Below are 57,671 nucleotides of genomic sequence, written 5' to 3'. Positions count from 1 at the left end.
ATAAAGAAGTTATTGAGTTGGGTAGAAATTATGAGTGTCGGATCAAATCTTTCGCGCGTCCGGTAATTGGTGAGGTCGTGGAAAAAGGCGATCAAGGTTGTGTGATCCATATTGAACGTTTTTATGGGTTAGATGTTGATAAGATCGATCAAAACGATGGCAAGATGGCGGTAGGGTACGATGAGATCGCTGGACCAGTCATCAACAACTGTTTTTATAATTAAAGCGAAAAGTCTTGTCCTAAAATTTAGCGACAAGACTTTTTTACAGTTCTGAACTAAAAAAACAAAAAAGGGAATCGCACGCCACAAAAATATGTGTCGTGCGCTTCTCTTTTTATTTGGTCAGTTGTTTGTATAAGTGACTGGCATACATTTCTCGGATCGATTCATCGCCGTGAGGTTTTGGCGTGGGTTCATCCGGCATAGTTTTGTAACGGTAATCGATGACTTGACCGTGTTTGTCGTAGTAGACCCAGATCAATTCATCACCAATATCATCAAGATCAGCGTGCAGATCCAATAATAAGTCACTGATTGAATCATAAAAATGCATCTTTCATCCCACCTTTTTCTGTTCTATGCTCATTCTAAAGAAAAGGAGGGAGCTTGACAAGTTTAGCTATGCTCGATTTGTTGAATCAAAGCAGTTGCAAAATCGGCGGTCGATACTTCTTGTGCCTGAGGAATCGTTTGAGCAAAATCATGGGTCACGATTTTTTGTTCCAACGTGTCCTCAATAGCAGTTTCGATTGTTTTAGCAGGTTGATGCCAGCCGATGTACTCAAGTAACATAACCATCGATAACAGCAGCGAGCAGGGATTGGCTAATCCTTGGCCTGCGATATCAGGTGCGGTCCCGTGGGTTGCTTCAAATAATGCAGCACCAGTTTGATAATTGATATTTGCTCCAGGAGAAATCCCGATCCCGCCCACTTGAGCAGCAAGAGCATCTGATAAATAATCACCATTTAAGTTCGTCGTAGCTAAGACTTGATATTTTTCTGGGGCTAAGAGCATTTGTTGGAAGCAATTATCGGTGATCAAATCATCAACGATCACTTTATGTGCTGCTTGTGCACCCGTTAAAGTTGTTTGTGCTGCAGATAGACCGTGCGCTTTTTTTAAGCGATTAAATTGTTCTAGCGTAAAGACTTGATCTGGATAATGAGTCTCAAGTAACGCATAGCCCCATTTTTTGAAGCCACCTTCTGTAAACTTCATGATGTTGCCTTTATGAACTAAAGTCAATCGTTTTTTGTTGTGGGTCAAACAATAATCCATTGCCGCAGCTACGAGTCGTTGACTACCGGTTTTTGAGATCGGTTTGATCCCAAGCGCGCTAGTTGCGGGGAAACGAAGCTTAGCTTGCTGTTTTTGAGGTAAAGTTTCAATCAATGATTTCACTTCAGGTGTTTCAGCAGCAAATTCGATGCCCGCATACAGGTCTTCCGTATTTTCGCGAAAGATCGTGATGGCGGTTTTTTCTGGTTTTTTGACTGGTGTGGGGACACCGGGAAAGTAGCGGACTGGTCGAACACAAGCATAGAGATCCAGTTCTTGCCGTAATGTGACATTTAATGAGCGGTGGCCTTCTCCAATCGGTGTCGTCAATGGCCCTTTGATCGCCAGTTTTGCTTGTTTGATCGTTGCAAGGGTTTCAGACGGTAACCAGCTGCCAGTTTGTCGAAACGCTTTCTCACCAGCTAAAACTTCTTGCCAAATGATTTTGTTTTCAGGTAGTGTTTTGGTCAGTGCTGCTGCAGTGACTCTCTGCAATGCAGCGGTGATCTCAGGCCCGATTCCATCGCCTTCGATAAAAGGGATCGTTAATTCAGTCGGAACGGTTAATTTATCAGCAGTGAAGGTTACATAGCTCATTTTTCCACCTCGCTCATTTTTTTGCGGATCACCAGTGGTAAGATGCCTTGATTTTTCCAATATGAAATATCAGAAGCTGAATCAAAGCGTAATTTAACTTGGAATGTGCGTGGTGTACCATCGATTTTGACTGTGATCAATTGGTTGATGGCAGGATCAGTTGGTAATTCGATCGTGAAAGATTCAGCGCCTGTCAAATGCAAGCTGTCCGCATTTTCACCAGGTAAATATTCTAATGGTAAAATTCCCATCATGACGAGATTACTGCGGTGGATCCGTTCAAAACTTTCCGCAATCACAGCTTTAACACCTAATAGAGCTGGCCCTTTTGCTGCCCAATCGCGAGAAGACCCCATGCCGTAATCTTTACCTGCTAATACGATCGTGTTGATCCCAGCGGCTTGGTATTTTTGAGCGGCATCATAGATCGATAACACTTCACCTGTCGGAATAAATCGAGTGTAGCCACCAGTTTTAGCTGGGACTAATTGATTTTGGATACGGATATTGGCAAATGTTCCGCGTAGCATGACTTCATGATTTCCGCGACGAGAACCAAATGAGTTGAAGTCTTTATAAGCTAGTCCGTGCTGTTTTAAATAACTGCCGGCACTGGAGTGTAAGCCGATGTTACCAGCTGGAGAGATGTGATCAGTCGTGATCGAATCGCCAAATTTTGCCAAGACATTCAAATTCGTTAAACTTGGCCGTGGAGGTAAACTTTGTTTCAAGTCGGTAAAATAAGGGGGGTTCGCGATATAAGTCGAGTTTTTGTCCCAGTCATAGCGAGCGCTGCTGGATGTTGCGATCGCATTCCATTTTTCATTTGCTGTATAAACATCTTGATAAACTTCGTGAAAATCTTCTGGTTCGATATATTTTTTGATATAGGCTTCAATTTCAGCTGGTTCAGGCCATAGATCGTGCAAATAAACGGGACCGGATTCTGTTTCGCCAAGCGGCTCTTGCGTCAAATCTTTGGTCAGACTGCCGGCTAGTGCGTAAGCGACAACCAGTGGCGGGGAAGCTAAATAATTGGCTTTGACTAGCGGATGGATGCGACCTTCAAAATTGCGATTCCCAGATAAAACTGAAGTTACCACTAGATCGTTTTCTTGGATTGCTTGACTGATCTCAGGCGCTAGCGGACCAGAATTTCCGATACAAGTCGTACAGCCATACCCGACGACTTCAAAGCCTAATGCGTCCAAGTCTTTCAGCAGACCACCTTTTTCTAAATAGCTCGTAACGATCTTGGAACCAGGAGCTAATGAAGTTTTGACAAAATCAGGAACTTTTAAACCAGCGGCGACGGCTTTTTTAGCCAACAAGCCGGCTGCAACCATCACAGAAGGATTGCTAGTATTCGTACAGCTGGTAATAGCGGCGATCGCAACGGAACCATTTTCGAGTACCTCGTGATCTAAAGCAGCTGTGCGTTTTTTTTGCTGATCATCTAAACCAAATCCGTCAAAACCAGTTGGGGCACTCAAGGCTTGTTTGAAATCTTCAGCTGCTTTGGTCAATGGGATTTTATCTTGTGGACGTTTTGGTCCAGCAATCGCCGGTTCGATCGTTGCTAAATCTAACTCGATCACTCGAGTGTAAGTGGGTTCTTGATCGGTATAAAATAATTCGTTGGCTTTGGCGTACGCTTCGACTAATGCGACTTGTTCAGGCGCACGACCAGTCAAACGTAAATAATGCAATGTCTCATCATCGATCGGACAAAAGCCACACGTTGCGCCATACTCCGGTGCCATATTTGCTAAAGTAGCACGGTCAGATAAACTCAATTGATGATAGCCGGGGCCAAAATATTCGACAAATTTACCTACGACTTTTTCTTGTCGTAAGAGTTTTGTGACTTGAAGCGCTAAATCGGTGGCTGTCGTACCAGTGGGCAATTTGTTTTTCAATTTGACCCCGATGACTTCTGGTGTCGGAAAGTAGGAAGCTTCACCTAAGATCGCGGCTTCTGCTTCGATCCCGCCAACGCCCCAGCCTAAAACACCTAGGGCATTGATCATCGTTGTATGAGAATCAGTGCCTTCCAATGTGTCAGGAAAGACGATGCCATCTTTTTCGTTGATTACACTGGATAAAAACTCCAAGTTGACTTGGTGAATGATCCCAGTATTAGGAGGCACGACTTCAAAATTATCAAAAGCAGTTTGTGCCCATTTTAAAAAACTATAGCGCTCACCGTTACGTTCAAATTCTTTTTCACTGTTGTAAGCCAAACTTTCTTCACTACCAGCACAATCGACTTGGATCGAATGGTCGATAACTAATGAAACGGGGATCTCGGGATTGATGACCTCGGGATCGCCACCTAATTTTCCGACTGCATCCCGCATCGCGGCAAGGTCAACGACTGCTGGGACGCCAGTGAAATCTTGTAAGATCACTCGCGTTGGTCGAAAAGGAATGACCCCGTGAGGAGCAGCAGCGTCATAGGCCAGTAGCTCTTTTAGCTCCTTCAACTCTTTGTGCCGAGCTAAACTTTCGGCTAAGACTCGCAAGCTAAAGGGTAAGCGTTGCAAATTGCTATGATGGCTGGCTGCAATGGCCTTAAGATCGTAGTAGATCACTTGTTTGTTCGTTACGTTGAGTTCTTTTTTCCAAGACATCAAAAAGGCCTCCTATTGTTATTGAAATTCTTAAATTGGATTTATTATACGAGCCTTAAAATTGAAAGTAAATACTTTTATTAAAACTATTTCATTTTTTAAATATTATGCTATAATCCCTTACAAATCACCAGTTTATCAAATTCAAATAATGGAGGGACGTCGTCATGTCAGATACAACAAACGCTACATTCAACTATCAAAAAATGACAGAGACTATTCGAGCAAACGATCATTTGGAAAGTGGTCTCTATCAGAAGTACCATGTTAAAAAAGGGCTACGGGACAACGATGGGAAAGGTGTGCTCGCTGGTCTGACTAATATTTCGACGATTCATCCTCAAAAAATGAAAAACGGAAAAGTTATCTCAGACGAAGGTGAATTACGCTATCGCGGAATTGACATTAATGAGTTAGTCGACGGTTTTGTTTCCGAAGCGCGTTTTGGGTATGAAGAAATTACGTATTTGTTATTATTTGGCACGTTGCCGACTGCCAAACAACTGGCAGACTTTCGAGTGACATTAGCTGAAAAAAGAACGCTTCCAACTCATTTTGTTCGCGATGTTATTATGAAAGCCACCACTCACGATATTATAAATATGATGGCTCGAGGTATTCTAACATTAGGTTGTTACGATGAAGCGGCGGATAATACGAGTTTAGAAAATGTCTTACGTCAAAGTATCTCGCTGATCAGTGAATTTCCGATGCTGGCGGTTTATTCATATCATGCATATAATCATTATGAAAAAGATGGCAGTATGTATATCCATCGGCCTGATCCAGCACTCAGTACAGCAGAAGCGATTTTGACTATGTTGCGTCCCGATAAAAAATATACTTTTCAAGAAGCTCAAACATTAGACATGGCATTAGTTTTACACATGGAGCATGGTGGCGGGAATAATTCCACGTTTACTACTCATGTGGTGACCTCCAGCGGGACTGATACTTACTCGACGATTGCAGCGGCATTGGGTTCATTAAAAGGGCCTAAACATGGCGGTGCCAATATCAAAGTCGCACAAATGATGGCAGATATCAAAGCCCACGTTACCGATCCCACCGATGATGCTGCGATCGCTGCTTATTTACAAAAAATCTTGAATAAAGAAGTTTTTGATCGACAAGGATTGATCTATGGGATGGGGCATGCGGTTTATGCTAATTCAGATCCGCGCGCGGAGTTGTTCAAAAAATTCGTGGAAAAATTAGCGTTAGAAAAAGGGGCGGCTGCTCAAGCGGATTTTGATTTGTATCGCAAAATAGAATATTTAGCTCCTCAAGTCATTCAAAAAAACCGCAAGATGTTCAAGGGCGTTAGTGCCAACATTGATTTTTTCAGCGGGTTTGTTTATCAGCTCTTGGATCTGCCAGCAGAGTTATTCACGCCGATTTTTGCGATTGCCCGGATCGTTGGATGGTCCGCGCATCGGATGGAAGAATTAGTCAATGTGCAAAAGATCATTCGGCCAGCGTATATGGAAGTGGCACCAGATATTTCCTATACACCACTAGCCAAACGTTAAATTTATGCTAAGCTAAAAATAAAAACGTAGGTGAGCCGATGGAATTTTATCATTTAGTAACGCGTAAACCGTTGACGATAGGACAAAAAATTTTCTTTGATGGTAGACAACATAATCGCTTGTATGATTTTTTTCTAGCGCAGCAGCCAGAAAATGCGGCCGGTCAGACTGTTTCGCAAGTACTGCAACAAGGTTGGACTGATGAGGCCCAAATGTTCTTGCAGGCAGCTCGGGCTCATGAGGCTCGCGCTTTGCGAGAGATCATCACGGAGTTAGTTCGTCTGCAACAGTTTTCTCATTTGCCATCACGCTTTGAATGTTTGTATGGGACCCAAACTTTAGCAGATTGTGAACGCTGGCAAAAAAATTTTGAATCATTTGATCGAAAAGTCGTGCAGCTGGTCAAAGTAACTTCCGCCGGACCCTTTTTTTCAGGGGACGCGCAGTTGCTGCCAACGTTAGCGGATGTCAGCCTGACTGAAAAGATCGCACAAGCACAAGCCTATTGGCAAACTGCATCAACTGATTTAGCGGAAGTTTTAATCGGAGGCGAGATCGAAGTCACCGCGATCTTGAAAGAGTTTCGTTAGTTGCCGATTTGCTTTTTGCATTTTAAAGGAGGGAATGCTATACTATTAAATGCTACAAAACGGGGGCGTTACGGATTCGACAGGCATAGTCGAGCTTGAATTGCGCTTCGTAGGTTACGGCTACGTAAAAACGTTACAGTTAAATATAACTGCTAAAGAAAACAATTACTCTTACGCTTTAGCTGCCTAAAAACAGTTAGCGTAGATCCTCCCGGCATCGCCCATGTGCTCGGGTAAGGGTCTCAAACTTAAGTGGGATACGGTTAAACTTTCCGTCTGTAAGTTTAACAAGAGCTCATCAGACTAGCGACATCTTTAGCCTGTCATTCGGCGAAAGGTGAAGCGAAACTTTTAAGTAGAACTGACTATGAGCGTAGAGTTTTGGGTAGCGATGTGTTTGGACGCGGGTTCGACTCCCGCCGCCTCCATTTGATTAAGCTGTTGAGTTTAGCTCGACAGCTTTTTTTGTTGGGCAAAAATTTTAGTTAGCTGGTGTAGAGACAATGTCAGCTGCAACAAATAAACTTTTTCCTTCAATCATTTGAATAATAATGGTTTTTTATTAGTACGGAATGAAAAGGATCAGAAGAATAAACGAGTTATTTGTCAGAAAACAAAAAATAAATTGTCAAAAAAAATTCACCTTGCTATGATGGAACTATAAATGATAGCGCTTTCTTAAAGAGGCGAATTCATTTGAAAAAATGGCTGAAGATCGCGGGAGAGGGTCCCTGACCACCGAAGGAATAAGCAGTAATCAAGCAGGAATTGCTGTGAATATCTCAGGTAAAAGAACCGCGATCAGACAACTCTCTGGAGAGCACCCCACACCGAAGGAGCAAGCTTGCAGTTGCAGGTGAATCTCTCAGGTCAGTAACAGAGTACACTGCGAATTGGATCGTAGTGTGCTCTGTTTTTCATTTGCTTGTGCCTTTTGTCACAATTAGAGTTAGAAAATATTTTTTAGATAAGTAGCTTCAGTTCTCATTTTTTCGATTTAGTTTAACTAGCGAGATGAAATGGAAAAATTAAATTAAAAATTTTTGCTTGCAAGTAAATCTATCCATAACGAGGAGGCAAACTATGATCGTCACCAATAATCCGCAAGTCGCCGCAAAGTTTGACACGCGATTTGTGGATGGGTCCTACGGTAAAGTGTTAGAAAAAGTTCGGCAATTGATCGTACAAGAACAACGTGTCTTACTCAGCCATCCATTGAGCAGTAGTCTAAAGCCCAATGAGACGTATTATAAAACCATTATTTTAGCCGCAACCCCCGCTCAAGCAATCGATCTTGAGAGTTTAGCATATATCGAATCAGCACTTGAGGTGTATGAGCAGTTCAGTCAGGACCGAACTTGTCCTAAATGGACGGAAAAAGGATTAGCTGATTTTGCTTTGGTAGATTTTTCGATTACCCGAAGCACGTTAGAGCGAATCGGGGGATTTTTTTAGAAAGGAGACCCAGCATTTTTTTGACAATTTAAAGTGAGGTGAACGAATGAAGCTAGAAGTTGGAACAATTCAGATTCAAGATGTGGTATTGGGATCAGAAGAAAAAATCGTTGGCACGACTTTATATCTTGAGCCAGAAAAAATCAGTGAGTTGATTTTAGCAGATGAACGATTAGCTAGCTGCCAACTAAAAGTAGCTCGACCGGGCGAGTCAATTCGAATCACGCCGATAAAAGACGTGATCGAACCGCGGTGTAAAGTAGATGCAGTGGGAGGGATCTTTCCAGGAGTCATTAATAAAGTGAATATCCAAGGCAGTGGTCGAACGCATGTATTAAAAGGCTGTGCGGTGATGACAGTTGGGAAAATCATTGGCTTTCAAGAAGGGATCGTTGATATGACCGGTCCAGGTGCGGAACTGACTCCTTTTTCAAAATTGATCGAGATCTGTCTAGTTTTGGAACCAATAGCGGAACTAGATCCACATCAATATGAAGAAGCTGCTCGGTTAGCTGGTTTGAAGGCAGCGGAATATATTGGACAACTTGGAAAAACAGTTGAACCAGCTGAACTGACGACTTATGAGACAAAGCCATTATTAGAACAGATCAAAGAATATCCCGAACTACCTAAAGTGGGCTATGTCTATATGTTACAAACACAAGGGTTACTCCATGATACGTATGTTTACGGAACAGATGCGAAACATATCGTACCGACGATTTTATATCCGACTGAAGTAATGGATGGTGCGATCATCAGTGGAAATTGTGTGTCTGCTTGTGATAAAAATACGACTTATCATCATTTGAACAATCCAGTGATTGAAGACTTGTATCAAAAACATGGGAAAGAAATCAATTTTATCGGTGTGATCATCACGAATGAAACGGTTTATTTACAAGATAAAGTCCGCTCCAGTGATTTTGTCGCCAAATTAACTGAGTTTTTAGGTTTAGACGGTGTGATCATTTCGCAAGAAGGTTTTGGAAATCCAGATACTGACTTGATCATGAACTGCAAAAAAGTCGAAGAAAAAGGGATTAAAACTGTAATCGTTACCGATGAATATGCTGGTCGAGATGGCGCGAGTCAATCATTAGCTGATGCTGACAAATTAGCAACTGCGGTCGTCACAGGGGGCAATGCCAATGAAGTGATCACCTTACCAAAAATGGACCAGCTCATTGGATCGTTGGATTACACGGACGTGATCGCGGGCGGATTTGATGGCAGTCTTCAACCTGATGGCACTATTACCGTTGAGATCCAAGCGATCACAGGAGCAACGAACGAACTAGGATTTAATCAGATGGCGGCAAAGGGTGTCTGAGCAATAACTAAAAAATTTCAAGGAGGAATCAAAAATGACCTTAGATGTAAACGCAAAAAAAGTCTTAGTCATTGGCGATCGTGACGGGATTCCAGGTCAAGCAATCGAAGCTTGTCTAGCGGAGACTGGTGCCGACGTAATATTTTCTTCAACCGAATGTTTCGTCTGAACGGCTGCTGGTGCAATGGATTTAGAAAATCAACGTAGAGTAAAAGAAGCGGCTGAAACATACGGCCCTGAAAATGTAGTGATTATTATCGGTGCAGCAGAAGGCGAAGCAGCAGGTCTTGCAGCTGAAACTGTAACGAATGGCGATCCTACCTACGCTGGTCCATTGACGAACCAACAGCTAGGTCTAGCTGTCTATCACGCGGTAGAACCAGAATTTAAAGCACTTGCTGATGAAAGTGTTTATGATGAACAGATCGGTATGATGGAAATGATTTTAGATGTGGATGACATCATTGAAGAAGTGGCGACAATCCGCGCTGAATTCGGAAAATACTGATCATGATCAACTCAGTTTAAGTAAGGAGGCGTACTATGAGCAAAAAATTTCGACTGGTCCATTACATCAACCAGTTTTATGCCGGAATCGGCGGCGAAGATAAAGCAGATATCGAACCATTTACGAAACCTGAAATCATCGGTCCGGGTTTGGCATTTAAAACGGCTCTAGGAGAAGAGGCTGAGATCGTTGGGACTGTCGTGTGTGGCGATACTTTTTTTAACGAACATTTGGAAACAGCCGAACGATCCGTCTTGGAAATGATCAAAAGCTATCAACCAGATCTAGTCGTATGTGGTCCGGCTTTTAATGCGGGACGATACGGGCTGGCATGTGGCGCCGTCGCAAAAGCGGTCATGGAACAATTACAAATTCCAGCGGTCACTGGTATGTATGAAGAAAATCCTGGGCTAGATCTGTATAAAAAAGATGCGTATATCGTACCAACTAGAAATAGTGCGGCGGGAATGCGAAAAGCTGTCCCACCTATGGCAAATCTAGCCTTGAAATTATTGCAGGAGGAAGCTGTTTCACCGGAAAGCGATGGCTATTTTGTTCGCCGCCGAAAAAATTTCAAAGCAAAAACCCGTGGTGCAACACGAGCAGTTGAGATGTTGGTAAAAAAATTAAATGATGAGCCATATATAACGGAATATCCGATGCCTGAATTCGATAATGTTGAACCGGCAGAAGCGTTGCAAGATTTACGTACCGCTAAAATCGCGCTGGTGACTTCTGGCGGGATCGTCCCCAAACATAATCCTGATCATATTGAATCGAGCAGTGCTTCGAAATATGGCGCTTATGGGATCAAAGAGGTCGAAGCGTTGTCAGCAGAGCACTATGAAACAGCTCATGGTGGGTATGATCCGGTGTATGCTAATCAAGATCCAAATCGCGTCGTGCCATTAGATGTGCTTCGCAAAGCTGAAAAAGCTGGGCTGATCGGCAGTCTGCATGATTATTTTTACGCGACAGTCGGCAATGGAACGGCGGTAGCCAATGCGAAAAAATATGCCGCTGAGATCGCGGGTAAATTAAAATCCGATGGCGTCAATGCTGTGATCCTAACCTCCACATGAGGAACCTGTACACGTTGCGGTGCAACGATGGTCAAAGAAATTGAAAAAACGGGGATCCCAGTGGTTCATATCTGTACGGTCGTGCCGATTTCATTAACGGTGGGTGCTAATCGGATCGTGCCAGCTGTAGCGATCCCACATCCACTAGGCAATCCTAAGTTAGCCGAAGCCGATGAACAAAAATTGCGCTGGGAGATCGTGGAAAAAGCACTGACTGCTTTTACTACTCCGGTCAGTGAACAAACAGTGTTTGAGTAAAACAAGTGGGACTGCCTGAGTGTAAGAGACATTCAGGCAGTTTGTGGAAGGAGTCAATCTTTATGTATGATGTGATCATTATTGGCGGGGGGCCAGCTGGATTGACAGCAGCCTTATACAATGCGCGCGCCCGATTAAAAGTCTTAGTCTTGGAAAAGACGAAACTAGGCGGGCAGATCGTTTCAACGCATGAGATCGCAAATTTTCCTGGTTCAGTCAAAGGTGCGGCGGCTGAAACGAGTGGACCGGAATTGATTGCTCGGATGACAGAACAAGCAGAAAAATTCGGAGCACAGATCAAAGTCGGTCAAGCAGTGGAACAGTTAGAGTTAACTGGGACGGTCAAAAAAGTCACGTGTCAAGATGGCACGACGTATGAAAGTTATGCGATCATCTGTGCAAATGGCGCGCATCCTAGAGCAATTGGTTGTCCTGGTGAACGGGAGTTGGCAGGTAAAGGTGTTTCATATTGTGCTACATGTGACGGTGCCTTTTTTGAAGACTTAGAAGTGTTTGTGATCGGGGGCGGAAATTCCGCGGTCGAAGAAGCGATGTTTATCACTAGTTTTGCTCGGAAAGTAACGTTGATCCAAAATTTGAGTGATTTGACAGCTGATGCGATCGCCATCGAACAAGCGCGTGCAAATGATAAGATCGAGTACATTTTTAATTCGGTGGTAGAAAAGATCGAAGGCGCGGGCATGGTGGAAGCTATGACGATCCGCAATACCGAAACGGGGATCACGACCCGCTTTGAAGCAACTGAAGAAGATGGCTTGTTTGGGATCTTTGTGTTTATCGGAAATGTGCCGAATACTAAAATCTATGAAGGCCTCATTCCCTTAGATACGGCTGGCTATATGTTGACCGATGACACATTGCAAACACAAGTCGCGGGAGTTTTTGCCGCCGGTGATCTTCGACCAAAAGTTTTGCGGCAAGTCATTACCGCAGCTGGTGATGGTGCGACAGCGGCCTTTTCAGCTCAAAATTATGTCAAGCGGATCAAACAACAAGGAGGGGTCTTAACATGATCGAATTGACGACTGAAAATTTTGATCAAGAAGTAACGGCAAAGGAATTAGTTTTAGTCGATTGGTGGGGGGAGTCGTGTGAGAATTGTTTGGCTTTGATGCCAGCCATGGAAGAATTAGCTGAAAAATATGGTGAGCAATTAGCTTTTACGAAATTCAACACTTCGCAAAAAAAAGTTCGCCGTTTTTGCATTCAGCATAAAATTTTAGGCTTACCGGTCGTTTCAATTTATAAAAATGGTGAAAAAGTAGCAGAGGTGGCAAAAGAAGAGTGTACGAAAGAAAATGCAGAAGCGTTGATCCAAAAATACATTTAGGAGCGTAACAGGATGAACTATTCAACTTTACGCGGGGCCAGTTATGTGTTGATCCATACACCTGATATGATCGAACACAATGGGACTACGCAAACGACTGAAAAAATCACCACGCCCGATAGCGAGTATTTGCGTCAGCTGGATGAACATTTACGGACATATACGGAAGTGGTGAATTATGCTCCGAATCAAACGTATATCGGAAACTTACCTTATGAACAGTTAAAAGAATTGCCTCAACCTTGGGTCAAGACGGAAATTTCAGGTGAACGTTTCGGAAAATTCGGAGAGATCATGCCTGAGCTAGAATTTTATGGGCTACTCCAAATCGCGGATGTTTTTGAATTGGTTCACTTAGAAGAAGACTTCGCGGAAAAAGTTCGCCAAGCATTAGCTGCTCACCCACTATTTAAGCAAGACGTCGATCAAATCAAAAATACGAAATCGTTAGAGTGGTTAGAAAAAGAACGGACAGAAAATGCAGCAGAAGGGCTGTATTATAACCGACAACTAGTCGGGTGTGTCAGCCGCGCTCATCAATTAGATATCAATTTAAACGCACATGTCATGTTAGAAAATCTAGTCGTCAAAGCTAGTGGCATCTTAGCTTTACGCCAATTGTTTGCGACTCGGAAAATTGATCCTCACACCGTTGATTATGTCATCGAATGCAGTGAGGAAGCTTGTGGAGATATGAACCAGCGAGGGGGTGGGAATTTTGCTAAAGCGATCGCGGAAGCTTGCGATTGTGTCAATGCGACTGGAAGTGATCTTCGAAGTTTTTGCGCTGGGCCGACTCATGCATTGATCTCAGCAGCTTCATTAGTCGCTGCGGGCACGTATCAAAACGTAGTCGTGGTAGCAGGTGGCGCGGCAGCGAAACTTGGCATGAATGGCAAGTCGCATGTGGCAAAAGGCTTACCGATTTTAGAAGATGTTTTAGGCGGCTTTGCGGTGCTGATCAGTGAGAATGACGGCAGCCATCCTGTTTTGCGTCATGATTTGACCGGAAGGCACAAAGTTTCCAGTGGTTCAAGCCCGCAAGCAGTGACGACAGCTTTGATCAGTGATGCCTTGAAAAAAGCAGATCTATCAGTTGAAGAGGTAGATGTTTACTCCGTCGAGATGCAAAATCCAGATATCACTAAGCCTGCTGGAGCTGGTGATGTTCCACTCGCCAATTTGAAAATGATCGGTGCCATCGGAGTCTTAAGAAAAGATATCGAGAAAAAAGAGCTGCTGAATTTTGTGAATCAAAAAGCATTAGTCGGGTGGGCGCCAACCCAAGGACATATTCCAAGTGGGGTGCCGTATTTAGGTTTTGCGACTGAAGATCTGATGAGTGGAACAAAAAACCGTGCGATGATCGTGGGTAAAGGGTCATTGTTTTTAGGCCGCATGACCAATTTATTTGACGGTGTTTCGATCGTGTTAGAGCGTAATCCAGGCAAAGTCGAGGCTGTTGAGCAAGCGGATCTGGAAGTCTTAGTGAAAAAAGAAGTCGCAGCTGCTTTACGAGCATTTGCTGCGAGTTTGAAGTAGAGGTGAGTAGATGTCTGAGCAAGTCAATCAAACGATCAAAAAAGTTTTTACAGAATTAGCGACCGGCTTAGAGACTGGACAAGTCGGCCCGAAACTGAAGATTGGCCTCACCATTGATGGAAGTGAATTAGGACTTGAGGTAATGAAACAAGCCGCTTATGCGATCAAACAAAAAAATGATTTTGAACTTGTACTGATCGGCGCAACGACAGATTGGACGGGTGACTTTGAACATTTAGCGACGGATCGTTGTCAAAAATCAGCCGCTCAACTAATGGAAGCAGCCTTAGCTAGTGATCTGATCCAAGGCTGTGTCACGTTGCATTATAATTTTCCTATCGGTGTTTCGACCGTTGGGAAAATCGTAACACCGGCTTTTGGAAAACCATTATTGATCGCAACGACGACTGGAACGACCAGTGCAGTGCGCAATGAAGCGCTCGTGTTAAATGCCCTCAACGGTATCGCAGTAGCCAAGACACTAGGGATCAAACAGCCGACGATCGGCTTGTTGAATATCGAGGGTGCGAAGACTGCCGAACGTGCGTTGCAACAATTGAAAACAAATGGCTATGAACTACATTTTGGCAAAAGCCAACGAGCAGACGGCGGTACCTTTTTGCGGGGAAATGATCTGTTGACTGCAAGTGTCGATGTGGTCGTCTGCGATAGTTTGACGGGAAATATTTTAATGAAATTATTTTCCGCTTATACTAGTGGTGGAGGCTATGAAGTAGCCGGGGCTGGTTATGGGCCTGGGATCGGTGAAGCCGGTACGCAAAATATTTGTATCGTCTCACGGGCAAGTGGTGCGCCAGTAATCGAAAATGCCTTAGAATACGCGTATCAATTAGCTAAAGGCGGCTTGAAAAAAATCAGTGCCGATGAATACACGGCCGCAAAACGCGCCAATCTAGTCGAAATTTGCGAGCAGTTAAAACCTGTCTCACCAGTCCAAGGAGAAGTTAGCGCACCAACGAAAGAAATCGTCACCAAAGAGATAGCCGGCATTGATATATTAGAATTAGAAGCAGCCGTCCAAGCATTGTGGCAAGCGCAGATCTATGCGGAAAGCGGGATGGGATGTACCGGTCCGATTTTATTAGTCAATGAAGCTAACGCAAGTGCTGCTTGTGACATATTACAGGCAAAAAATTATTTATAACTTTTTAAAACAGACTAGGACTGGTTAGAGTTCCTAGTCTGTTTTGCTATTTGGCTCGACCAAGGTGTAAGTGAGCTGGCTATTTGCGCATCACTTTTTTATGAAAGGGATCTATTTAAGCTTCATTTAGGGTCTGTTTGCTAAATTAAATGCAGATACTTCATGAAAAAAGGCTGAACTCTTTTTGAATAAACCGGTAAGATAATGGTTGAAAAAAAAGTTTTAGCGTATACTAGACGATGAGAACACTTGCCAGATGGAGGGGTATTATGAATATTTTAATGATTGAAGATAATGAATCAGTTTCAGAGATGATGCAGATGTTTTTTTTAAATGAGGGTTGGGAAGCGACGTTCAAGTACGATGGAAAAGAAGGGCTAGCTGCTTTTTTAGCTGAACCCCAAAAATGGGATATGATCACACTTGATTTGAATTTGCCCGGCATGGATGGGATGGAAGTGGGACGTGAAATCCGCAAAGTTTCTAGTACCGTACCGATCATCATGCTGACAGCCCGCGATTCCGAAAGCGACCAAGTGATCGGTCTTGAGATGGGAGCCGATGATTATGTCACCAAGCCTTTTTCACCGTTGACTTTGATTGCGCGGATCAAGGCATTACATCGGCGCAGTGAATTGACTAGTGACGTTCAAGAGCCGAAACAAAATGAAGATACGACGTTTGATATCAAAACGGATCATTTTAAGATGAATCTAAAAACTCGGGAAGCTTACTTAAATGGCCAAGCGATCGAAGGTTTGACGCCGAAAGAATTTGATTTGTTGTACACGATGGCTAAAAAGCCGCGGCAAGTTTTTACCCGCGAACAACTATTGGAACTAGTGTGGGATTATCAATATTTTGGTGATGAACGAACGGTAGATGCCCATATCAAAAAACTGCGGCAAAAAATCGAGAAAGTCGGACCACAAGTCATTCAAACGGTCTGGGGCGTCGGCTACAAATTCGATGATGCTGGGGTTGCTTGATGAAGTATCTTTATCAGCAGCTCGTGGCCTTTGGGATCTTGATCTTACTCATCTTGCTTGTTTTAGGCGTTTCTTTTACTCAATTCACGCGGCGCAGTATGGAAGACAATAATTACCAGCAATTATTCGGTTATGCACGTTCGATCGAAAAAACGACCAAGCGTTTGAGCACGCAAGTCAATGATAATATGGATAGCGATAGCGCGTTTAAAGCTTCGATCTATTTGACGGAAGGTTTTTTGAGTCAGCAAGAAGTAAATTTTGTTTTTTTCAATCAACACAAAACAATTGAATACCCCACACCTGCTTCTGACCAACAATATGGGGGCCAAACTGAAGCGATCAACAAACATTTGATCACGGCCGATCAATGGGCACTGCTGAAAAAAGGTCAGCAACAAAAGATCACGGGCCCGCTGAATATTTATGGCGCGAAGCAAGCGACTTCTTATGCGATGGTGCCATTATTTTTAGAAGGAACGAATTTTTATGGCGTTTTAGTGGTCAGTCAGCCGGCTGTCAACGTGGAAACGAGTGTCAATTCTGTGACTAGCGATTTGCTGAAAGGTTTTATCATCGCATTATTCGTCGCGATTTTAGTCAGTTACTTTTTAGCTACCCGACAAGTTCGGCGGATCAATCGAATGCGTTCAGCAACAAAAGAGATCGCAAACGGCAATTTTGATGTTACGATCGCCAATAAAAATCGAGATGAGTTGGATGATTTAGCCAATGATTTTAATATGATGGCGGATTCTTTAAAAGATTCCAATGAAGAAATCGAACGCTTGGAAGAACGACGGCGTCAATTTATGGCTGACGCTGCTCATGAGATGCGTACGCCTCTTACTACGATCAATGGTCTCTTAGAAGGCTTGCAATATAATGCGATTCCGGAAGATCAAAAAGGCAAAGCCATCAAATTGATGCAAAATGAAACATCCCGATTGATCCGATTAGTCAATGAGAACCTCGACTACGAAAAAATCCGAACGGGTCAGATCGTCGTGGAGATGATGACTTTCAATGCTACGGAAGCGTTAAAGGATCTCACCACCCAATTAAAGGGGAAAGCTGAAGCAGCAGGTGATCAGTTAATTTTAGCAACCACTGAGCCAGTGATGGTCTACGCCGATTACGATCGGTTTATTCAAGTGATGGTCAACATCACTCAAAATGCGATCCAGTTTACCACCGATGGCACGATTCGCTTAACAGCTCATGAAACAAGTACGAGTACGGTGATTGAAATTTCAGATACTGGGATCGGAATGACCAAAGAACAAGCGCAAAATATTTGGGATCGGTATTACAAAGTCGATCCATCCCGAAAGAATACGAAATATGGTGAGTCAGGCTTAGGACTAGCCATCGTGCAAGAAATCGTTCGGCTGCATAAAGGCACGATCAATGTCGCCAGTGAACTGGGACAAGGCACGACATTTATCATTACGTTCCCGAAACAGGCGACCGCGGCTAGCGACTAACCGATTTTGACTTCAAAAAACGAGCACGCTTCAAACGGATTGACCGTTGAAACGTGCTCGTTTTCGTTTGACTTTTTATAAGATCGCTAAGATGATGAAGTTTGCGATGAACAATACATTGACGATCCATAAAACTGGCGAGACATCTTTTGCTTTGCCATTGACGACTTTGGTCAACGCATAAAAGATAAAGCCAGCTGCGATTCCATAAGAGATGCTGTAGCAAAGTCCCATGAAGATGCTGGCAAAAAAAGCAGGCACCGCTTCTTCTAAGTCAGTCCAGTTGATTTCAGCAAACGAAGCCATCATCATGACGCCAACTAAGATCAAAGCAGCAGCAGTCGCTTGGGTGGGAACGATCGCAATCAGTGGCGAGAACAAACTGCTCAAAGCAAACAAAAGCGCGACGACAACGGAAGTCAGCCCAGTACGACCGCCAGCTCCGATGCCGGCTGCCGATTCGACATATGTGGTCGTGTTGGAGGTCCCAAAGATCGCACCGATCGAAGTTGCGATCGCATCTGCGAACAATGCGCGATCCATTTTGGTTTTAAAGCCACTGCTGCTAGCGGAATCGATCGCTTGTTCATCTGCTTCAGAAAAAATTCCGGTACGGCGGCCAGTCCCGATGAAAGTTCCGATCGTATCAAACGTATCGGATAAACTAAAGGCTAAGATCGTCATCAAAACTTGCGGTAATTTACTAGAATCACTGAACAAAGCGCCCATCCCGTGTGAGCCAAATGCTGCACCAAACGTCGTCCCTAATTCGCTGACAGAGCTGCTAAGCGAATTAGCGTGGAAATCGATCGCGCTAAGATCTACGACACCCGCGGGGATTCCCACTAAAGTCGTGATCAAAATTCCTAGTAAGATCGCACCAGGAACTTTTTTCAACACTAAGACCGTCATCAAGATGAGACCAAAGACAGCTAGTAAAATCGCTGGATTGTTGAAGTTCGCTAAAGCTGGAACCACGCTAGAATTCAACGCCACACTCGTTGCTTTTCCTTTTTCTACGACACTGGAAGTGATGGCACTTGAATCTCCGCTAAAAGCTAACAGTCCGGCATTTTTGATCCCGACATACGCGACGAAGATCCCGATCCCGCCGCCGATTGCGTGTTGCATACTTTCCGGAATCGCATGGATGATCAGCTTACGAATCTTAGTGACGGTGATCAAAATATTGATCAAACCGCAGATAAAAACCATTGCCAGCGCTTCTTGCCACGAATAGCCTAAGCCAAACACAACTGTGTAAGTGAAAAAAGCATTCAACCCCATGCCCGGTGCTTGAGCGTAAGGCACATTAGCAAATAATCCCATCACGAGCGTTCCGATGACTGATGCGATGATCGTGGCTAGGAAGACGGCTTGAAACGGCATCCCAGCAGCTGACAAGATGGTCGGATTGACGAATAAAATATAACTCATTGCAAAAAAGGTGGTCACACCTGCCATAACTTCAGTCGAGACCGTCGTTTTTTGGGCTTTTAATTTAAAAAAGTTTTCCATAAGTTTGAAAGAGCTCCTTTGTTTTTTTGTCCTTTCAAAGTATAGAAAAATAATTTAAAATTTTCAACAAAAAGTAGAATAAAACAAAATGAAATCTATTTAATGTTCGTGTTTGATAGCTGAAGCTGGATTTTTAACGCGGTTAGTTAAATTTTTTTGACGATAATACCAGACATCACCAAAAAGGACTGGCAGTGACAGACCGAAAAATTGAAGACTAGCAGTCGCAAGTGAAAGTAAAAAGAAATGGAACAATCGATCAGATGAGATATCAAATGAAAACGGCAAGCGCAATGAATACGCAAACCCGCTCGTGCCATTACTCAAAACGAAATTTGGTAAATCAGTGAAATGATCCAGACTGTGTTGATAAAAAATTTGCAAAAGTGTTTCATAAAACGGTTGAGCCAAAATAAATAAACTCAGTAAGCCACAACTGGCACTGGCGATGACTAACGTGTTATAAGCCAATCCGTTGATAAAAAATTTGATTGAGGACGCAGGGGATAAAGTGGCTTGATGCGTTGTCTTTTTAGTGGACCACCAAACTATCAAGGTTAAAAAGAGCAATGCCGCTAGAGCCAACCCCCAAAAGCAGTGAGTGAAATAATGGTGCAATTCAGCTACCTCACTAGCGGAAAAAAGTTGGATCTTACCGGCTGCCCATGAGTTTCGCTGGTCTAGTTGCTGTAAGATTTGGGTCAGTAAATGAAGACTAGTTAAACCAATTAAAAATAAAGCTACACCAAAAGACTGAAAGAAAAACCGAACTTTGTGGCTTTTGATTTGTTGTAAGCTGTTCATAAGACACCTCACTTTCACTTTCAGTATAAGCAGTGAGTTTGAAAGAAGTATGAACATCTCGAGAAGAAGCTGGCAAAGAAAGAGTATGAGTTTTAAAAGTTTAAGCCCAGCTAAGTGTCTGTTGAAAAACAAAAAAGCGAACCCGCTTAGTCGTTTGCGACTTGCGGATTCGCTTTGCTTTTATTGAACAGTTTCGTCTTCAGCTTCAGGCTGTGATTGAACTGGAACTTCTTGTCCTTGTTCTTGGTATTGCTTGTAAGTCTCGGTCTTGTAAAGATCTTGGGTTGATTTGTTTTGATGCTGACTGTAGATACTAGTGGATTTACTACCGAGTTTTTTCTCGGTTTGCTCGAGCTTTTGCAATCCATTTTTATAATCATAATCGGTTGGGTCGATCGTTTTCAAACCGCTACCACTATAAAAACGCAGTAAGTCGCCATTGTTGATGTGATCAGAAGTTTCTAGTTGTGTATCTGCTGCTTTTTTCCAAGCTTTGACTTGATTTTTCAGATTTTCATCTGGTTCAGTTACCGGTTGTCCCGTAGCATTTTCGTAAAGTTTGCCACCGTAATAGGTGTAATTTGGTGTCACGTAATCGCCATCTCGGAAAGCAACGACTTGCTGATTATCAGGTGACAACAAATCCTGACCTAACTGGATGTTCTTGCTGTTGTCGACTCCCAGTAAGTGCAGTAAGGTTGGCAAGGCATCGACTTCACCACCATATGTGTGATTGACGCCGCCTTTGTCCGTACCGGGAACATGGATCATGTAAGGAACTCGTTGCATTTGGGCATTGTCAAAGTTTGACCACGTGCTCTTGTCTTTACCGACGAGTTCCGCTAGATCAGAATTCCGAGAATTTGAGATCCCATAGTGGTCACCATACATCACGATCACTGAATTGTCATAAAGACCGCTTGCTTTCAAATAGTTGAAAAATTCCTCTACGGCTTTATCTAAATAGTTCGCAGTAGCAAAGTAACCGTTGATCGTCTCGTCATCGGTATTTGCCATTGGGAAACCAGCTTCGTCATTTTTGAATTCACTATAAGGATAGTGATTGGAAACGGCGATGAATTTTGAATAGAACGGTTGTTGCAAATGTTCTAAGTATTTGACTGATTGTTGGAAGAACGGTTTATCATGCAATCCGTATTGGAATGAATTATTTTCGTTGACATCATAATACGAAGAGTCAAAGAAATGATCGTAGCCTAAACGTTTGTAAGTTTCCGTCCGGTTCCAGAAGTTTCCTGAGTTTCCGTGGAAAGCCGCACTCGTATAACCAGCTTCTTGTTTCAAAATATTCGGTGCAGCTTGGAACGTATTTTTGCCGCCGAGTTGGGTGAACAGTGATCCTTGATTCAAACCGAACAATGAATTTTCCATCAAGGTCTCAGCATCGGAAGTTTTACCGGCTTTGACTTGGTGGAAGAAGTTATCAAAACTAAAGGTATCATTGTTGTGGTAAATACTATTGACAAACGGCATCACTTCATGTTCGACGCCATTTTCGTCTTTTAATTTGTAATCGATCAAAAACTGTTGGGTACTTTCCAAATGGATATAGATGACGTTACGGCCTTTAGCTAAGCCGTACGTGTCAGGATTTGGCTTGGCATAATGACCTTTCACGTAATCTTCGACATCTTTCAAATCATTTGGGCTAGCTTCTGCCCGGACTTGATTCGTATTGTATGTTTGAATCCCATCATAGACAGTAAAAGCGTTGATCCCTAAATACTTGACTAAATAATCGCGGGAAAAAGTCCGCGTCAATAATTCAGGTCGATCGGCTTCGGCCATGAACAAGTTACCGGAAAAAATCATAACCGATAAAGCGGTCATAGCAAAGGCCATCCGTGCCCGTACCGGCTTTTCTTCACGGGTGATCTTTTTACGCCAAAAGAGCAGCGGGAAGATCACTAAGTCAGCGACGAATAATAAATCATAGGGGCGGAACAAACGTAACGCACTTTCACCTAGTCCACTGGCGACTTTGCCAGCACCTAGTAAGGTGTTGATGGTGATGAAATCAGTAAATTCGCGATAGTAGACGACGTTTGAGAACAATAAAATACTCGCTAACGCATAGATGAACAACATCGTGCGGTAAGCGGCTTTTGGTCGTCTGATGTAAAGTGCGATCGACAGTAAGAACATCGTTGTTGCGATCGGGTTGATGAACAAGATGAAATACTGTCTGAGGCTTTCAATGCCTAGATTAAATTCAAAAAGATACGCGAAAATACTCTTAGCCCACAATAATAAGGTTAATAACGCGTAAAAGCCGAGACGTTTATTTAAAAATGTGGGGGCTTTTATGTTTTTCAATAGCTTCCTTCCTTTCTGGTCGAAGAAAAGTTTTAATGGTTATTCTGTTTAAGTGTACTCGTTTGCTAAAAGAGCGTCAATTGAAAGTTCGCTTTACGAAATCAGTTTAAAAAAAACTTTATAACAAGGAAATCAGCTAAAATTTTGTTATAATCAATAAGATTAGAAAGCAGGGATGAAGTTGCAGATACAATTGACAGACAGCGCCGTAAAAAAAATCAACGCTGGAAATCCATTAATCCAAAAAGAAGATTTAAAAAACACCCCGGCGACTTTGCCAACGACTTGGGTCGAATTGACTGACTCGCGAGGAAAGTTTGTGGCACGCGGCTATTTGGGCGAGCAAAATAAAGGACTGGGCTGGGTCGTAAGTTTTGACCAGACATCGATCGATCAAGTGTTTTTGATCCGGCTCTTTAATGAAGCAAAAATGCGGCGCGCCCATTATTTCAATGATCCGTTAACGACCGCGTTTCGTGTTTTTAATGGCGAAGGTGATGGACTAGGTGGCGTGACGATCGATTTTTACGCGGATTACTTAGTCATTTCATGGTACAATCAAACGATTTATCAGTTAAAAGAAGAATTGATCGCGAGCTTGCGCCACGTTTACCCGGAAGTAGCCGGGGTCGTGGAAAAAAATCGTTTCAAACAAGCAAAACAAGAAAGTCAGTGGGTAGCCGGAACCAAACCAGTTGAACCATTGATCGTCAAAGAAAATGGCGTGAACTACGCTGTTTATTTAAATGAGGGGTATATGACTGGGATCTTTTTAGATCAAAAAGAAGTGCGCGGACGCCTTTTAGAAACTTCCGCCGGCAAACGAGTCTTGAATATGTTTTCTTACACCGGTGCTTTTTCAGTCGCCGCAGCAGTGGGGGGCGCATTGGAAACGACCAGTGTGGATTTGGCACAGCGGAGCTTACCTAAGACCCAAGAACAGTTTACGGTCAATGGCTTAGCTGTTGCACAACAAAAAATCATCGTGATGGATACGTTTGAGTATTTTCGTTACGCCGCGCGAAAAAATTTGACCTATGACTTGATCATCTTAGACCCGCCAAGTTTTGCTCGGAATAAGAAAAAGACGTTTTCAGTGTTAAAAGATTATGGGCGTTTGATCGAAGACAGTGTGGAAATTTTAGCTGACCAAGGAGTGATCATCGCCTCGACTAATGCTGCAAATTTTCCGAAAAAGAAATTCCAGCAAACGATCGAGCAAGCACTGCAAAAACAAAAGGTCACTTATCAGTTGAAAACGACTTTCCGCTTACCGCCTGATTTTCCGGCAGTGAAGCAGTTAGCAGAAAGTAATTATTTAAAAGTTTTAGTTTATGAAATCAACAAATAATACAAAGGACGGATGAAGATGTTGGATTTAAAAGTACGCGCTGTTCGTTTCGGGACGGGCAAACCAAAAATCTGTGTGCCGCTCATTGGTCGGACCTTCGACGAGTTGATGGCCCAAGCCAGCCAAGCTAAAAAAGTAGGCGATGCGATCGAATGGCGAGCGGATTTTTATGAAGCGGTAGCAGACGAAGAACAACTCTTGATGACGTTGATGGCGCTGCGAGATGAAGTGCGGCAGTTGCCGTTGATTTTTAATTTAAAAACCAAAGCCGCCGGGGGCCAGTTGGAACTATCCGCGCGTGAGTACCGTCGGATCTATGAATTTGTCGTCACGTCAAAACAAGTCGATCTGATGGATGTCGAGCTTTCATTATTAGATCAGCTGAGTCCGACATTTGTTCGTTGGATGCAAGCGTTAAATACTAAGGTCATCGTCAGCGACTACACACTCGATACTACGCCTAAAGACGCGATCTTATTGTTCCGGTTGAACATGATGGAACATTGGGGCGCAGATATCGGAAAAATCGTCGTCAAACCAAAAGATGAACTTGATGTGCTACGATTATTAGAGACGACCGTCAAAGCGCAAAGTTTTGTCAATCTGCCAGTCGTGGCTTTAGCTACCGGAAAATTGGGTCATTTTACTCAAGTCGCCGGTTCACTGACCGGTTCAGCTATCGCTTACGGTTGTTTACCAAACTTAGCAGCAGAAGAAGGGCAGTTAGAAGCCAAGACACTTCGTCAATTGATCAAGGCACTCTAAACAAAAAAGCATTGAGGCCTGCAACAAGGCTCAATGCTTTTTTGCCAATTAAAATAATCAATCTTTCATCACGTCGACATCAAAGACTTCGATATTGTCTAAGCCGCCGTAAATTTCATACCAAGGTTTTGCATATTTGGCTAAGATCTCATTTAATTCTTCCACGTTTTGACGGCCTTGGGTGTCCAACCATTTCAAAAGCGCTTCTTTGCCACCATCCGCATAGACTTGTACGCCGTCACGCCACGTTGCGCGTCCACCTAAGATCCCGCAATAATGCGCACCGTGTTCACCGGCAAAAGTCAATTCTTCTCGGAAAATATTGGCTGGCACACCAGCACTTAAATAAATGAATGGGCGCGTCGCCGCATCACTAGCCGCTTTAAAGTATTCCGCTGCTTCTTTTTGAGTGTAAACAGCTGGATCATCGCCTTCAGTAAAGCCGTCCACGTATTTGAATAAGACGGGAACTTCTACTTTTAAGACATCGATATGGTATTTATCTTTGGTCAATTCTTTGATCGTTTCGATGACTTTTTTCGGTTTGATCTTGGCAAATTCAGGTGAATGATCATCGGTGATTTTATCATCATAAACGATCGGCTCTACAAAGACAGGGATATCAGCAGCCAATGCTTCTGTTCCCAAACGTTCTAAAAAGGCATGCTTGATGTCTAAAAGCTCTTGGTCTTCATCTGGGTTGTAATAGACTAAGACTTTGGCCGCATCGGCACCTTTAGCTAATAAGCGATCTAGAGATTCATTAGGTAACAATTCAGGCAAACGACCCGGTGTGTTCGCATCGTAACCAGTTTTTTCGTAAGACATGATCAAGCCGCAGTTTTTATCTTTGGCTTTGATCCCTTTAAAGCCATACTGTTCATCCAGTAAAATCGCACTTTCGCGTTTCGTCAATTCTTGGGAAACTAACTCTTTGAACTCATAGATCTGATCCATCTCAAAACGTTCTTTCCCGACTGCAGCTTCCATCATCCGTTTCATCGAGCCACGTTGGTCGATCGCTAAGGCGGCGATGACACCTTGATCGTTTGACAATTGTTGCATCTTTTCAAATTTACCGCGAGACATTCTTTTTTTCATGTTCGTGCTCCTCCTTCTTGATCAGTAAAAAGTTTTTCACGAAATCTAGCGAACCGAAAGTGAATCGCTTTGCTTATTTACTATTCCAGTGTAAAGCAATTTTGAAAAATGACCAAACGATAAGGTATTTGTTTTCAGAAAATTTTTTTGCTACACTCAAAGCGAGGTGAGTCCTGTGGCAAAGAAAAAAATCGTCAAAACAAATGCGATCCGATTGGTAGAGCAACAAAAAATTTCGTATCACGAACACGAATACACATGGAGCGAAGCTGATCTTGGTGCGCGACACGTTGCGGAACAAGTAGGGATCGAGCCGGCTCGAATTTTTAAAACATTGGTTGCAGTCGGCAATCAGACTGGTCCTTTAGTCGCGGTCATTCCGAGTGATCATGAATTAGATCTGAAAAAAATCGCCAAGCTCAGCGGCAATAAAAAAGTGGAGATGCTTCACGTCAAAGACTTAGAAAATTTGACGGGGTATCTCCGCGGTGGTTGTTCACCGATCGGGATGAAAAAAAGTTTCCCGACCTTTCTAGATACTTCTGCTGAACACTTTGAAACGATCGCAGTCTCTGCTGGCAAACGCGGCTTGCAAATAGAGCTAGCACCGGCTGATCTCTGCCGGCTGACTCGTGGGACGATCGCAGAGTTGACGCTTTAAGTTTTACATTGAAAAAATCCTGTGCTGGCAAAAACAGCACAGGATTTTTTAGTCAGCTTCTCAATCAAAAGCATGGTAGGCGGCGTTCATGCCTGCAACATACCCAGTACACAATGCCGTGGTGATATTATAACCACCGGTGTAGCCGTTGATATTTAACACTTCTCCAGCGAAAAATAAGCCCTGCTTTTTCTTACTCGCTAAGGTTTTCGGATCAACTTCTTTTAATTCCACTCCGCCGCCAGTCACAAATGACTTTTCTAAGCCAAAGGTACTTTTGGCGTGCAAATGCCAGTCTTTACATAGCGCAACGAAAGTTTGTAATTCTTTTTGACTTACTTGCGGCCATGTTTTTTCCGCGATTCCCACGCTCGTTAAAAAATAATGGAGCAGCCGCTCAGGTAAAAAATTGGGGAGCGCATTTTTTAATTGTTTTTTCTGCTGCACCCGTTCCGTGATTTCAGCAGTGAGTTCCGTTTTGGTTTTTTCAGGGAAGCAGTCCAAACGTAATGAGACACTAGTTTGTTGTTTTAGTTGCTGATTGACAAAACTAGAACAGCGTAATGCCGCCGGACCTGAAAGACCAAAATGCGTAAAGAGAAGATCCAGCGTGTGTTCGGTCACAGCTTTGCCTTTCTCATTCAGCACGCTGAGGGTGACATCTTGTAACGCGAGGCCTTGTAGTGTTTTTTGTTTGATCACGTCATCGGTCAAATTGATCGGTGATTCAGTTGGATAAAGCGGCGTGACGTGGTGGCCGCAACTTTTAGCAAAGGTAAAGCCATCACCCGTCGAACCAGTCGCTGGATACGTTTTTCCGCCAGTCGTAATGACCACGCTTTTAGCAAACAAGTCGCCAGTTGCAGTTCGGACACCCAATACTTTTGTGGTATCGGCTAGTAATTTTTCAACCGTCGTTTTTTTGAACAAGGTTACGTTTAGCGCGACTAATTCTTTTTCTAGCGCGTCAACGATCGTTTTGGAGCGGTCGGTCACGGGAAACATGCGGCCGTGATCTTCTTCTTTTAACGAAATGTTGCGGCTATTAAAAAATTCTATGATAGCTTGGTTATCAAATTGTGAAAACGTACTATATAAAAAACGGCCATTTCCTGGGATATGACGGATCAAATCTTCGACGGGGCGATTGTTCGTGACGTTACACCGACCACCACCGGTCAGTAGTAATTTTTTGCCTAATTTACGATTTTTATCGATCAGTGCGACTCGTGCGCCATTGGTTGCTGCATTGATGGCTGACATCATACCAGCCGGGCCGCCACCGATGACGATCACTTCAAATTTTGTTTGCATAATTCCACCTCATCAGCAGTGTAGCATATTTTTTGAGTGTTTTTTTACAAATTTATGAGAATTTGATGTAAAATGACACTAAGTATGATGAGGAGGAATTTCATGAACGCAAAAGAGTATGTGGCACAGATCAAACAACAAGTTGAACAAAAAGATCCGAACCAACCAGAGTTTATCCAAGCGGTGGATGAATTTTTACCGACGATCGTTCCATTTTTAGAAGAACATCCGGAATACATCGAAAAAAATATTTTGAGTTTGTTGACTGAACCAGAACGCTTTTTCCAATTTCGGGTTCCATGGCAAGATGATGCTGGCAACTGGCAGGTCAATCGCGGCTACCGCATCCAATTCAATTCAGCTTTAGGGCCTTATAAGGGCGGCTTGCGCTTTCATCCAAGCGTCAATTTGAGTATCTTAAAATTTCTAGCATTTGAACAGATCTTCAAAAATAGTTTGACCGATTTGCCCATCGGAGGCGGCAAAGGCGGTTCTGATTTTGATCCAAAAGAAAAAAGTGATAGTGAGATCATGCGCTTTTGCCAAAGTTTCATGACGGAACTTTCTAAGCACATTGGTCCTAATTTAGATGTCCCAGCAGGAGATATTGGCGTGGGCGCTCGGGAGATCAGTTATTTGTTCGGAACGTATAAACGTTTACGTGAATACGATGCTGGTGTACTGACTGGAAAACCACTTGATTTTAATGGTAGCTTAGGTCGGACTGAAGCGACGGGCTACGGCTTAGTTTATTTTGTCAAATATTTATTACAAGACTTGACTGACTCTTTCAAAGGAAAAGAAGTTTTTGTTTCCGGTAGTGGGAATGTAGCGATTTATGCGATCGAAAAAGTCCAAGAACTCGGCGGCAAAGTCGTGACTTGTTCTGATTCGAACGGTTATATTTATGAAAAAGATGGCATCGATCTCGAGCTGCTAAAAGAGATTAAAGAAGTTCGCCGCGCACGCTTAACGGAATATGCTAAAGAACGCGAAGGGGCAGAATACCATGAAGGGTCAGTTTGGAAATTAAAAGCTCAAGCGGACATCGCGTTGCCATGTGCGACTCAAAATGAAATCGATGAACAAGAAGCCAAACAACTAGCGGAAAATGGTGTAAAAATCGTAGCAGAAGGTGCCAATATGCCAAGTACGTTAGCGGCAGTTCAAGTTTATCATCAAAACGAAATGCTTTATGGTCCCGCTAAAGCCGCCAATGCTGGTGGCGTGGCAGTCTCTGCATTAGAGATGAGTCAAAATTCTCAACGTTTAGCTTGGAGCAAAGCTGAAGTGGATGAAAAATTGGATGGGATCATGAAAAATATTTACGAAACATGTCGCGACACGGCTGAACAATACGCCGAAAAAAATAATTTTATGCTCGGTGCCAATATCGCCGGCTTTAAAAAAGTTGCTAAAGCGATGCTGATGCAAGGTTTAGTTTAAATAAAAAATCTCCGTTCACTATCGTGGAGCGGGGATTTTTTATTCGAATCGAAAAGCTAAAATTTTTGGTCGTTTAAAGTTGATTGTGGGCTTCTGAGCTGGGGAAAGAATGTTTTGCTTATTTTTCTGAAATAAAAGGTTCTGGCTTGAAAAAAAGGCAAAAGAAACGTAAAGTATAACTTGTATGATGACTTTCAAGGAGGAACTAATATGGCACATATTCATTTCGATTATTCGAAAGCAGCTCCATTTGTCAATGAACATGAAATGGACTACATGAAAACCCAAGTCGCTAACGCGCACAAAGAATTACATGAAGGCACTGGAGCGGGGAACGACTTTTTAGGCTGGATCGATCTGCCTGTCAACTATGACAAAGACGAGTTTGCTCGCATCAAAAAAGCAGCTGAAAAGATCCAATCTGACTCAGAAGTTTTAGTCGTGATTGGGATCGGTGGTTCTTATTTAGGCGCTCGGGCAGCGATTGAATTTTTACATCAATCATTTTTCAACGCGTTAGATAAAAAAGATCGGAAAGCGCCACAAGTCTTCTTTGCGGGTAATTCTATCAGTTCGACTTATATCGCTGATTTGATCGAAGTGATTGGCGACCGCGATTTCTCAATCAACGTGATTTCAAAATCTGGGACGACGACTGAACCTGCGATTGCGTTTCGCGTCTTTAAAGAATTATTAGTGAAAAAATACGGTGAACAAGAAGCGAACAAACGGATCTATGCGACGACCGATAGAGCGCGCGGTGCAGTAAAAACTGAAGCAGATGCAGCTGGTTGGGAAACTTTTGTGATCCCAGATGATGTTGGCGGACGTTTCTCAGTGCTAACGGCAGTTGGTTTACTTCCGATCGCAGTCAGTGGCGCAGACATCGATGCCTTGATGCAAGGTGCAGCTGATTCTCGTGAAGCGTATGCGAGCGAAAAACTAGAAGAAAACGAAGCGTATCAATACGCTGCGTTGCGCAATATTTTATACCGAAAAGGGAAAGTGACTGAGATCTTAGTCAACTACGAACCAGGTATGCAATACTTCAACGAATGGTGGAAACAATTATACGGCGAATCAGAAGGGAAAGACTTGAAAGGGATCTATCCATCAAGTGCGAACTTCTCAACTGACTTACATTCGTTCGGTCAGTATATCCAAGATGGCCGTCGCAATATTTTTGAAACGATCGTGAAAGTTGAAAAACCTCGTAAAGCAGTAACGATCCCAGAACAAGAATCTGATTTGGATGGCTTAGGCTATTTGCAAGGCAAAGACGTTGATTTTGTCAACACGAAAGCATTCGAAGGAACGTTACTTGCTCATACCGATGGTGGCGTACCAAACTTTGTCGTAAAAATCCCTGAAATGGATGCTTACACATTAGGCTACTTGATGTACTTCTTTGAAATCGCAGTCGGTGTTTCTGGTTACTTGATGGGTGTTAATCCATTTGACCAACCGGGTGTTGAAGCCTATAAGAAAAACATGTTTGCACTTCTTGGCAAACCAGGCTTTGAAGACTTAGCTAAAGAATTGAACGAACGGTTATAATTCACGAAAGCTGAGCGAACAATCAAAACTTTAAAAGCAGTTAGACAAGTTAGTCTAGCTGCTTTTTTGATGCTGAGCAAGCAGGACAAAAATTAAATTTTCTGTGTCAGTTTACGATTTGAAAAGCGCTAGCCAAAGTTAGAACTGCTTCATCAAATAACTTGGTTTAAAAATGGAAAAAGAGAATAAACAGATGACTAATAACTTTAAATAACAAATAGTGCTGAAGCTTTTCTTGAAATCTCCACGCTTTTTTTATACACTTAGTTGTAAAGCTTTAGCTTTTTTATCATTTGACAAGTGGAAAGGGGATCGCAAGTGAAAAAAATTTTTTTGAGTTGTCTAGGAGGATTCGCTGCACTCGCTTGTTTGAGCGTGTCAGCTTCAGCTGCTGATGAAGGAAGTCAAACGATGTTTCGGTTGTACAATCCAAATTCAGGTGAACATTTTTATACCGCCCGCGAGGCTGAACGTGATTCATTAGTGTCAGCTGGTTGGAACTATGAAGGGCTTGGTTGGACGGCACCACAAAAAAGTAATGTCCCCGTCTATCGAGTGTATAATCCTAATGATGGTGATCATCATTATACGACTTCACGCGGTGAAACAGAAGTTTTAGTGCAGAAAGGCTGGCAAGATGAAGGAATCGGCTGGTATTCTTCAGAAGTCAAACAACATCCAATCTATCGGGCGTATAATCCAAACGCTAAAGCTGGTGCTCATCACTATACTTTGCAAAATGGCGAGATCCAAGCCCTGACTGCAAAGGGTTGGGACGATGAAGGGATCGGCTGGTACGCATTAGGCCAACCGACGTATGGTCAACAAGATATCCAAAGCATCACGCATTTGACAAATCAACACGGACGCGTAAAAAATGCGAATGTGTTAAATGCTGCTCAAAATGGGCAGGCAGTTGTGATTGGAAATACGGGTAAATACGATGGCTACGTAGCAACATTGAAAAAAGAAGTCAAAACGGCTTATGGTACGTATTATGAGATTGCGTTTCCTGATAATGTCATCGGTTGGATCGACAGCAAAGACCTTTCTCTAGTCAAAGAATTTTGGCGCTACACGACAGGTGGGCCGTATCCAGATTTAAATGTTCCCAACTTGAACATTGAAGTTTCTTTCAATCAAAAGCGAACGTATGTTAAATCAGGTGATCGAGTCCTATATACATTATTATCACAAAATGTCAGACCAGATTATTATGCGCGGATCGGCTCTTACCGAATCAATAGCTATCGCGTAGAATCTTTTTGGAGCATTTACGGTGGAGCAAATTATGCCATCGGTTGGTATGATGCCTTGTATTTATTCCACAGTGTGGGACTCGCTCCAAAAGGTGGCGATTACGATGCTGGTCTAGCAGATCGACTTGGTGTAGTTGGTGATGGGATCTCAGCAGGCTGTGTGATCCTTTCTGTTGAAGATGCCAAATGGTTTTATGAGAAAATTCCAACCGGCACCCCAGTCAACATTCATTGGTAGTAGTAATTAAATGACCATGAGACGATCTAAACCGCGAGCAAACCAAAGTTTTTGGTTTGCTCGCGGTTTTTGCGTGTAGCTGGCTTTCAGCGTGGCAGCTTGTAAAGTTTTCTGTAATCGATTTTTTATGAAAGTCTAAAACTTATGGTGAAGCCAAGATGTTTTGCTGATTTTTTTGTGAACTTGCAGTATACTCGCAACAGTTTGTCATTTTCACATGGCAAAAAGTAGTCGACGAAATAAATGACAACTCACGCTGATCGTTTATTTCGGATAAAAAATTACGGGAAGAGGGCATGTATGAAAAAGAAAATTTTAGCGTTAGGTAGTTTATTGTTAGCTGCGTCATTTTCGACGACAGCATTGGCGGCTGAAGGTCAAGATTCATTAGTGCAAGAAGGTCAGACGACACCGCAAGATAAAGTGACGTATTTTCAAGAAAAAAATAAAAATCGATTGCCGATCCAATCGCGTAGCCGTGGCTCGAATAAATATTTATTCGTGATGGGACACGGGGCCGGCGATAAAGGAGCGCAAGGTAGCGGCACCAATGAACGTGAATTTACGCGGAACGAAATCTTGCCACGTTTACGCCGGTATGCTCCTTTGCTAAAAAATTCAACGGTAGATTTTTATGATCCGAATCGCGATATGTATCAAGATTCTGTTGCTGGTGGTGGTGCATGGACGATTTCTGATAGCTATGCGTCTGTGACTGAGATACATCTCGATTCAAAAGAAGGTGGACCGGGAACTGGCGGTCATGTGATCGCTCATCCTGGTAACAATACGCCGCAAAATTTAGCGATCGCGCAAACAATCAAAAAATATGTAGGCGCTTGGAATCCAAAATTTCCAATTGACGGCATGAGTTATCGGACTGACTTGTATAATTTGAATATTTTGCAAGATCGTAACATTCCGTATCGTCTGGTGGAACTAGGATTCATCAATAATCCAGAAGAAGTAGCAAAGATCCGAGCGAATTTGGATAATATCGCGGTCGACTTGTTGCAAGATGTTACAGGAGAACAAATCGAAATAAAAGGTGGTTCCATCGATCAATTCAAAGTCGAAGGAAATAAGATCACTGTTTCTGGCTGGTTTTTAAATCGCAAGGCGAACAGTAATGAAACGCGTTACTTGTTTTTCATGAATCAAGCAGGGCATGAGGTAGCCCGGGTGCCGATTACTGCAAATAAAGCCCGTCCTGATGTAGCAGCAGCGTATCCCGCTGTCGCAAATGCAGGCAACAGCGGCTTTGAAGTGACAATCGAGAAAACAAAAGAATTGGATGGCGACTCTGTAAAATTAATGGGCCGCGCTTCGCAAGATGCAGCTGGGAATGCTACGATCTATGATTTTAATTTTGCTGGTGACTATGAGATTCCATCAGATAAATTTGATCAGATCTACCGGATGTATAATGAAAACAGCGGGGAACATTTCTTTACGAAAAATGGAGCAGAAGTCGCTCACTTGAAATCGCTTGGCTGGAATTATGAAGGCGAGGCATGGGCTGCACCGGAAACTGGTGATGCTGTTTATCGACTGTACAATAAAAACGGTGGGGAACATTTCTATACGAAAGAACGAGCAGAAGCTGACCACTTAAAATCACTTGGTTGGAATGACGAAGGGATCGCATGGTACTCAGATAAAAACCACTCTGTTCCGATCTATCGGGTCTACAACCAGAATGCAGCTGCTTTCCCACATCATTACACCGCAAATGCTGGCGAAAAAGATAACTTGGTCAAAGCTGGCTGGAATGACGAAGGAATTGGTTGGTACGGTGTCAACAAATAAACTGACTTATCCTAAACGAGATCTGTCCATTGTGACAGGTCTTTTTTGTTGCCTAAAGAGCAAATAAAAAATCTACCTAATTTTTTTCATTAGGTAGACGTCAGTTTGGATCGATTTTAGTCATTTTGCGCAAGGCACGCTCCTTTATTTTTCGGTTAAAGCGACAATGGCTTGTTCGATAGTAATCCCATACGCAACATTTTCTTCGTTATTTACTTCGATCGCTAAAAAACGATTCGACTCACTATCAAAAGCGATTCGATACTGTAATTCTAAAGTAGTAAATGTCATTTTTAGTCCTCCATTGATTAAATTAAACTTACTATTCGAATATATCATGATTAATAAAAAATTACAAAAGATAATATTTTAAAGATAGACCAATTCTTAAAAATAAGAGTTAAACTTTTTTGAACAAAAAAATAAAACAATAAAAGCAAAACATTTCTTTTAAGAAGTTCACTCTAAGATAGAACGCTTTATTATGGGGATTTGGAAATATTTCTGACTTTTAAATTAAAATATAACTAAACATATATAAACGAATGTTTTGATTAGAAAATTCAGAAAAAATAGTTTTGTTTATTTAGCAACAAAAAAATAGTAAAAAACGTTTTCAATTAAGTTTTTTTATGTTATTATAAAAACGTCTTAAGGAGAGGGGAGTTAAAGTGGAAAATATTAAAATTGGAAATTCATATCAGTGTCAGGCAATCGGGTTAGAAAAAGAGGTCATTGGGGTAGTTGAGCAATTATACAATAATACAGTACTGATTAATGTCGTTTCCTGTGATCCGATCGACCGACCAACGGTGATTGAATTGCAAAATCGTTTATTAGTGAAGTATGAAGATGTTGTCATTGAAGAAGTAGTAGGGGTAACTGCTTCTTAAAACTAGACCTTTGAATTTATTTTGATGAGAAAATAAATGAGGATGAAAAAGTGAAAAAACTGCTGACTGATGTTTAACGATCAGTCAGCAGTTTTTTTGGTTTAAGGGTTAAAATAAAAAATAGCTTTTTCTTTGTTTGTTACTGGTCGTTGTTTTAAAACAGTCAGGTCATCAGTCAATAGACCAGCAACGTGTAAGGTGCGAAAATAAGCCGCTTGGGTTTGCGTGTTGACTGACCAAAGATAAACTTGTTTTGTTCGTTGTAAATGTGCAATCAGTTCTTTTGTGGCCGTTTTTCGTTCAATGTTCAAAAAATCAGCGGTTGTCCGAGGCGCTCCTAATAAGTCAAAAGGTAAAATATATCCGACTTTTAGCGTGGGGTATTTGTTTTTCAAGTTTTCAGTCGTTTGCAGATCCATACTTTGCAATTGATGAGGAGCTAATTGCTTCGCTGAATAGCGGGCGCAAAATAATTTACTCAATGAGTCTTTCGTTCGAGATGTGACTTTTAACTCAATCAAAAGCGATTGGTTCAACTTATTCGCCTGCTTTAAATAAGTTGAAAATAAACTAAGCTGAGCTTGCTGATGATTTTCTGTTAAAGGAATTTGTTTTAATTCCGACCAAGTCAGTTCATCGACTCGTCGGTTAAGCCGAGCTAATTTTTTTAAAGTTGGATCATGGATGACCACTAGCTGGTGATCGGCTGTTTCTTGAACATCTAGTTCAACTAGATCTGGCTTTGCAGCCTGACTCGTTTTGATCAAAGCGGGTACGGTATTTTGGACACCATTTTTTTGAGTGACACCACGGTGGGAAATCGTCAGGGACTCGTTAGCTTCTGTTTGGAACGTTTTTCTTATCTGGTGAGTCGTTAACATAAAATAGCTCACTACTACGAGTAGTATTAAACCAAATTGAAATGCAGTAGTTGAACTTGGTCGGATGGGAATAAAGCGGGCGAGGATTACTCGAATCAGTAAAAATTGACTGACAGCCAGCAGATTTTTAACTAATTGAAAACTTAGCATTCCACCTAAAAGAATGTGTTTTTGATCAGGTAGCCAATGAACGATTAATTGAAAAAGGGGAAAACTAAAATGAGACAACATAAAAAATAAACCGCTGATCCCGATTAGTTGCCAGATGATCCGAGTAGAAAATAGCTGGCGTAAACTTAGAAACGTAATGGCAAAATATCCAAGGGCAACGAGAGGTAAAATTTTCCAACGTTCTCGAAAAATCAAATCCAAAAGTTCAGCGGGAAATGGAAAATAGCTAAAGTACAGTCGAAAAAAAGCAGTCGTCCAGATTGGTGAGAGTAAACAGCTCAAGCCAAAATATTTTCCACTCAAAGCTAACGTGCTCTTAGTCGGAAGGGCGTGTAAAAAAAGTTGACTAAAGAAAAAAAGCATGATGATAATGAGGACGAGCAAACTGATTTGGCGACCCGCTGCCGCAAGATGACGAGCGCACAAAAAAAATAATTGCCAACTGAAGGGCATGAAGAACCACAAAAAAAAGCCCCGCAGGAAAAGATCGGCTGTGGATTGATCTTTTAAGACTGTGAAATAGGTGATGACGATCCTCTCCTTTTCAATGAAAAAAGCCCACTGGGATCAGTGAGCTAATAGATTTGCTAAGAAACTGCCACCTTGTAAGAGTGCCAGACTATACAGAAAAATGGAAGCAGGTTTGGCTAATAAAATGATCAAAGCATATTTTTTAAAAGACATTTTAGTCAGACTAGCCATTAAACAAAGGGCATCATCTGGCGCAACCGGGAAAAAGATCGCTAATGCGAATAATTTTTCGAAGCGGCTTTCATTTTCTAGCCAACCGCTATACTTGTGGTAGACTTTTTCTGAAACTAAGTGTTTGATCAAAGGCTGACCGTAAAAACGACCTAGGCCAAACAAGATGAGTGAGCCAATACAAATACCTAAATAATTGTACACAAAGCCCCAGTAAGGACCAAAAATCAAGACCCCTGCAGCTAAACTGATACCGCCGGGAATGATCGGAATGATCACTTGGATGATCTGAATCAAAATAAACACTAGTGGCCCTAAGATGACCGATCGACCGACTAAATGCTGGAGCGAGCTCATGTTACTGAAGACGCCGAGATTATAAAAATAAATCGCTAAGCCAATCGAAAAACTCAAGCCTAACAGTGAGATTACATTTAAAAGTTTACGAGATTGTGCGACGGTCATAAGATCAGCTCCTTACCCGTTTAGTAGTTACTTGAAGTATAAAACATCAGCAGGTTTTCTGCCTACGACTTGCGCCTGATTTTAAAGAAAAAGCTGAAAAATTTAATCACTTCTAAAGATTTATTTGTGCCATAAATTTTGTCGGGTGAGCTTTAGGAGTCGTTCAGCTAGATTACTGAACATAAAACCTAAAGCGATCGCACCTGAAGTAACTAATACGATGGCGATATTTTCCAATGACTGATTAAAATTTTGCGCCATCAAATCACGGACGGCTTGGTAAGCGGGACCGCCTGGCACTAGTGGAACTAGGCTTGGGATGTTGAATAAAATGACCGGCATCCGCATTTTACGCGAAAAGAAAATGCTGGCTAGTCCGATCCCTAATGCGGCTAAAAAATTAGCATACCCGATATTTTGCTGGGCGACGATACGAGAGAAATAAAAGATCATCCAGCCAAATGCGCCGGTTAACCCACAAGCAAACAACGCTCGACGTGGGATATTTGTGATGATAGCAAAAGCCGCGGTACTTAAAAAACTAAATCCAAAGTTAAGTAGAACTGTCAAAAAAAAATCCCTCCTGTAACGATTGCTAGCGTGGCTAATAAAAGTTGAACGCGACGATAATGCCAGCACCGATCGCACCTGCGATGAAAAATGCTTCGGTTGCCCGTGCCATTCCACTGATCAAATGCCCCTCCATGATGTCGCGAAATGAATTCGTAATGGCAAGGCCGGGCACTAAGGGCATGATCGAGCCGACGATCGTAGCATTGACATCTTTTACCAGTGTGAATTTAGCTGCCAGAATCGCGAGAAAGCCAATCGCCAGCGCCGCTAAAAAATCATTTAAAAAGCGCATCTGTAATTTTTGATCAATCAATGCGTGGATCAAATAACCGATCGAACCGATCAAGAAAGTGGGAATAAAATCAAACCAGCGCCCATTTAAAATGATCATCAAGGTGCTGCTGACTACTCCTGCAGCCAGCAATTGCCAACTGAAAGGAAAGTCTGGGGTATCATTGCCAATATTTTCTAAAACATCATAAAACTCAGCTAGGGAAATTTCTTGTTCTGCAAACCAACGAGAAGCTCGATTGACCGCCGCAACTTTTTCTAAATTAGTTGACAGCTTAGTGATTTGAATGACTTGGCTGGTATTCTCGGTTGGAAAGCCCACCACTAGTCCAGTCGCGGTCACATATGTCTGGACGTCATCAAAGCCAGCGTTTTGCGCGATTCGTTTCATCGTATCTTCAACGCGATAAACTTCAGAGCCCGACTCCATCATGATCTTACCGGCTTTTAAACAGGTGTTGAGTACTAATTGCGCATAAGGTTGTTGATCCATCATTTCACCTCAAAAATAGAATACACGAATGAAGCGGGCTGACGTACAACTCGCGGGATTCGCTCTGTCTTCTTTATATTAGAAAAAAGCAGAACGTTTAGCAAGAAGAAGGTCTACTTTCTAATGATTACCATCAAAAAGAGTGTCCAAGAATAAAGAACGCAGAAAGTGCGACAAAAAAACAACAAAAAAGATAAAAAAAGTCATAATATTTTTTTAACTATAACTGGTTTTGGTTTATAATAGAATTATATCAGTTATAATTACTGAGGGTATGATCATAAAACTTCCGATTTGCTCTGTTAGTCAATCAAATTTAACTCGTCTAGTTGAAGATTTTTTAATCAATTTAGATAACGCAGTGGCTAATCCTTGCAAAAGAGCTGATTTTTTGATTAAAATAAAATGACAAGAAAAATAATAACACATGGGAGGAATAGGTATGAGAAGAAAAGTCTATACAAAAGACCAAATTTTGAAGGCTGCCTATGAAGTAGTTGAACACGAAGGTTTCTCCGGTTTTACTGCTCGGAATATCGCGAAGAAAATGGGGATTAGTACACAGCCGATCTATCTAGAGTTTAAAAATATGAGTGATTTGAAAAATACGCTCTTAGATGAGATCTGTAATCACTTGTATTATGAGATTTTCCCAGAAGTTCGCACGGGGGATGCGATTGTAGATCTAGGACTGAATTATATCTACTTTGCAAAAGACCGTAGTAATCTTTACAACGCATTGTTCGTTCAAGAATATGGTGGCGGGAAACGCATGCACGACTTTTCTTACAATTATTTCCGCGACTTGACGAAAAAACATCCAAAGTACAGTAACTTAAGCGAAAAGCAAGTCAACGCACTACACGTCGGGACATGGATCTCAGTTACCGGGATTGCGACTTTGATGTCTTCAGGCATCATCTCACCAAGCGAAGAAGATATCGTTCAAATCATCAACCGGACGATCGATGGTATCCTAGAACAAGAAGATACTTCAGTCTTAGATGAATTATAAACTTGACATTTCTTAAAAAACAGGTAACATATTTGGTGCGGAAGGTTGGCAGAGTGGTAATGCACTGGACTCGAAATCCAGCGAGCCGCAGTAATGTGGTGCACGGGTTCAAGTCCCGTACCTTCCTTATCAGATAAAAAATCAGCACGGTTGGAAAACAACCGTGCTGATTTTTGTTTTGGGGACAGGCCAAAAAGATAGGTGACCATCTTTTTCCGATTTTGATTTATACTTTGAATGTCAGCGTGAGCTAATTCTTTTGTGTCATGAAGCCGTAGTGTACAGGATTGTTTAATCGTGTTAGGTCTTCTAGTGTGTTACTTGCGGGAATAGGTAATAGAGATAAAATTATTTATAATCAATTCCAAAAATACAATGATTGTATAAAAAAGGTTTGATTCGTGATTTATCCGCTGTTTCATAATAATCAATCATAAGTTTATTAAATCGCTGTAATTGTTTTTCGTTGACGATTAGAACACCGGCACCAGCTTCTATCAAAAGCTTATTGGCAGCAATAGTAGCAGTCCGCTTGTTACCATCCCAAAATAGTTGGGCGCGGCACGCATATAAAAAATAATCTAATGCTTTTTCTGTGACCGTGACATTCCGATTTAATAACTGATCGATTCGTTCAGTTGATGCTGTTGTGTCAGGGACTTTTGGTTGATAGAACGATCCACCAATGCTAACATCGCCAGTTGGCAACGTGTGAAGCATAGAGGGCGGTAGTTCACCATAAGCGACGATCAAATGAAGTGTTGTTACATAATCTAGTGTTAATGGTGCATCTAAGTCATCTAAGACAAACCGCCAAGCATTTCTAAGGTTCAAGATTTTTTGAACGTCATCAATATTTAGTCCTGAAACACTAGCACCGTCTAGAATTGTTTTAGTATCAGGAAAGGTGATATTGATGTTTTCCATCTTAGCTTGACTATAAATGTTTTCTACTAGCGTTTTCTTAGTTAAAAAGATGCTTTCTTCACGTGACAAGTTGTATTTATTCGCGTAATTCATTAGGTACCTCCTTTTGGAATTAACTGGTTTTATTAAGTAGTAGTTTTGTAATGACTTACTTGTTCTTTTTATAGTCTGCATAATTTTATCCGTCGACGTTGCAGTGTGTTTTTTATTTTTCTAAAAAGTAAGTGATAGTGCCATTTTGAGCGGAAATGATTGTTTCATCCCCCATATTGTTTCTTGCCCAAGAAATTAAAGAGACAGGTCTACCATTAGTGTACAGACTAGCAACTCGCACTTTTTCTTTAATTAAATTCATTGTGTCAGCTCCGATATAGCCATCGTAATATCCGCCAATCGTTTGAATCATACCACTGAAAACAGGGTAAATTCTAACTGCATCTGACTCTAACTCGACCCTGCTGTTTAAATTTATGACCGCCTTTTGTAACGGATTATTGGGATTTAATTTGTGATAGGGGATTGATTGCAACGGTTTTCCCGGTCCTACCGCATACCAAGCAACACCTTCAGATTGCCAGCCAGTTTGGAGCAAAATATTTTGTTCCGCAGTGTTCGTTGTGTAATTATGACTACCTGCCTGGGCTCTAGGATTATATGCGCGCTGAAGCGGAATTGTCTGATTGACGTCTGAGTACCAACCGATGCCTTCATCCTGCCAGCCAGCCTTCACCAAACTATTTTTTTCATAACTGTTTAAGGTATAATGATGGTCACCGGCATTAGGATTATACAAACGATATACTGGATCACCTGTAGTTGGTGCAACCCAGCCGATCCCTTCATAATCCCAGCGGTTTTCAATCAAGACTGTTTTTTCATTGGTATTAGCAGTGTAAAAATGTTCACCGCTATTTGGATTATACAACCGATACATTTGTTGACTCTCTGCAGCTTGTGCTTCCAAACTATTGAAAATTCCAATGGCAGTAATCGTGACTGCCGCTCCTAATAATACCTTTTTCATTTAAAATCTCCATTTCAATTTTATTAGCAAAACATTTTATCCGAGTATAGCATGCTTTTATTTTGAGTAGATTAAAAAATCAGTTGCGGATAAAATGAATTTTTTTAATTTGGAACATAACGTGCGTATTTATTTTTACGTTAGAAGAATTTTGCTATAATGGGGAATGAAAAGGGGATGAGGACTTTGCAAGAACAAAATACGGCGCTAAAAAAACCGGTTTATATTTTAGATCAACGTTTTTATCAACACTTATTGGCTAAAGAAGAAGTAGTTGAAGATCAAGAAAAAAAGACGATCGTGGCAGCTGAAAAAGAGAAGTTCCGTCGTAGCTCATTTAATGAGATGATCAAAAGTTATGCTTAAAAAATAAATCTTTCAGAAGACACGACTAAGTGTTTTTTGAAAGGTTTTTTATTTTTACCTAAAGGTCGTTCTTATTTTTCTTCATTAGAAAAATGAAAGAAATGATTTACAAGTCAAAAAATGTTTTGTAGTATAATAACGGTTTTTATTTTTATTTGGAAGGTGTGTGTCAAATGAAAAAATACTTTGCAGAGTTCATTGGGACTTTCATGCTAGTATTTGTTGGAACCGGAACTGTGGTGATTGCCAAGGGAAGTACGTTGACGATCGGGTTGGCCTTTGGGTTGACGATCACGATGATGGCATTGTCAGTCGGTAGTGTGTCCGGCGGCAATTTCAATCCCGGTGTGTCACTTGCGATGATGATCGATCGGCGTTTATCGGTCAGAGATGGGATTTTTTATATCATCGCACAATTTTTAGGTTCGCTTGTTGCTTCAGGTTTTTTAGCGATTTTTATTCGTGCGTTGAAAATTCCTGCCCATCATTTCGGACAAACCGATTTTCCCGCGATCAGTGCTGGGCAAGCGTTCTTGTTTGAAGCGGTGATCACGTTCTTGTTTGTATTTGTGATCATGATGGTAACGAGTGAAAAATATGGAAATCCTAACGGTGCACCATTTGCAATTGGGTTAACGCTAGCCTTTTTGATTATCGTTGCGCTGAACTTAACTGGCGGCTCATTGAATGCTGCTCGGAGTTTTGGCCCCGCTGTATTAGCTGGCGGAACGGCACTTGCTCATTACTGGGTTTACTTATTAGCACCAACTTTAGGCGCTGTCGTAGCGGCTTATGTTGCGCGTTTGATGGGTAGTGAAGTAAAAGTCAGTGCCAAAGCGTAAGTGAATTGCAACATGTGAAGCCGTGAAAAAATTTAGTCGACAAATGTCTGACACATAAAAAATGCCAGCTGACAAAATGTCAACTGGCATTTTTTAATGACTTATCAGCGGTTGATCACTGACACCGATATCTTTGACGAGAATCTCTCCGGCAAATTGTTTAGCAGGTTGCTTGGTTAAACCGAACTTTTTAAATTGGAAAGTGATCGTCTTATCAGCTCGGATCGCTTGACCTAAGATTTCGCCGCTGTCTCCAGAAAGGCCTGAAGGTAAATCAACTGCAAAGACAAACAACTTTAATTGGTTCAACGCTTCGATCACTTGGCCGATATGAGGGTAAACGATTTTTTTAAGACCAATCCCCAAAATCGCATCGACTAAAACGGCGTAATCAGGATTTTTTGGTAACTGCGTGTAAAGCGGGATCTGATAATTTTCACAGATCGTTTTTTGTAACTTTGTTTCCGCAGTCAAATGTTCTGGATTTCCAACAAATAAAAGCTCAACTTGATAGCCTTTGACTTTTAATAAACGAGCGATAGCAAACCCATCACCGCCGTTGTTGCCGCTACCGCACGCCACTAAGATCTTACATTTGGCTAGGTTTTCTAATCGAAGCATCTCTTCGACAACTGCCAGCGCTGCGTGTTCCATCAAGAGTAGTGCCGGGACCCCTAACGTTTCGATGGTATACAAATCGCAAGCTTTCATTTCTGCCGCACTAACTAATTTCATTTTTCTCCCACATCCTATAAATCAAGATATTTTTCTAAATAATCGGCTAACCCATTTTCCGAATTTGGTTTGGTGGTCACATCGTTAGCTACCGCTTTGGCTTGGTCAGTTCCGTTTTGCATCGCAACTCCCCAGCCGGCGTAATCCAGCATTTCGACATCATTGTGCTCGTCACCAAATGCAATTACATCTTGTGTTTTAAAATCTAATGCTTTAGCTAAATGTGCCAGGCCTTTAGCTTTTTGAATGCCTTTTGCTACGACTTCTAAGATCGCGTTCGGGCCGCCCCAAGTGTTGACTTCGACAGCGTCACCAAACTGAGCTTTCAACTGTTCGGAGACTTGAGTGACATTGATCGGTTGGCTTCTGATGAGCATGGAAGTTGGATCTTTTTTCAGTGAAGTTTGCGTCAAAATATTTTCATGGCTGGCTTCACTAGCAAAGAGTCGTTGATCAAAAAAATTTAAGTCATCGATATAAAATGTTTCGCGATTTTCAGCTGCGACAAAGTCTAATTGCAACTTTTCTTTTTCAGCTAAAATATCAAACACGATTTGTTTATTAAAAGAAGTCTCCAGCTCGCCACTCCATTTTTTACCCGGAAGGTGGACTAATGCGCCGTTGAAATTGATCATCGGCGTCGTGAGCTGCAACTCGCGGTAGAAGTTTTCACTCATACGATAAGGTCTTCCAGTCGCGATTACGACGGTATGACCATCTTGTGTAGCGCGTTTTAAGACGTGCCGCGTTTTTTCTGTGATTTGAGAGTTTTGGTCTAAAGTAGTCCCATCTAAATCAAGTGCGATTAATTTTTTCATTTGAATCATCCTCAATGGTTTTTTTAAGTCTAGCATATCCCCTGAAAAAGGCAATAACTGACGTTACAAATTATAAAATATTAAAGTAGCTAACAAAAAAATAAAGTTAGTTACAAAAAAAGTTAGGTGAAAGTAAGCATAGCTGACTGTTGTTTGCTATAGTAGAGATAAATAGGTGAAAGAAAGGTGGAAACATGAAAATAAACTGGCGGCGTAATCTTTTTGTCTCTTGGATCGGTTGTTTTTTTACTGGCGCGAGTTTTAGTTTAGTGATGCCGTTTATTCCGGTCTATGTTGAGCAACTGGGGACGCCTAAAAGCCAAGTCGAATTGTTTGCGGGGCTTGCGATTTCGACTAACGCGTTTGCGGCGGCGATTTTTTCACCAATCTGGGGAAATCTCGCTGATCGAAAAGGGCGGAAGTTGATGATGGTCCGTGCTGCTGCTGGAATGACCGTGACGATGGGCTCATTAGCCTTTGTCCCGAATGTTTATTGGTTGTTGATCATGCGTTTTTTGACGGGGGTATTAGCAGGTTACATTCCAAATGCGACTGCGATGATCGCTTCCCAAGCACCGCGTGAAAAAAGTGGTTGGGCACTGGGAACTTTATCGACGGGGACGGTAGCTGGTAATTTGATTGGCCCGACGATTGGTGGACTCTTAGCGCAGTGGTTCGGGTTACGAAATGTCTTTATCATCACCGGCGCGATTTTGTTACTATGTACGATCTTGACGGTTTTTTTAGTCAAAGAGAATTTCCAACCGGTCGAGAAAAAAGACATGTTGAGTATGAAACAGTTAGGCAATAAGATCGATCATATGTCGATTTTAGTCGGGCTTTTCATCAGCAGTTTGATTTTGCAATTAGGCGCGACCAGCATCAGTCCGATCTTAGCTCTTTATATTCGACAGTTAAGTGGCAATAGTGCTAATACATTGCTGATCAGTGGTTTTATCGTTTCGATCGTTGGGGTATCTGCCATGATCTCATCGCCGCTACTTGGCAAACTAGGCGATCGGATCGGCAATCATATCATTTTATTAGGCGGTTTGATTTTTGCCTTTTTATGTTTTGTTCCGATGGCGTTTGTAAAAACTCCTTTTCAATTAGGATTTCTACGCTTTATGCTAGGTTTTTCAACGGGCGCATTGATGCCGTCGATCAACACGTTGATCGGCAAGATCAGTCCTCCTGAAGGGGTTAGTCGGATCTACAGTTACAATCAAATGTTTAATAATTTCGGTCAAGTTTTAGGTCCGATGCTCGGTTCGTCGGTGGCGCACACGTTGGGTTATCCCGCTGTCTTTTTGGCTACGAGTGCTTGCGTTTTTGGGAACATCGTCTTGAGCTTTTTTAATTTTCGCGGGTTACTAAAAACGAAAACGCGGATCTAAGACAGTTGAAATCAGCAAAAAACCAGTTACAATAAAGTAACTGGTTTTTTGCTTACGCTTGGCTAGTTGCGTGTTTAGGTTTCATGACAAACGACAAGATGCAAGTGAGAACGCCGATCGTCAATGAGATAATGGTCGAGAATTTAAAGTCATACGTTCCGCTTTGCAACGCACCGCCTAAATAACAAACTGCTTGGCCAACGACAAAAGACCAAAATAAAGTGACTAGATATTTCATGGGCACACCTCTTTTCCCGTGCATTTCTAGTTGTAGTTTAGCATTTTTTCTTAAAATGTAAAGGATGGAGTAAATGAAGATGACCTTTCCTCAATTATATACGAAAACTGCTTATTCACTATTAAAAAGCACCTTGACGATTTCAGAGTATGTGGCTGCGGCTAAAGATCGCGGGTATGATACGATCGCGATTTGCGATGAGAATGTCTTATACGGTGCGGTCGAATTTTTTAAGGCCTGTCAAAAAAATGACTTGAGAGGAATCATTGGCTGTGAATTGACAGTCACGTTTCAAGAAAATGAATTTAGTTTAGTAGCGTATGCCAGAAATGTGACGGGCTATCAAAACTTGATGCAGCTTTCCTCGCAAAAAATGATCACAGGAAGTTTGTCTTTAACTGCAGCTGCTGACTTTGCAGACTTAGTAGTGATTTTTCCTTGCGCACAAGTTACCGAACTAGAAAATTTTCAACGTTTGCAAACTGTTTTACCAGAATTAGTGGTAGGCATTTTACAAGAGTCGCAAGCGGTAGAAGTCGCAGCGGCAGCTTTTGATCAACGGTGTGTCTTGTTGCATGAAGTTCGCTATTTAGAACCGACCGATGCTTTTGCGATCCAAACGTTAGCTCATATCCAAGCCGGAACACAGATCCCAAAAGAGGAATTGGCGGAGTCAACAGGGCAACAAGCCTTTTTATCTCAAGCTGAGCTATTGAACTGGGCCGAAACTGCAGGTCTGACTTCTTTAATAGAACAAACCGAACAAATCGCAGCGACTTGCCAGTTGGAAATTCCACTGCAACAAACTTTGCTTCCTCATTATCCTGTGGCAGAAAAGGTGAGTGCTGGCGAATACTTAGCTCAACTGTGTTGGGAGAAATTACCGCAACGGGTGACTGAAGTGACAGAAGTTTACCGCAAGCGGCTGACGATGGAACTGGATGTCATTCACCAAATGGGATTTGATGACTATTTTTTAATCGTTTGGGACGTTATGGATTACATTCACCGCAGTCAGATCGTAACTGGAGCAGGGCGTGGATCAGCGGCGGGTTCGTTGGTGGCTTATGTGTTGGCGATTACTGAAGTCGATCCGATCCAATACGATTTATTGTTTGAACGCTTTTTAAATCCGGAACGGCACAGTATGCCGGATATCGATTTAGATATTCCAGATAATAAACGTAATCAAGTCCTAGCTTATGTCAATCAAAAATATGGGCAGTCTCACGTGGCCCAGATCGCTACGTTTGGTACGATGGCGGCTAAGATGGTATTGCGGGATGTCAGTCGAGTGTTTGGTTTATCCCAAAGCGAAGCGACACGGTGGTCAAAAGCTGTGCCCAATCAGCTGAAGATCACGTTACAAGCAGCGTATGAACAATCAAAAAAATTGCGTGAATTAGCCCAAGCCAATGAAAAAAGTCGCCTGCTCTTTGAAACGGCGTTAAAACTAGAAGGATTACCTCGCCACGTCTCGACCCATGCAGCCGGCGTGGTAATCAGCGACCAGCCATTAGTCGAACTGGTCCCGCTGCAAAAAGGCTCAGATGAATTGTGGTTGACGCAGTTTACGATGACCGATGTTGAAGCGATCGGATTGTTAAAGATGGATTTCTTAGGTCTGAAAAACTTAGCAATCATTGATTATGCTTTAAAAAATATCCAGCAGACGGAGCAGCTAACGTTAGATTTGAAAAAGATCCCACTAGATGATCCTAAGACGTTGGCGTTGTTCCAACAAGGTGAGACAAGCGGCGTATTCCAATTCGAGTCGGCCGGAATCCGCAATGTATTGCGCAAGTTAGGCCCGACTTCCATCGAAGATATCGCAGCTGTCAACGCGCTATATCGTCCGGGTCCGATGCAAAATATCGAGCATTTTATCGCGCGTAAAAAAGGTCGGGAACCGATCACTTATCCTGAAGAAAGCTTGATCCCGATCTTAAAAAATACGTATGGTATCATCGTTTATCAAGAACAGATCATGCAAGTTGCTTCAAAAATGGCCGGCTTTTCATTAGGGCAAGCGGATATTTTACGTCGAGCGGTCAGCAAAAAGAAAAAAACACTGCTCGATGAAGAACGCCGTCATTTTGTCAACGGCGCGTTGGCGCAAGGGTACACTGAAGCCAGTGCGCAAAAAGTTTATGATTATATCGAACGTTTTGCAAATTATGGTTTCAACCGTTCCCACGCATTTGCTTATTCATTTGTTGGTTACCAGCTAGCCTATTTAAAGGCACATTACCCAGGCGCCTTTTTCACAGCACTCTTAGAAACAAGTAAAAATGATCAGAAAAAAATTCGTGAATACGCTGCAGAAGCTAAAAAAAGAGGTGTTAAGTTGTTAGCACCGGATATCAATCAAAGCCGCTTTGGGTTTACGTTGACCACTCCGACTGAGATTCGCTTTGGACTATCAGCGATCAAAGGCGTTCGGCGGGATTTTGTAGCAAATATCCAAGCCGTCAAAAAAACTGGCGGAGCTTTTACTTCATTGGATCAATTTTTGTTGCGGATTGATTCGCGCTGGTTAAAAGAAGAGATCATCAAACCGTTAATCGTCGTTGGCGCTTTTGATGGATTGGAAAAAAATCGGCGCAAGTTAATGACCGAATTACCGGGGAAAATCCAAAATGTCGAATACAGTGGCGGAAGCTTATCGCTACTAGATGTGATGAGTTTAAAAGATGAAACGATCGCTGACTTTCCATTGGCTGAAAAGCTTGCCTATGAAGCAGAGTACTTAGGCTTTTATCTGTCGGGACACCCAACTGAAAATTACCCGAAATTAACGCTTTTTGAAGAAGTACAACCTGTCAGCCAACTCGTAGCAGGTCAAGTAGCAAATGTCTTGCTTTATGCCAAAGATTTGCGCGTGATCCGAACGAAAAAAGGAGAGCAGATGGCTTTTTTGACTGGCGATGATCCCACGGGTGAGTTATCAGTTACTCTTTTTCCGCGCTTGTACCGAACGTTAACAGTTGAGCCGGGCATTGTTTATTTTGCGCAGGGCAAAGTCGAATTGAGCCGCTATGATCAGACACTACAATTACTAGCTGAGCGGTTAGTTGCAGCCGATACGATCGAAGCACATTTACCGAATGAAAAACTATTTTTACGCCTATCAGCGCAACAAGATACAGCCGAATTTCACCAACAGCTAACCGAGCTGTTACAGCGATCTCCTGGCCAAGTCCCTGTCGTCATTTACTTTGAAAAAAGTCAGCGAAAGATTGTGTTGAATAAACGTTTTTGGATCGAACTTAATGACGAGATCTTAGCTACTTTACGAGACTTATTAGGCGAATCAAACGTCGTAATAGCCTGAATGATGTAACTTTCAAAACTTTTTCAAACGTTTCGTAACTTTTACTAAGTTATCCCAAGACTTTTGGTTTTTTTAATGATAGAATATGTTCCGAGATTAACGAGTCACAACTGCGTGATCTAAAAAATAATTTGAGGTGAGAGAATGAAACGCATTGGTATTTTAACTAGTGGCGGCGATGCCCCAGGGATGAATGCTGCTATTCGAGCGGTCGTTCGTAAAGGGATTTATGAAGGCCTTGAAGTTTACGGCATCAACTATGGGTTTGCCGGTCTAGTTGCGGGCGATATCCGTCGCTTAGATGTTGCTGATGTTGGGGATAAAATCCAACGAGGCGGGACTTTCCTTTACTCGGCTCGCTACCCAGAATTTGCCACAGAAGAAGGGCAATTAAAAGGGATCGAACAATTGAAAAAATTTGGAATTGAAGGCTTGGTCGTCATCGGCGGTGATGGTTCTTACCATGGTGCGATGGCATTGACAAAGCACGGTTACCCAGCAGTCGGCATTCCAGGTACGATCGATAATGATATCCCAGGTACTGATTTCACAGTTGGTTTTGATACAGCTATCAACACCGTTTTAGAATCAGTCGACCGCATTCGTGATACAGCGACATCTCACGTGCGGACGTTTGTCATCGAAGTGATGGGTCGTAATGCCGGTGATATCGCGTTATGGTCAGGTGTTGCCGGTGGTGCCGATGAAATCGTCATTCCCGAACATGATTTTGATATGGCGAAAATTGCGAGAAAAATCCAACAAGGCCGTGATCGTGGCAAAAAACATTGCTTGATCATCTTAGCTGAAGGTGTAATGGGCGGTAACGAGTTTGCAGATAAATTAGCTGAATACGGCGATTACCATACTCGGGTCTCTGTTTTGGGCCACGTTGTCCGCGGGGGCGCGCCAAGTGCTCGTGACCGGGTCTTAGCAAGCAAATTTGGTTCATATGCGGTTGAATTGTTACAACAAGAAAAAGGCGGTCTATGTATCGGGCTAGAAAATAATGAAGTCGTCGCGGCTGATATCATCGATACATTAGAAAACAACAAACACAAGCCTGACTTGTCATTATATGATTTGAATCAAACAATCTCATTTTAGTTAACAACCTAGTTTCGACTAGTTTGAAATAAGTAAAAAAAGAAATGGAGCGTTTATACGAATGAAAAAAACCAAAATTGTCAGTACCTTGGGACCTGCAAGTAATACTCTTGAAATCATCTCTCAATTGATCGAATCAGGTGCTAATGTCTTTCGTTTTAACTTTTCACATGGTGACCACGCAGAACAATTAGCTCGGATGGGCTTAGTTCGCGAAGCAGTTAAAAAAACCGGTAAAGATGTTGGGATCTTATTAGATACAAAAGGTGCTGAAATCCGGACGACGGTCCAAGATACGACTGAAGCAGACTATGGTCGTGCCGGTTACATCAAATTTGAAGTTGGCGACAAAACACGTATCTCAATGGATTCTGATTTAAAAGGAACCAAAGAAAAAATCGCCGTTACTTATCCTGGCTTATATGATGACGTTCACGTTGGCGGACATGTATTGTTTGATGATGGTTTGATCGACATGGAAATCTTAGAAAAAGACGATGCGCATCGTGAATTAGTCGTTGTCGTTCGGAATGCCGGCATGTTAGGTTCTCGTAAAGGGGTCAATGCACCTGGCGTTTCAATCAGCTTACCTGGGATCACTGAAAAAGATGCTGACGATATTCGTTTTGGTTTAGACAACGATATCAACTTCATCGCTGCAAGTTTTGTTCGTAAAGCACAAGACGTATTAGACATTCGTGAAATTTTAGAAGAAAAAAATATGACACATGTACAAATTTTCCCTAAAATCGAATCACAAGAAGGAATCGATAACATCGATGACATCTTAAAAGTTTCTGATGGGATCATGATCGCTCGTGGGGACATGGGTGTTGAAATCGCACCTGAACTTGTACCAATGGTTCAAAAACGAATCATCAAAAAATGTAATGCTGCTGGTAAACCAGTTATCACAGCGACGCAAATGTTAGAATCAATGCAAGAAAATCCACGTCCAACACGGGCCGAAGCATCAGACGTTGCCAATGCAGTCTTTGATGGTACGGATGCAACGATGCTTTCTGGCGAATCAGCAAATGGTGATTATCCAGTTGAAGCTGTTGCAACGATGGCACGGATCGACGTTGAAGCAGAAGAAGCCTTGTCAGAATTAGGAACTTTCCAAATCAACCAATTCGATAAAACAGATGTCACTGAAACAATCGGTCTATCTGTTGCTCGAGCTGCGAAAAACTTAGGTGTTAAAACGATCGTTGCCGCAACTGAATCTGGTCATACTGCTCGGATGATCTCAAAATACCGTCCTGATGCTGATATTTTAGCGGTAACATTTGACGAACGCACAAAACGCGGTTTGATGGTCAACTGGGGCGTTCATCCAACCGTTGCTGAAAAACCAGGAACAACGGATGAAATGTTCGACTTAGCAACGAAAAAAGCTGTGGAACTAGGCTTTGCTAAAGAAGGCGATTTGATCTTGATTACTGCTGGTGTACCAGTAGGCGAACGCGGAACGACCAACGTAATGAAAATCCAAATGGTCGGCTCTAAATTATTGCAAGCGCAAGGCGTTGGCGAAAAAACAGTCGTAGCAAACGCAGTGGTTGCTTCATCAGCTGAAGAAGCAATCAAAAATGCTAAAGATGGTATGGTCTTAGTTGTTCCAACAACGGACAAAGAATATATGCCAGCAATCGAAAAAGCAGCTGCTTTAGTGGTTGAAGATGGCGGCTTGACATCTCACGCTGCAGTTGTCGGAATCGCACAAGATATTCCAGTAATCGTTGGTGCAAAAAGCGCAACGACTACGATTGTCGATGGCGAATTGATTACGATCGATCCTCGTCGTGGAATCGTTTATCGCGGTGAAACAACAGCGATCTAAGCTGAATTTGTGAAGCGGGCCGCTCGTCGGCTCGCTTTTTGTTTTTTGTGGTCTTGTAAGAGTCGCTTTAACTCTTACAATAACCTTTTTCAAGGTGTCAAGAAAATTTCATTGACAAGGTGTTTTGCCACCTGTATAATGGCTATTGTTGCTTAGAGGTGATAATTATGAAATGGTCAATCGGCGAACTTCGTAGATATAAAGACGAACCGCTAACTTTTTCTGAAACACTTGATGTCCAAGCGACATTGAAACAACGTGATTCAGAGATCTTGGCTGTCACGCCAGTCCAAGTTGAAGGACTACTGACAGTCGATGGAATGGAATATCTTTTGCATTATCGTTTGAAAACGACAGTCACTGTTCCTTCGTCTCGTTCATTAGAACCGGTCGATCTTCCATTAGATATCGCCGTTGATGAAGTGTTCATGACACGTGAGCAATGGGCTTCACTGGAAGAGTCAGAAGAAGAGATCATCGTGTTAGAAAACGAGTTGATCGATTTGAATAATTCCGTTGAAGACAACATCTTACTTGCGATCCCGATGCAAATCTTAACCGAAGCCGAGCAAAATAGTACTCAGCTTCCAAAAGGTCAAGACTGGGAAGTCATTACAGAAGATGATTTTATCCAGCAGCAGACAGAGAGCAAACCCGCAATTGATCCTCGTCTGGCGAAATTATCCGCGTTGCTTGATGAAAGCAAAACGGACGATTAAGCGAGATTGGAATAAACGTATCTATTAAAGATACTTCATTTTTTAAGGAGGTGTAGGTAAAAATGGCAGTACCAGCTAGAAGAACTTCAAAAGCGAAAAAAGCTAAACGTCGTACACATTACAAATTAACCATCAAAGGCTTAAACGAATGCCCTAACTGTGGTGAAATGAAAAAAAGCCATCACGTATGTGCGAACTGCGGCTACTACGATGGAAAAGACGTTATGTCTAAAGAAGCATAATTCCATAGCATTTAAAACCCCCAAGACTAACCATGGAGTCTTGGGGGTTTTGCTATAGATTAAGCGGTCTTTATTTTCAAAAACAATTCATTTTTAATTCTTTCATCATTAGGATATAATAGGACCGAACTGTAAGATTCTAGGAGGTAGATTATGACAAAACAACAATTTGGCGTCGTCGGGATGGCCGTCATGGGAAAAAATTTAGCGTTGAATATTGAAAGCCGCGGCTATTCAGTCGCTTTGTTCAACCGGACGGGCTCTAAAACCGAAGCGGTCGTCAAAGAGCATCCTGATAAAAAATTTAAAGCGACCTATACGATTGAGGAATTTGTTCAATCGATCGAACAGCCACGCCGAATCATGTTGATGGTAAAAGCTGGCGCTCCCACTGATGCAACGATCAAAGAATTATTACCACATTTAGATCGCGGCGATGTTTTGATCGATGGTGGGAACACTTTCTTTAAAGATACGATCCGTCGTAGTGAAGAGTTGGCTAATTCAGGGATCAATTTCATCGGAACTGGTGTATCCGGCGGTGAAAAGGGTGCTTTAGAAGGCCCTTCAATGATGCCAGGCGGACAAAAAGAAGCATATGACTTAGTGGCACCAATCTTTGAACAGATCGCAGCTAAGGCACAAGACGGTGCGCCTTGTGTAACGTACATCGGACCAGACGGCGCGGGTCATTATGTCAAGATGGTGCACAACGGAATCGAATATGGTGATATGCAATTGATTGCCGAATCATATGATCTAATGCATCGCTTGTTAGGCTTATCAGTTGAAGAGCTGGCAGATGTCTTTTCTGAATGGAATAAAGGTGAATTAGATAGTTACTTGATCGAGATCACGGCGGATATTTTGACGCGTAAAGATGATGAAGGGACCGGTAAACCGATCGTTGATGTGATTTTAGATGCAGCCGGTAATAAAGGTACTGGGAAATGGACGTCTCAACAAGCCTTGGATCTAGGTGTACCACTGCCTTTGATCACCGAGTCAGTCTTCGCACGTTTTATTTCAGCTTATAAAGACGAACGTGTCGCAGCTAGCAAAGTCTTAGCTGGACCGACACCTTATCAATATGAAGGAAACAAAGAAGAACTAATTGAAAAAATTCGTCAAGCTTTGTATTTTAGTAAGATCATGAGCTATGCCCAAGGATTTTCACAGTTGCGTCAAGCTTCAAAAGAGTTCGGTTGGGAATTGCCATTTGGCGAGATCGCAAAAATTTGGCGTGCCGGTTGTATCATTCGGGCCCAATTTTTACAAAAGATCACCGATGCATATGACCAAGAGCCGGAACTGGCAAACTTGATGTTAGATGATTATTTCCAAGATATTGCAGCGCGTTACCAGCAAGCTGTTCGTGATGTGGTAGGGATCGCAGTTCAAGCGGGAATTCCCGTGCCAACATTTTCTTCGGCCATCACGTATTATGATTCTTATCGCGCCGAACACTTGCCAGCCAATTTGATTCAAGCGCAACGGGATTATTTCGGTGCTCACACTTATGAACGATTAGACAAGCCAGGTGTTTACCACTATAGCTGGTATCACGAAGAATAAAAGTATGACTAGGGGATGTGAAAGAGATTTTAATTCCCTAGTTTTTTTATTAAAAGATTCGTGATAAAATGGCTATAGCATTTTTAAAGAATTAGTCATATAATAGTAAAGCGCTAATTATGACGAATCTGGAAAGGAAAAAAGAAATGAGTAATATTCTGATCATTGAAGATGAAAAAAATCTCGCTCGGTTTGTCGAGTTAGAGTTGAAACATGAGGGATACGATACCGAGGTTCATTATAATGGTAGGACCGGCCTTGAAGCCGCACTGGAAAATGATTGGGATGCCATCTTATTAGACTTGATGTTACCGGAACTAAATGGCTTAGAAGTTTGCCGTCGTGTCCGCCAAGTTAAAAATACGCCGATCATTATGATGACGGCGCGTGATTCAGTGATTGACCGTGTTTCAGGGTTAGATCACGGAGCAGACGACTATATCGTAAAACCATTTGCCATTGAAGAATTACTTGCTCGCTTGCGGGCATTATTGCGTCGAATCGATATCGAAGGGGACAAAAATGTTGCCAAACAAACGACCATTACGTACCGTGATTTAACGATCGAAAAAGAAAATCGAGTGGTTCGTCGTGGAAATGAGATCATTGAGTTGACTAAACGAGAATATGAATTGCTCTTGACACTGATGGAAAATGTCAATGTCGTCTTAGCTCGTGACGTTTTATTAAACAAAGTTTGGGGTTATGAGACTGAAGTTGAGACGAACGTAGTCGATGTTTATATCCGTTACTTGCGCAATAAGATTGATGTACCAGGAGAAGACAGCTATATCCAAACCGTTCGCGGTACGGGTTATGTCATGCGCTCATGAGAAAATTCATTAAAAAGCAAAAAGAACTTAAGGGGCCCTCTTTAACTATCAAGTGGGCCTTTACAAGTTCTTTCTTTATATTCGTCGTCTTTACGATCTTTGCTGTGATCACATATAAGTCTTCGATCAATTTGATCGTGGCTAAAGAGCGCAACAACGTTGAACAAGCGATCTCAGAGGTCGACTCTCGTTTGTCTAACTCCAATGAAGAACTAACCTTAGTCAACACTTACCGCACCTTGACGGATTCCACCAATCGTGATAATGCGTTGTATGATCGTAACATGACCTTAGAAGGGAATATGATGCGAATCGACAGTTTTATCGCTCAGATTGGTCAGCCTCAATTGTCACTTGATATTTATAACTTAGATAAAAAATTGATTTATAAAACACAAGAAGATTATCAGCCACTAGTTCAGACGAAACATAAAAACCCAACGATTGTTCGGTTAGATAATAAAAATGGCTTTTTAGCAATTGAGCCGATCTATTCAAAAGAAACGCGTAGCAAAGTCGGTTATGCCCAAATTTTTTATGAGCTATCAGATTTTTATGACATGCGAAGTAAGCTATTGCTGACGTTGATCGTCTTAGAAGTCGTGTCACTGCTTCTCAGCAGCTTTTTAGGGTTCTGGCTATCTTCTTATTTCTTGAAACCAGTGAAGATCTTACGGGATACGATGGAACAAATCCGGCAAGACCCGCAAGCAGATGTTCATGTACCAGTGATCAATACAAATGATGAGCTAGGTGATCTATCGGTGATCTTCAATGATATGATCGATCGGATTCGCATGTATATCGAGCAACAAGAACAATTTGTCGAGGATGTTTCTCACGAGCTGCGGACGCCGGTTGCGGTAATTGAAGGCCATTTGAGTATGCTGAATCGCTGGGGGAAAGAAGATCCAGAGATTTTGGAAGAGTCGATCCAAGCCAGTTTGCAGGAGATCACTCGGATGAAGAGTCTCGTTCAAGAAATGCTTGATCTTTCACGAGCGGAACAAGTTGATGTTTATTATGGAAATGAAACAGCCAAGGCTAAAGAAGTGACTTATCAAGTCTTCAATAATTTTAAATTATTGTATCCAGAATTCACCTTTACATTGGATGATGATTTAACTGAGGAAAAAGAATTGAAGATTTATCGCAATCACTTGGAACAAATCGTCATCATCATCATGGATAATGCGGTCAAGTATTCAACGGATCGAAAAGAAGTGCACGTCTCAATTTCCACGAATATGAAAGAATTTGAGATCGCGATCCAAGATTTTGGTGAAGGGATTCCAGATGAAGATATCGACAAAGTTTTTAATCGTTTTTACCGGGTTGATAAAGCCCGCGCTCGAACCAAAGGTGGAAATGGCTTAGGACTTTCGATCGCCTATAAACTATTGGAAAGCTATAAAGGTCATATCAGTGTCGAAAGTTCAGTCGGACAAGGAACGATTTTTAGAATTTTTATTCCACTTGTTACAGATGAACTACCAGAAAATTAATTAGAGCTAAACCGGTTCTTGAGTGAGCCGGTTTTTTTGTAGTAAATTTTTCCGAAAGATCTAAAACGGAAGTAGAGGAAAAAATTAAGGGATTGTTTTAAAATCGAACGTTATTTTTGATAGATAAGAAAATGTTCGCTAATAAAAAAACTTGAAAAAAATGTGCGATTTTAGTTGCATAAAAGAGTAAAGATTGCTATATTATTATTTGTTCCGATGAGCGAGTTATCTGTTGTTTAATTAATTGGAATTAAGTGTTGACGGATAAAATCGTTTATGGTATCTTATAAAAGTCGTCAAAACAACATAGAAGTTTTTGTTCTTTTAAAAAATAATTTCAAAAAAGTTGTTGACTTTCAGCTGGAAAGCTGATAAGATATAAAAGTTGCTGATGCAACACGAAACACCATGTAGACCTTTGGAAACTGAACGAAATAAGACGAACCAAATGTGTAGGGCGTTTCTATTTATAGAAACAACATACAAGCAAGCAATTTATGCTAGCGAATCAATTTTATTTGAGCTTAACAAATTCAAATGACGTCAAATTGTTCTTTTAGAAAATTTGACTATAGTTCAACACCGACACAAACGTATCGTGTTGAACTTATATATGAGAGTTTGATCCTGGCTCAGGACGAACGCTGGCGGCGTGCCTAATACATGCAAGTCGAACGCTTTTTCTTTCATCGAACTTCGGTTCACCGAGAGAAA

The 57,671-nt window shown here is 42.0% G+C and carries 51 protein-coding genes, 1 tRNA gene, 1 other RNA gene and 1 riboswitch (1 of these 54 running past the window's edge); of the genes, 35 read left to right on the top strand and 18 right to left on the bottom strand.

Annotated elements, in window-relative coordinates:
- Positions 1–224, top strand: the 3' portion of a protein-coding gene (locus GVJ38_RS07250) for a hypothetical protein (protein ID WP_159722512.1). Its footprint begins 4 nt before the window's first position; the window shows 224 of its 228 coding nt (coding positions 5–228); the start codon falls outside the window, past its left edge; the stop codon is at positions 222–224.
- A gap of 112 nt (positions 225–336) precedes the next feature.
- On the opposite strand, the gene GVJ38_RS07245 is transcribed toward GVJ38_RS07250, so the two are convergent.
- From GVJ38_RS07245 to acnA, 3 genes are all read right to left on the bottom strand, one after another.
- Entirely contained in the window at positions 337–555 is a 219-nt protein-coding gene (locus GVJ38_RS07245) for a hypothetical protein (protein ID WP_159722511.1), read from the bottom strand.
- A gap of 62 nt (positions 556–617) precedes the next feature.
- The gene (gene icd / locus GVJ38_RS07240) at positions 618–1,880 is read right to left on the bottom strand and encodes an NADP-dependent isocitrate dehydrogenase (protein WP_159722510.1); all 1,263 of its coding nucleotides are present in this window, start codon (positions 1,878–1,880) and stop codon (positions 618–620) included.
- Positions 1,877–4,513: an aconitate hydratase AcnA gene (acnA, locus tag GVJ38_RS07235; RefSeq protein WP_159722509.1), complete on the bottom strand. Its 2,637-nt coding sequence runs from the start codon at positions 4,511–4,513 to the stop codon at positions 1,877–1,879. Before acnA ends, icd begins: the two co-directional genes overlap by 4 nt.
- A 167-nt stretch (positions 4,514–4,680) precedes the next feature.
- Between acnA and GVJ38_RS07230 the strand changes: the two genes are divergently transcribed.
- The 13 genes from GVJ38_RS07230 to GVJ38_RS07170 all read left to right on the top strand — a co-directional run bounded on the left by GVJ38_RS07230 (position 4,681) and on the right by GVJ38_RS07170 (position 17,805).
- On the top strand, positions 4,681–6,045 hold the full coding sequence (locus GVJ38_RS07230; protein WP_159722508.1) for a citrate/2-methylcitrate synthase: 1,365 nt from the start codon (positions 4,681–4,683) through the stop codon (positions 6,043–6,045).
- 38 nt (positions 6,046–6,083) lie between these two features.
- The gene (locus tag GVJ38_RS07225) at positions 6,084–6,635 is read left to right on the top strand and encodes a DUF2441 domain-containing protein (protein WP_159722507.1); all 552 of its coding nucleotides are present in this window, start codon (positions 6,084–6,086) and stop codon (positions 6,633–6,635) included.
- A 61-nt stretch (positions 6,636–6,696) separates the two neighbouring features.
- Positions 6,697–7,066, top strand: a transfer-messenger RNA (tmRNA) gene (ssrA, locus tag GVJ38_RS07220).
- Between the two features lie 277 nt (positions 7,067–7,343).
- A riboswitch (glycine riboswitch) is annotated at positions 7,344–7,443 on the top strand.
- A 275-nt stretch (positions 7,444–7,718) separates the two neighbouring features.
- A complete protein-coding gene (locus tag GVJ38_RS07215) occupies positions 7,719–8,090 on the top strand; it encodes a GrdX family protein (protein WP_159722506.1) in 372 nt (123 codons plus the stop codon).
- Positions 8,091–8,136: 46 nt separating this feature from the next.
- A complete protein-coding gene (locus tag GVJ38_RS07210) occupies positions 8,137–9,423 on the top strand; it encodes a glycine/sarcosine/betaine reductase component B subunit (RefSeq protein ID WP_159722505.1) in 1,287 nt (428 codons plus the stop codon).
- A gap of 34 nt (positions 9,424–9,457) precedes the next feature.
- Entirely contained in the window at positions 9,458–9,931 is a 474-nt protein-coding gene (grdA, locus tag GVJ38_RS07205; protein ID WP_159722504.1) for a glycine/sarcosine/betaine reductase complex selenoprotein A, read from the top strand.
- Positions 9,932–9,966: 35 nt separating this feature from the next.
- On the top strand, positions 9,967–11,271 hold the full coding sequence (gene grdB / locus GVJ38_RS07200; RefSeq protein ID WP_159722503.1) for a glycine reductase complex selenoprotein B: 1,305 nt from the start codon (positions 9,967–9,969) through the stop codon (positions 11,269–11,271).
- A gap of 62 nt (positions 11,272–11,333) precedes the next feature.
- Complete coding sequence (locus GVJ38_RS07195; protein WP_159722502.1) at positions 11,334–12,305, top strand: NAD(P)/FAD-dependent oxidoreductase; 972 nt, start codon at positions 11,334–11,336, stop codon at positions 12,303–12,305.
- The gene (gene trxA / locus GVJ38_RS07190) at positions 12,302–12,622 is read left to right on the top strand and encodes a thioredoxin TrxA (protein WP_159722501.1); all 321 of its coding nucleotides are present in this window, start codon (positions 12,302–12,304) and stop codon (positions 12,620–12,622) included. Before GVJ38_RS07195 ends, trxA begins: the two co-directional genes overlap by 4 nt.
- A gap of 12 nt (positions 12,623–12,634) precedes the next feature.
- Complete coding sequence (grdC, locus tag GVJ38_RS07185; RefSeq protein WP_159722500.1) at positions 12,635–14,164, top strand: glycine/sarcosine/betaine reductase complex component C subunit beta; 1,530 nt, start codon at positions 12,635–12,637, stop codon at positions 14,162–14,164.
- Between the two features lie 10 nt (positions 14,165–14,174).
- Complete coding sequence (grdD, locus tag GVJ38_RS07180) at positions 14,175–15,329, top strand: glycine/sarcosine/betaine reductase complex component C subunit alpha (protein ID WP_159722499.1); 1,155 nt, start codon at positions 14,175–14,177, stop codon at positions 15,327–15,329.
- A 269-nt stretch (positions 15,330–15,598) separates the two neighbouring features.
- Positions 15,599–16,318: a response regulator transcription factor gene (locus tag GVJ38_RS07175; RefSeq protein ID WP_159722498.1), complete on the top strand. Its 720-nt coding sequence runs from the start codon at positions 15,599–15,601 to the stop codon at positions 16,316–16,318.
- Entirely contained in the window at positions 16,318–17,805 is a 1,488-nt protein-coding gene (locus GVJ38_RS07170) for a sensor histidine kinase (RefSeq protein WP_159722497.1), read from the top strand. Before GVJ38_RS07175 ends, GVJ38_RS07170 begins: the two co-directional genes overlap by 1 nt.
- Positions 17,806–17,880: 75 nt before the next feature.
- Here GVJ38_RS07170 and GVJ38_RS07165 read toward each other — a convergent pair whose 3' ends face one another.
- The 3 genes from GVJ38_RS07165 to GVJ38_RS07155 all read right to left on the bottom strand — a co-directional run bounded on the left by GVJ38_RS07165 (position 17,881) and on the right by GVJ38_RS07155 (position 22,464).
- Positions 17,881–19,323, bottom strand: coding sequence for an NCS2 family permease (locus GVJ38_RS07165; protein ID WP_159722496.1), 1,443 nt, complete (start codon positions 19,321–19,323; stop codon positions 17,881–17,883).
- 99 nt (positions 19,324–19,422) lie between these two features.
- Positions 19,423–20,127, bottom strand: a complete 705-nt coding sequence (locus GVJ38_RS07160; protein WP_159722495.1) for a hypothetical protein — start codon at positions 20,125–20,127, stop codon at positions 19,423–19,425.
- A 180-nt stretch (positions 20,128–20,307) separates the two neighbouring features.
- Positions 20,308–22,464 (bottom strand): LTA synthase family protein, encoded by a 2,157-nt coding sequence (locus GVJ38_RS07155; RefSeq protein WP_159722494.1) that lies wholly within the window; start codon positions 22,462–22,464, stop codon positions 20,308–20,310.
- 181 nt (positions 22,465–22,645) lie between these two features.
- Between GVJ38_RS07155 and GVJ38_RS07150 the strand changes: the two genes are divergently transcribed.
- Together GVJ38_RS07150 and aroD are read left to right on the top strand one after the other, a co-directional pair.
- Positions 22,646–23,815 (top strand): class I SAM-dependent rRNA methyltransferase, encoded by a 1,170-nt coding sequence (locus GVJ38_RS07150; RefSeq protein WP_159722493.1) that lies wholly within the window; start codon positions 22,646–22,648, stop codon positions 23,813–23,815.
- An 18-nt stretch (positions 23,816–23,833) separates the two neighbouring features.
- Positions 23,834–24,580 (top strand): type I 3-dehydroquinate dehydratase, encoded by a 747-nt coding sequence (gene aroD, locus GVJ38_RS07145; protein ID WP_159722492.1) that lies wholly within the window; start codon positions 23,834–23,836, stop codon positions 24,578–24,580.
- A gap of 57 nt (positions 24,581–24,637) precedes the next feature.
- Here aroD and GVJ38_RS07140 read toward each other — a convergent pair whose 3' ends face one another.
- Positions 24,638–25,681 (bottom strand): tagatose 1,6-diphosphate aldolase, encoded by a 1,044-nt coding sequence (locus tag GVJ38_RS07140; RefSeq protein ID WP_159722491.1) that lies wholly within the window; start codon positions 25,679–25,681, stop codon positions 24,638–24,640.
- Positions 25,682–25,856: 175 nt separating this feature from the next.
- Between GVJ38_RS07140 and ybaK the strand changes: the two genes are divergently transcribed.
- Entirely contained in the window at positions 25,857–26,342 is a 486-nt protein-coding gene (gene ybaK, locus GVJ38_RS07135; protein ID WP_159722490.1) for a Cys-tRNA(Pro) deacylase, read from the top strand.
- A gap of 60 nt (positions 26,343–26,402) precedes the next feature.
- On the opposite strand, the gene GVJ38_RS07130 is transcribed toward ybaK, so the two are convergent.
- Positions 26,403–27,656, bottom strand: coding sequence for an NAD(P)/FAD-dependent oxidoreductase (locus tag GVJ38_RS07130; RefSeq protein ID WP_159722489.1), 1,254 nt, complete (start codon positions 27,654–27,656; stop codon positions 26,403–26,405).
- Positions 27,657–27,758: 102 nt separating this feature from the next.
- Between GVJ38_RS07130 and gdhA the strand changes: the two genes are divergently transcribed.
- The 4 genes from gdhA (at position 27,759) to GVJ38_RS07110 (ending at position 33,965) form a co-directional block, all read left to right on the top strand.
- On the top strand, positions 27,759–29,102 hold the full coding sequence (gdhA, locus tag GVJ38_RS07125) for an NADP-specific glutamate dehydrogenase (protein ID WP_159722488.1): 1,344 nt from the start codon (positions 27,759–27,761) through the stop codon (positions 29,100–29,102).
- Positions 29,103–29,312: 210 nt separating this feature from the next.
- On the top strand, positions 29,313–30,659 hold the full coding sequence (locus GVJ38_RS07120; RefSeq protein ID WP_159722487.1) for a glucose-6-phosphate isomerase: 1,347 nt from the start codon (positions 29,313–29,315) through the stop codon (positions 30,657–30,659).
- A 318-nt stretch (positions 30,660–30,977) separates the two neighbouring features.
- The gene (locus GVJ38_RS07115; protein WP_159722486.1) at positions 30,978–32,156 is read left to right on the top strand and encodes a GW dipeptide domain-containing protein; all 1,179 of its coding nucleotides are present in this window, start codon (positions 30,978–30,980) and stop codon (positions 32,154–32,156) included.
- A 300-nt stretch (positions 32,157–32,456) separates the two neighbouring features.
- Entirely contained in the window at positions 32,457–33,965 is a 1,509-nt protein-coding gene (locus tag GVJ38_RS07110) for an N-acetylmuramoyl-L-alanine amidase (protein WP_159722485.1), read from the top strand.
- Between the two features lie 144 nt (positions 33,966–34,109).
- Here the strand turns inward: GVJ38_RS07110 and GVJ38_RS14155 are convergent, their stop codons facing one another.
- Positions 34,110–34,256, bottom strand: a complete 147-nt coding sequence (locus tag GVJ38_RS14155) for a hypothetical protein (protein WP_200849468.1) — start codon at positions 34,254–34,256, stop codon at positions 34,110–34,112.
- 380 nt (positions 34,257–34,636) lie between these two features.
- Between GVJ38_RS14155 and GVJ38_RS07105 the strand changes: the two genes are divergently transcribed.
- Positions 34,637–34,858: a hypothetical protein gene (locus GVJ38_RS07105; RefSeq protein WP_159722484.1), complete on the top strand. Its 222-nt coding sequence runs from the start codon at positions 34,637–34,639 to the stop codon at positions 34,856–34,858.
- Between the two features lie 101 nt (positions 34,859–34,959).
- Here GVJ38_RS07105 and GVJ38_RS07100 read toward each other — a convergent pair whose 3' ends face one another.
- From GVJ38_RS07100 to GVJ38_RS07085, 4 genes are all read right to left on the bottom strand, one after another.
- On the bottom strand, positions 34,960–36,213 hold the full coding sequence (locus tag GVJ38_RS07100; protein WP_159722483.1) for a glycerophosphodiester phosphodiesterase family protein: 1,254 nt from the start codon (positions 36,211–36,213) through the stop codon (positions 34,960–34,962).
- 264 nt (positions 36,214–36,477) lie between these two features.
- Positions 36,478–37,077, bottom strand: a complete 600-nt coding sequence (locus GVJ38_RS07095) for a TVP38/TMEM64 family protein (RefSeq protein ID WP_159722482.1) — start codon at positions 37,075–37,077, stop codon at positions 36,478–36,480.
- A 120-nt stretch (positions 37,078–37,197) separates the two neighbouring features.
- Positions 37,198–37,647: a threonine/serine exporter family protein gene (locus tag GVJ38_RS07090; protein WP_159722481.1), complete on the bottom strand. Its 450-nt coding sequence runs from the start codon at positions 37,645–37,647 to the stop codon at positions 37,198–37,200.
- 34 nt (positions 37,648–37,681) lie between these two features.
- Complete coding sequence (locus tag GVJ38_RS07085) at positions 37,682–38,434, bottom strand: threonine/serine exporter family protein (RefSeq protein ID WP_159722526.1); 753 nt, start codon at positions 38,432–38,434, stop codon at positions 37,682–37,684.
- A gap of 442 nt (positions 38,435–38,876) precedes the next feature.
- On the opposite strand from GVJ38_RS07085, the gene GVJ38_RS07080 reads away from it, so the two are divergent.
- A complete protein-coding gene (locus tag GVJ38_RS07080; RefSeq protein ID WP_159722480.1) occupies positions 38,877–39,449 on the top strand; it encodes a TetR/AcrR family transcriptional regulator in 573 nt (190 codons plus the stop codon).
- 39 nt (positions 39,450–39,488) lie between these two features.
- A tRNA-Ser gene (locus tag GVJ38_RS07075) sits at positions 39,489–39,576 on the top strand.
- 221 nt (positions 39,577–39,797) lie between these two features.
- Here GVJ38_RS07075 and GVJ38_RS07070 read toward each other — a convergent pair.
- Both GVJ38_RS07070 and GVJ38_RS07065 read right to left on the bottom strand, forming a co-directional pair.
- The gene (locus GVJ38_RS07070; RefSeq protein WP_159722479.1) at positions 39,798–40,469 is read right to left on the bottom strand and encodes a Fic family protein; all 672 of its coding nucleotides are present in this window, start codon (positions 40,467–40,469) and stop codon (positions 39,798–39,800) included.
- 112 nt (positions 40,470–40,581) lie between these two features.
- A complete protein-coding gene (locus GVJ38_RS07065) occupies positions 40,582–41,400 on the bottom strand; it encodes a hypothetical protein (RefSeq protein ID WP_159722478.1) in 819 nt (272 codons plus the stop codon).
- Positions 41,401–41,586: 186 nt separating this feature from the next.
- Here GVJ38_RS07065 and GVJ38_RS07060 point away from each other — a divergent pair, with 186 nt between their 5' ends.
- Entirely contained in the window at positions 41,587–41,766 is a 180-nt protein-coding gene (locus GVJ38_RS07060; protein WP_159722477.1) for a hypothetical protein, read from the top strand.
- Between the two features lie 173 nt (positions 41,767–41,939).
- Positions 41,940–42,608, top strand: a complete 669-nt coding sequence (locus tag GVJ38_RS07055; RefSeq protein WP_159722476.1) for an MIP/aquaporin family protein — start codon at positions 41,940–41,942, stop codon at positions 42,606–42,608.
- 93 nt (positions 42,609–42,701) lie between these two features.
- On the opposite strand, the gene GVJ38_RS07050 is transcribed toward GVJ38_RS07055, so the two are convergent.
- Together GVJ38_RS07050 and GVJ38_RS07045 are read right to left on the bottom strand one after the other, a co-directional pair.
- On the bottom strand, positions 42,702–43,343 hold the full coding sequence (locus GVJ38_RS07050; RefSeq protein WP_159722475.1) for an NAD(P)H-hydrate epimerase: 642 nt from the start codon (positions 43,341–43,343) through the stop codon (positions 42,702–42,704).
- A gap of 14 nt (positions 43,344–43,357) precedes the next feature.
- Positions 43,358–44,161, bottom strand: coding sequence for a Cof-type HAD-IIB family hydrolase (locus GVJ38_RS07045; protein WP_159722474.1), 804 nt, complete (start codon positions 44,159–44,161; stop codon positions 43,358–43,360).
- 194 nt (positions 44,162–44,355) lie between these two features.
- Between GVJ38_RS07045 and GVJ38_RS07040 the strand changes: the two genes are divergently transcribed.
- Positions 44,356–45,558, top strand: coding sequence for a multidrug efflux MFS transporter (locus GVJ38_RS07040; RefSeq protein WP_159722473.1), 1,203 nt, complete (start codon positions 44,356–44,358; stop codon positions 45,556–45,558).
- Between the two features lie 52 nt (positions 45,559–45,610).
- On the opposite strand, the gene GVJ38_RS07035 is transcribed toward GVJ38_RS07040, so the two are convergent.
- Positions 45,611–45,796: a YjzD family protein gene (locus tag GVJ38_RS07035; RefSeq protein WP_159722472.1), complete on the bottom strand. Its 186-nt coding sequence runs from the start codon at positions 45,794–45,796 to the stop codon at positions 45,611–45,613.
- Between the two features lie 79 nt (positions 45,797–45,875).
- Here GVJ38_RS07035 and GVJ38_RS07030 point away from each other — a divergent pair, with 79 nt between their 5' ends.
- From GVJ38_RS07030 to GVJ38_RS06995, 8 genes are all read left to right on the top strand, one after another.
- Complete coding sequence (locus GVJ38_RS07030; protein WP_159722525.1) at positions 45,876–49,130, top strand: DNA polymerase III subunit alpha; 3,255 nt, start codon at positions 45,876–45,878, stop codon at positions 49,128–49,130.
- Between the two features lie 144 nt (positions 49,131–49,274).
- The gene (gene pfkA, locus GVJ38_RS07025; protein WP_159722471.1) at positions 49,275–50,237 is read left to right on the top strand and encodes a 6-phosphofructokinase; all 963 of its coding nucleotides are present in this window, start codon (positions 49,275–49,277) and stop codon (positions 50,235–50,237) included.
- Between the two features lie 61 nt (positions 50,238–50,298).
- Positions 50,299–52,083, top strand: a complete 1,785-nt coding sequence (gene pyk / locus GVJ38_RS07020; protein WP_159722470.1) for a pyruvate kinase — start codon at positions 50,299–50,301, stop codon at positions 52,081–52,083.
- A 167-nt stretch (positions 52,084–52,250) separates the two neighbouring features.
- On the top strand, positions 52,251–52,802 hold the full coding sequence (locus tag GVJ38_RS07015) for a YceD family protein (protein WP_159722469.1): 552 nt from the start codon (positions 52,251–52,253) through the stop codon (positions 52,800–52,802).
- Between the two features lie 62 nt (positions 52,803–52,864).
- On the top strand, positions 52,865–53,044 hold the full coding sequence (gene rpmF / locus GVJ38_RS07010) for a 50S ribosomal protein L32 (RefSeq protein ID WP_002290970.1): 180 nt from the start codon (positions 52,865–52,867) through the stop codon (positions 53,042–53,044).
- A gap of 153 nt (positions 53,045–53,197) precedes the next feature.
- Positions 53,198–54,619 carry an NADP-dependent phosphogluconate dehydrogenase gene (gene gndA / locus GVJ38_RS07005; RefSeq protein WP_159722468.1) on the top strand — a complete coding sequence of 474 codons (1,422 nt, stop codon included), beginning with the start codon at positions 53,198–53,200 and terminating at the stop codon, positions 54,617–54,619.
- Positions 54,620–54,765: 146 nt separating this feature from the next.
- Positions 54,766–55,452 (top strand): response regulator transcription factor, encoded by a 687-nt coding sequence (locus GVJ38_RS07000; protein ID WP_159722467.1) that lies wholly within the window; start codon positions 54,766–54,768, stop codon positions 55,450–55,452.
- Positions 55,449–56,957, top strand: a complete 1,509-nt coding sequence (locus tag GVJ38_RS06995; RefSeq protein ID WP_159722466.1) for a HAMP domain-containing sensor histidine kinase — start codon at positions 55,449–55,451, stop codon at positions 56,955–56,957. The genes GVJ38_RS07000 and GVJ38_RS06995 overlap by 4 nt, the downstream gene beginning before the upstream one ends.
- Positions 56,958–57,671 lie beyond the last annotated feature (714 nt).

Origin of the sequence: Enterococcus sp. CSURQ0835, from assembly GCF_902706605.1 — a bacterium.
Taxonomy (GTDB): domain Bacteria; phylum Bacillota; class Bacilli; order Lactobacillales; family Enterococcaceae; genus Enterococcus_A.
This window is presented reverse-complemented; position numbering and strand designations above follow the sequence as displayed.

What these genes read in the sequence shown, in the direction of transcription:
- GVJ38_RS07245 (WP_159722511.1), bottom strand. Translation starts at nt 555, where the DNA reads ATGCATTTTTATGATTCAATCAGTGACTTATTATTGGATCTGCACGCT.
- icd (WP_159722510.1), bottom strand. Translation starts at nt 1,880, where the DNA reads ATGAGCTATGTAACCTTCACTGCTGATAAATTAACCGTTCCGACTGAA.
- acnA (WP_159722509.1), bottom strand. Translation starts at nt 4,513, where the DNA reads ATGTCTTGGAAAAAAGAACTCAACGTAACGAACAAACAAGTGATCTAC.
- GVJ38_RS07230 (WP_159722508.1), top strand. Translation starts at nt 4,681, where the DNA reads ATGTCAGATACAACAAACGCTACATTCAACTATCAAAAAATGACAGAG.
- GVJ38_RS07225 (WP_159722507.1), top strand. Translation starts at nt 6,084, where the DNA reads ATGGAATTTTATCATTTAGTAACGCGTAAACCGTTGACGATAGGACAA.
- GVJ38_RS07215 (WP_159722506.1), top strand. Translation starts at nt 7,719, where the DNA reads ATGATCGTCACCAATAATCCGCAAGTCGCCGCAAAGTTTGACACGCGA.
- GVJ38_RS07210 (WP_159722505.1), top strand. Translation starts at nt 8,137, where the DNA reads ATGAAGCTAGAAGTTGGAACAATTCAGATTCAAGATGTGGTATTGGGA.
- GVJ38_RS07195 (WP_159722502.1), top strand. Translation starts at nt 11,334, where the DNA reads ATGTATGATGTGATCATTATTGGCGGGGGGCCAGCTGGATTGACAGCA.
- trxA (WP_159722501.1), top strand. Translation starts at nt 12,302, where the DNA reads ATGATCGAATTGACGACTGAAAATTTTGATCAAGAAGTAACGGCAAAG.
- grdC (WP_159722500.1), top strand. Translation starts at nt 12,635, where the DNA reads ATGAACTATTCAACTTTACGCGGGGCCAGTTATGTGTTGATCCATACA.
- grdD (WP_159722499.1), top strand. Translation starts at nt 14,175, where the DNA reads ATGTCTGAGCAAGTCAATCAAACGATCAAAAAAGTTTTTACAGAATTA.
- GVJ38_RS07175 (WP_159722498.1), top strand. Translation starts at nt 15,599, where the DNA reads ATGAATATTTTAATGATTGAAGATAATGAATCAGTTTCAGAGATGATG.
- GVJ38_RS07170 (WP_159722497.1), top strand. Translation starts at nt 16,318, where the DNA reads ATGAAGTATCTTTATCAGCAGCTCGTGGCCTTTGGGATCTTGATCTTA.
- GVJ38_RS07165 (WP_159722496.1), bottom strand. Translation starts at nt 19,323, where the DNA reads ATGGAAAACTTTTTTAAATTAAAAGCCCAAAAAACGACGGTCTCGACT.
- GVJ38_RS07160 (WP_159722495.1), bottom strand. Translation starts at nt 20,127, where the DNA reads ATGAACAGCTTACAACAAATCAAAAGCCACAAAGTTCGGTTTTTCTTT.
- aroD (WP_159722492.1), top strand. Translation starts at nt 23,834, where the DNA reads ATGTTGGATTTAAAAGTACGCGCTGTTCGTTTCGGGACGGGCAAACCA.
- GVJ38_RS07140 (WP_159722491.1), bottom strand. Translation starts at nt 25,681, where the DNA reads ATGAAAAAAAGAATGTCTCGCGGTAAATTTGAAAAGATGCAACAATTG.
- GVJ38_RS07130 (WP_159722489.1), bottom strand. Translation starts at nt 27,656, where the DNA reads ATGCAAACAAAATTTGAAGTGATCGTCATCGGTGGCGGCCCGGCTGGT.
- gdhA (WP_159722488.1), top strand. Translation starts at nt 27,759, where the DNA reads ATGAACGCAAAAGAGTATGTGGCACAGATCAAACAACAAGTTGAACAA.
- GVJ38_RS07120 (WP_159722487.1), top strand. Translation starts at nt 29,313, where the DNA reads ATGGCACATATTCATTTCGATTATTCGAAAGCAGCTCCATTTGTCAAT.
- GVJ38_RS07110 (WP_159722485.1), top strand. Translation starts at nt 32,457, where the DNA reads ATGAAAAAGAAAATTTTAGCGTTAGGTAGTTTATTGTTAGCTGCGTCA.
- GVJ38_RS14155 (WP_200849468.1), bottom strand. Translation starts at nt 34,256, where the DNA reads ATGACATTTACTACTTTAGAATTACAGTATCGAATCGCTTTTGATAGT.
- GVJ38_RS07095 (WP_159722482.1), bottom strand. Translation starts at nt 37,077, where the DNA reads ATGACCGTCGCACAATCTCGTAAACTTTTAAATGTAATCTCACTGTTA.
- GVJ38_RS07085 (WP_159722526.1), bottom strand. Translation starts at nt 38,434, where the DNA reads ATGGATCAACAACCTTATGCGCAATTAGTACTCAACACCTGTTTAAAA.
- GVJ38_RS07080 (WP_159722480.1), top strand. Translation starts at nt 38,877, where the DNA reads ATGAGAAGAAAAGTCTATACAAAAGACCAAATTTTGAAGGCTGCCTAT.
- GVJ38_RS07070 (WP_159722479.1), bottom strand. Translation starts at nt 40,469, where the DNA reads ATGAATTACGCGAATAAATACAACTTGTCACGTGAAGAAAGCATCTTT.
- GVJ38_RS07065 (WP_159722478.1), bottom strand. Translation starts at nt 41,400, where the DNA reads ATGAAAAAGGTATTATTAGGAGCGGCAGTCACGATTACTGCCATTGGA.
- GVJ38_RS07055 (WP_159722476.1), top strand. Translation starts at nt 41,940, where the DNA reads ATGAAAAAATACTTTGCAGAGTTCATTGGGACTTTCATGCTAGTATTT.
- GVJ38_RS07050 (WP_159722475.1), bottom strand. Translation starts at nt 43,343, where the DNA reads ATGAAATTAGTTAGTGCGGCAGAAATGAAAGCTTGCGATTTGTATACC.
- GVJ38_RS07045 (WP_159722474.1), bottom strand. Translation starts at nt 44,161, where the DNA reads ATGAAAAAATTAATCGCACTTGATTTAGATGGGACTACTTTAGACCAA.
- GVJ38_RS07040 (WP_159722473.1), top strand. Translation starts at nt 44,356, where the DNA reads ATGAAAATAAACTGGCGGCGTAATCTTTTTGTCTCTTGGATCGGTTGT.
- GVJ38_RS07035 (WP_159722472.1), bottom strand. Translation starts at nt 45,796, where the DNA reads ATGAAATATCTAGTCACTTTATTTTGGTCTTTTGTCGTTGGCCAAGCA.
- GVJ38_RS07030 (WP_159722525.1), top strand. Translation starts at nt 45,876, where the DNA reads ATGACCTTTCCTCAATTATATACGAAAACTGCTTATTCACTATTAAAA.
- pfkA (WP_159722471.1), top strand. Translation starts at nt 49,275, where the DNA reads ATGAAACGCATTGGTATTTTAACTAGTGGCGGCGATGCCCCAGGGATG.
- pyk (WP_159722470.1), top strand. Translation starts at nt 50,299, where the DNA reads ATGAAAAAAACCAAAATTGTCAGTACCTTGGGACCTGCAAGTAATACT.
- GVJ38_RS07015 (WP_159722469.1), top strand. Translation starts at nt 52,251, where the DNA reads ATGAAATGGTCAATCGGCGAACTTCGTAGATATAAAGACGAACCGCTA.
- rpmF (WP_002290970.1), top strand. Translation starts at nt 52,865, where the DNA reads ATGGCAGTACCAGCTAGAAGAACTTCAAAAGCGAAAAAAGCTAAACGT.
- gndA (WP_159722468.1), top strand. Translation starts at nt 53,198, where the DNA reads ATGACAAAACAACAATTTGGCGTCGTCGGGATGGCCGTCATGGGAAAA.
- GVJ38_RS07000 (WP_159722467.1), top strand. Translation starts at nt 54,766, where the DNA reads ATGAGTAATATTCTGATCATTGAAGATGAAAAAAATCTCGCTCGGTTT.
- GVJ38_RS06995 (WP_159722466.1), top strand. Translation starts at nt 55,449, where the DNA reads ATGAGAAAATTCATTAAAAAGCAAAAAGAACTTAAGGGGCCCTCTTTA.